This is a genomic window from Streptomyces sp. MAI_2237 (genome assembly GCF_054189285.1).
Map to the genome: position 1 here is coordinate 170,901 of NZ_JAJPGQ010000009.1, position 56,718 is coordinate 227,618.

The 56,718-nt window shown below is 69.4% G+C and carries 49 protein-coding genes and 2 pseudogenes (2 of these 51 running past the window's edge); 19 read left to right on the forward strand and 32 right to left on the reverse strand.

From position 1 onward, the window contains the following. The 4 genes from LN251_RS36090 to LN251_RS36105 all read right to left on the reverse strand — a co-directional run. Positions 1-1,475 carry the 5' portion of a nickel-dependent hydrogenase large subunit gene (locus LN251_RS36090; RefSeq protein ID WP_458248383.1) on the reverse strand. It extends 319 nt beyond the left edge of the window, so 1,475 of the gene's 1,794 nt are visible here — the first part of the coding sequence; the start codon lies at positions 1,473-1,475; its stop codon lies off the left edge, out of view. Between the two features lie 60 nt (positions 1,476-1,535). Beyond that, positions 1,536-2,624 carry an NADH-quinone oxidoreductase subunit B family protein gene (locus tag LN251_RS36095; RefSeq protein WP_458248384.1) on the reverse strand — a complete coding sequence of 363 codons (1,089 nt, stop codon included), beginning with the start codon at positions 2,622-2,624 and terminating at the stop codon, positions 1,536-1,538. Position 2,625: 1 nt separating this feature from the next. Further along, positions 2,626-4,140: a hypothetical protein gene (locus LN251_RS36100; RefSeq protein WP_458248385.1), complete on the reverse strand. Its 1,515-nt coding sequence runs from the start codon at positions 4,138-4,140 to the stop codon at positions 2,626-2,628. Positions 4,141-4,586: 446 nt separating this feature from the next. Beyond that, a complete protein-coding gene (locus LN251_RS36105) occupies positions 4,587-4,883 on the reverse strand; it encodes a winged helix-turn-helix transcriptional regulator (RefSeq protein WP_458249488.1) in 297 nt (98 codons plus the stop codon). A 138-nt stretch (positions 4,884-5,021) separates the two neighbouring features. Here LN251_RS36105 and LN251_RS36110 point away from each other — a divergent pair, with 138 nt between their 5' ends. Together LN251_RS36110 and LN251_RS36115 are read left to right on the forward strand one after the other, a co-directional pair. Next, entirely contained in the window at positions 5,022-5,594 is a 573-nt protein-coding gene (locus LN251_RS36110) for a carboxymuconolactone decarboxylase family protein (protein ID WP_458248386.1), read from the forward strand. A 535-nt stretch (positions 5,595-6,129) separates the two neighbouring features. Then, positions 6,130-6,423, forward strand: a complete 294-nt coding sequence (locus tag LN251_RS36115) for a DUF1330 domain-containing protein (RefSeq protein WP_458248387.1) — start codon at positions 6,130-6,132, stop codon at positions 6,421-6,423. A 408-nt stretch (positions 6,424-6,831) separates the two neighbouring features. Here the strand turns inward: LN251_RS36115 and LN251_RS36120 are convergent, their stop codons facing one another. Continuing rightward, positions 6,832-7,962 (reverse strand): RNA-guided endonuclease InsQ/TnpB family protein, encoded by a 1,131-nt coding sequence (locus LN251_RS36120; protein ID WP_458249489.1) that lies wholly within the window; start codon positions 7,960-7,962, stop codon positions 6,832-6,834. A gap of 50 nt (positions 7,963-8,012) precedes the next feature. Between LN251_RS36120 and tnpA the strand changes: the two genes are divergently transcribed. Then, complete coding sequence (gene tnpA / locus LN251_RS36125) at positions 8,013-8,441, forward strand: IS200/IS605 family transposase (protein ID WP_458248388.1); 429 nt, start codon at positions 8,013-8,015, stop codon at positions 8,439-8,441. Between the two features lie 139 nt (positions 8,442-8,580). Here the strand turns inward: tnpA and LN251_RS36130 are convergent, their stop codons facing one another. Further along, complete coding sequence (locus LN251_RS36130) at positions 8,581-9,006, reverse strand: nuclear transport factor 2 family protein (RefSeq protein WP_458248389.1); 426 nt, start codon at positions 9,004-9,006, stop codon at positions 8,581-8,583. 86 nt (positions 9,007-9,092) lie between these two features. On the opposite strand from LN251_RS36130, the gene LN251_RS36135 reads away from it, so the two are divergent. Further along, positions 9,093-9,659: a TetR/AcrR family transcriptional regulator gene (locus tag LN251_RS36135; RefSeq protein WP_458248390.1), complete on the forward strand. Its 567-nt coding sequence runs from the start codon at positions 9,093-9,095 to the stop codon at positions 9,657-9,659. 272 nt (positions 9,660-9,931) lie between these two features. After that, positions 9,932-10,636 (forward strand): DUF4328 domain-containing protein, encoded by a 705-nt coding sequence (locus LN251_RS36140; RefSeq protein ID WP_458248391.1) that lies wholly within the window; start codon positions 9,932-9,934, stop codon positions 10,634-10,636. A gap of 257 nt (positions 10,637-10,893) precedes the next feature. Here the strand turns inward: LN251_RS36140 and LN251_RS36145 are convergent, their stop codons facing one another. Beyond that, positions 10,894-11,028 (reverse strand): hypothetical protein, encoded by a 135-nt coding sequence (locus LN251_RS36145; RefSeq protein WP_458248392.1) that lies wholly within the window; start codon positions 11,026-11,028, stop codon positions 10,894-10,896. Positions 11,029-11,819: 791 nt separating this feature from the next. After that, positions 11,820-12,788 carry a TIGR01777 family oxidoreductase gene (locus LN251_RS36150; RefSeq protein WP_458248393.1) on the reverse strand — a complete coding sequence of 323 codons (969 nt, stop codon included), beginning with the start codon at positions 12,786-12,788 and terminating at the stop codon, positions 11,820-11,822. Between the two features lie 331 nt (positions 12,789-13,119). Here LN251_RS36150 and LN251_RS36155 point away from each other — a divergent pair, with 331 nt between their 5' ends. Continuing rightward, positions 13,120-13,836 carry a hypothetical protein gene (locus LN251_RS36155; RefSeq protein ID WP_458248394.1) on the forward strand — a complete coding sequence of 239 codons (717 nt, stop codon included), beginning with the start codon at positions 13,120-13,122 and terminating at the stop codon, positions 13,834-13,836. Between the two features lie 418 nt (positions 13,837-14,254). On the opposite strand, the gene uvrA is transcribed toward LN251_RS36155, so the two are convergent. The 4 genes from uvrA to LN251_RS36175 all read right to left on the reverse strand — a co-directional run bounded on the left by uvrA (position 14,255) and on the right by LN251_RS36175 (position 19,783). Further along, a complete protein-coding gene (gene uvrA, locus LN251_RS36160; RefSeq protein ID WP_458248395.1) occupies positions 14,255-16,723 on the reverse strand; it encodes an excinuclease ABC subunit UvrA in 2,469 nt (822 codons plus the stop codon). 716 nt (positions 16,724-17,439) lie between these two features. Then, positions 17,440-17,724 (reverse strand): helix-turn-helix transcriptional regulator, encoded by a 285-nt coding sequence (locus LN251_RS36165; RefSeq protein ID WP_458249490.1) that lies wholly within the window; start codon positions 17,722-17,724, stop codon positions 17,440-17,442. After that, complete coding sequence (locus LN251_RS36170) at positions 17,673-18,224, reverse strand: cupin domain-containing protein (RefSeq protein ID WP_458249491.1); 552 nt, start codon at positions 18,222-18,224, stop codon at positions 17,673-17,675. Before LN251_RS36170 ends, LN251_RS36165 begins: the two co-directional genes overlap by 52 nt. A gap of 404 nt (positions 18,225-18,628) precedes the next feature. After that, complete coding sequence (locus LN251_RS36175; protein WP_458249492.1) at positions 18,629-19,783, reverse strand: hypothetical protein; 1,155 nt, start codon at positions 19,781-19,783, stop codon at positions 18,629-18,631. A gap of 579 nt (positions 19,784-20,362) precedes the next feature. Between LN251_RS36175 and LN251_RS36180 the strand changes: the two genes are divergently transcribed. The 4 genes and pseudogenes from LN251_RS36180 to LN251_RS36195 all read left to right on the forward strand — a co-directional run bounded on the left by LN251_RS36180 (position 20,363) and on the right by LN251_RS36195 (position 26,818). Then, the gene (locus tag LN251_RS36180; protein ID WP_458248396.1) at positions 20,363-21,826 is read left to right on the forward strand and encodes a PucR family transcriptional regulator; all 1,464 of its coding nucleotides are present in this window, start codon (positions 20,363-20,365) and stop codon (positions 21,824-21,826) included. A 388-nt stretch (positions 21,827-22,214) separates the two neighbouring features. Further along, positions 22,215-23,390 carry a glutathione-independent formaldehyde dehydrogenase gene (locus tag LN251_RS36185; RefSeq protein ID WP_458248397.1) on the forward strand — a complete coding sequence of 392 codons (1,176 nt, stop codon included), beginning with the start codon at positions 22,215-22,217 and terminating at the stop codon, positions 23,388-23,390. Positions 23,391-23,693: 303 nt separating this feature from the next. After that, positions 23,694-25,872, forward strand: a pseudogene (locus LN251_RS36190) (FUSC family protein). Between the two features lie 283 nt (positions 25,873-26,155). After that, positions 26,156-26,818: an NAD(P)H-binding protein gene (locus tag LN251_RS36195; protein WP_458248398.1), complete on the forward strand. Its 663-nt coding sequence runs from the start codon at positions 26,156-26,158 to the stop codon at positions 26,816-26,818. 493 nt (positions 26,819-27,311) lie between these two features. Here LN251_RS36195 and LN251_RS36200 read toward each other — a convergent pair whose 3' ends face one another. The 13 genes from LN251_RS36200 to LN251_RS36260 all read right to left on the reverse strand — a co-directional run bounded on the left by LN251_RS36200 (position 27,312) and on the right by LN251_RS36260 (position 40,017). After that, positions 27,312-27,971 carry a hypothetical protein gene (locus LN251_RS36200; RefSeq protein ID WP_458248399.1) on the reverse strand — a complete coding sequence of 220 codons (660 nt, stop codon included), beginning with the start codon at positions 27,969-27,971 and terminating at the stop codon, positions 27,312-27,314. A gap of 410 nt (positions 27,972-28,381) precedes the next feature. Continuing rightward, a complete protein-coding gene (locus LN251_RS36205) occupies positions 28,382-28,882 on the reverse strand; it encodes an Hsp20/alpha crystallin family protein (protein WP_458248400.1) in 501 nt (166 codons plus the stop codon). A 48-nt stretch (positions 28,883-28,930) separates the two neighbouring features. Further along, on the reverse strand, positions 28,931-30,745 hold the full coding sequence (locus LN251_RS36210) for an FAD-dependent oxidoreductase (RefSeq protein ID WP_458248401.1): 1,815 nt from the start codon (positions 30,743-30,745) through the stop codon (positions 28,931-28,933). After that, positions 30,745-31,008, reverse strand: a complete 264-nt coding sequence (locus tag LN251_RS36215) for a UBP-type zinc finger domain-containing protein (protein ID WP_458248402.1) — start codon at positions 31,006-31,008, stop codon at positions 30,745-30,747. Before LN251_RS36215 ends, LN251_RS36210 begins: the two co-directional genes overlap by 1 nt. A gap of 5 nt (positions 31,009-31,013) precedes the next feature. Continuing rightward, positions 31,014-31,460, reverse strand: coding sequence for a thioredoxin (gene trxA / locus LN251_RS36220; RefSeq protein WP_458248403.1), 447 nt, complete (start codon positions 31,458-31,460; stop codon positions 31,014-31,016). Further along, positions 31,457-34,096: an ATP-dependent chaperone ClpB gene (gene clpB / locus LN251_RS36225; RefSeq protein WP_458248404.1), complete on the reverse strand. Its 2,640-nt coding sequence runs from the start codon at positions 34,094-34,096 to the stop codon at positions 31,457-31,459. The genes trxA and clpB overlap by 4 nt, the downstream gene beginning before the upstream one ends. After that, on the reverse strand, positions 34,087-34,461 hold the full coding sequence (locus LN251_RS36230; RefSeq protein ID WP_458248405.1) for a chaperone modulator CbpM: 375 nt from the start codon (positions 34,459-34,461) through the stop codon (positions 34,087-34,089). The genes clpB and LN251_RS36230 overlap by 10 nt, the downstream gene beginning before the upstream one ends. After that, on the reverse strand, positions 34,458-35,393 hold the full coding sequence (locus LN251_RS36235) for a DnaJ C-terminal domain-containing protein (RefSeq protein WP_458248406.1): 936 nt from the start codon (positions 35,391-35,393) through the stop codon (positions 34,458-34,460). Before LN251_RS36235 ends, LN251_RS36230 begins: the two co-directional genes overlap by 4 nt. 6 nt (positions 35,394-35,399) lie before the next feature. After that, positions 35,400-35,984, reverse strand: coding sequence for a nucleotide exchange factor GrpE (locus tag LN251_RS36240; protein ID WP_458248407.1), 585 nt, complete (start codon positions 35,982-35,984; stop codon positions 35,400-35,402). A 10-nt stretch (positions 35,985-35,994) separates the two neighbouring features. After that, positions 35,995-37,893, reverse strand: coding sequence for a molecular chaperone DnaK (gene dnaK / locus LN251_RS36245; protein ID WP_458248408.1), 1,899 nt, complete (start codon positions 37,891-37,893; stop codon positions 35,995-35,997). A gap of 81 nt (positions 37,894-37,974) precedes the next feature. After that, positions 37,975-38,505 carry a general stress protein gene (locus LN251_RS36250; RefSeq protein ID WP_458248409.1) on the reverse strand — a complete coding sequence of 177 codons (531 nt, stop codon included), beginning with the start codon at positions 38,503-38,505 and terminating at the stop codon, positions 37,975-37,977. Positions 38,506-38,730: 225 nt separating this feature from the next. After that, entirely contained in the window at positions 38,731-39,294 is a 564-nt protein-coding gene (locus LN251_RS36255) for a type 1 glutamine amidotransferase domain-containing protein (protein ID WP_458248410.1), read from the reverse strand. Positions 39,295-39,567: 273 nt separating this feature from the next. Then, a complete protein-coding gene (locus LN251_RS36260; protein ID WP_458248411.1) occupies positions 39,568-40,017 on the reverse strand; it encodes a DUF1931 family protein in 450 nt (149 codons plus the stop codon). A gap of 468 nt (positions 40,018-40,485) precedes the next feature. On the opposite strand from LN251_RS36260, the gene LN251_RS36265 reads away from it, so the two are divergent. The 3 genes from LN251_RS36265 (at position 40,486) to LN251_RS36275 (ending at position 42,107) form a co-directional block, all read left to right on the forward strand. Beyond that, on the forward strand, positions 40,486-40,863 hold the full coding sequence (locus LN251_RS36265; RefSeq protein ID WP_458248412.1) for a DUF2267 domain-containing protein: 378 nt from the start codon (positions 40,486-40,488) through the stop codon (positions 40,861-40,863). Positions 40,864-40,871: 8 nt separating this feature from the next. Next, complete coding sequence (locus LN251_RS36270; protein ID WP_458248413.1) at positions 40,872-41,321, forward strand: hypothetical protein; 450 nt, start codon at positions 40,872-40,874, stop codon at positions 41,319-41,321. Positions 41,322-41,516: 195 nt separating this feature from the next. Next, positions 41,517-42,107 carry a DsbA family protein gene (locus tag LN251_RS36275; RefSeq protein ID WP_458248414.1) on the forward strand — a complete coding sequence of 197 codons (591 nt, stop codon included), beginning with the start codon at positions 41,517-41,519 and terminating at the stop codon, positions 42,105-42,107. Between the two features lie 138 nt (positions 42,108-42,245). Here LN251_RS36275 and LN251_RS36280 read toward each other — a convergent pair whose 3' ends face one another. After that, complete coding sequence (locus tag LN251_RS36280) at positions 42,246-43,082, reverse strand: aldo/keto reductase (RefSeq protein ID WP_458248415.1); 837 nt, start codon at positions 43,080-43,082, stop codon at positions 42,246-42,248. A 318-nt stretch (positions 43,083-43,400) separates the two neighbouring features. Between LN251_RS36280 and LN251_RS36285 the strand changes: the two genes are divergently transcribed. Next, positions 43,401-43,778 (forward strand): LysR substrate-binding domain-containing protein, encoded by a 378-nt coding sequence (locus LN251_RS36285; protein WP_458248416.1) that lies wholly within the window; start codon positions 43,401-43,403, stop codon positions 43,776-43,778. Positions 43,779-44,024: 246 nt separating this feature from the next. On the opposite strand, the gene LN251_RS36290 is transcribed toward LN251_RS36285, so the two are convergent. Then, a complete protein-coding gene (locus LN251_RS36290) occupies positions 44,025-44,405 on the reverse strand; it encodes a DUF2267 domain-containing protein (RefSeq protein WP_458248417.1) in 381 nt (126 codons plus the stop codon). Between the two features lie 371 nt (positions 44,406-44,776). Here LN251_RS36290 and LN251_RS36295 point away from each other — a divergent pair, with 371 nt between their 5' ends. The 3 genes from LN251_RS36295 (at position 44,777) to LN251_RS36305 (ending at position 47,473) form a co-directional block, all read left to right on the forward strand. Beyond that, the gene (locus LN251_RS36295) at positions 44,777-46,201 is read left to right on the forward strand and encodes an NAD-dependent succinate-semialdehyde dehydrogenase (RefSeq protein WP_458248418.1); all 1,425 of its coding nucleotides are present in this window, start codon (positions 44,777-44,779) and stop codon (positions 46,199-46,201) included. 217 nt (positions 46,202-46,418) lie between these two features. Further along, on the forward strand, positions 46,419-47,246 hold the full coding sequence (locus LN251_RS36300) for an alcohol dehydrogenase catalytic domain-containing protein (protein WP_458248419.1): 828 nt from the start codon (positions 46,419-46,421) through the stop codon (positions 47,244-47,246). Continuing rightward, positions 47,243-47,473, forward strand: coding sequence for a hypothetical protein (locus tag LN251_RS36305; protein ID WP_458248420.1), 231 nt, complete (start codon positions 47,243-47,245; stop codon positions 47,471-47,473). The genes LN251_RS36300 and LN251_RS36305 overlap by 4 nt, the downstream gene beginning before the upstream one ends. Before the next feature lie 123 nt (positions 47,474-47,596). On the opposite strand, the gene LN251_RS36310 is transcribed toward LN251_RS36305, so the two are convergent. The 3 genes from LN251_RS36310 to LN251_RS36320 form a co-directional block, all read right to left on the reverse strand. Beyond that, positions 47,597-48,109 carry a DinB family protein gene (locus LN251_RS36310; RefSeq protein ID WP_458249493.1) on the reverse strand — a complete coding sequence of 171 codons (513 nt, stop codon included), beginning with the start codon at positions 48,107-48,109 and terminating at the stop codon, positions 47,597-47,599. Between the two features lie 131 nt (positions 48,110-48,240). Further along, the gene (locus tag LN251_RS36315) at positions 48,241-49,122 is read right to left on the reverse strand and encodes a diacylglycerol kinase family protein (RefSeq protein ID WP_458248421.1); all 882 of its coding nucleotides are present in this window, start codon (positions 49,120-49,122) and stop codon (positions 48,241-48,243) included. Positions 49,123-49,160: 38 nt separating this feature from the next. Further along, positions 49,161-50,750, reverse strand: a complete 1,590-nt coding sequence (locus LN251_RS36320; protein ID WP_458248422.1) for an FAD-binding oxidoreductase — start codon at positions 50,748-50,750, stop codon at positions 49,161-49,163. 140 nt (positions 50,751-50,890) lie between these two features. On the opposite strand from LN251_RS36320, the gene LN251_RS36325 reads away from it, so the two are divergent. After that, complete coding sequence (locus tag LN251_RS36325; RefSeq protein ID WP_458248423.1) at positions 50,891-51,502, forward strand: TetR/AcrR family transcriptional regulator; 612 nt, start codon at positions 50,891-50,893, stop codon at positions 51,500-51,502. Next, positions 51,499-53,071: pseudogene (locus LN251_RS36330) on the forward strand (glycerol-3-phosphate dehydrogenase/oxidase). Before LN251_RS36325 ends, LN251_RS36330 begins: the two are co-directional and overlap by 4 nt. Before the next feature lie 680 nt (positions 53,072-53,751). On the opposite strand, the gene LN251_RS36335 reads toward LN251_RS36330, so the two are convergent. Both LN251_RS36335 and LN251_RS36340 read right to left on the reverse strand, forming a co-directional pair. Further along, a complete protein-coding gene (locus tag LN251_RS36335) occupies positions 53,752-55,533 on the reverse strand; it encodes a serine/threonine-protein kinase (RefSeq protein ID WP_458248424.1) in 1,782 nt (593 codons plus the stop codon). A gap of 694 nt (positions 55,534-56,227) precedes the next feature. Further along, positions 56,228-56,718: the 3' end of a serine hydrolase domain-containing protein gene (locus LN251_RS36340; protein WP_458248425.1), read on the reverse strand. The gene runs 619 nt beyond the window's last position; only the last 491 of its 1,110 coding nucleotides appear in the window; its start codon lies off the right edge, out of view; its stop codon occupies positions 56,228-56,230.

A 56,718-nucleotide genomic window follows, 5' to 3' on the forward strand; every position in this document is an offset into this window, starting at 1 on the left:
AAGCCGCAACCGATCGCCTCGTCGGGCACCTCGAAGTTCTCGAACACCTTGGTGTCGCCGGCGCGCACGAGGCCCATGGCCTCTTCGAGGAACTGCAGGGCCATGGCGGCCGCGTAGGCGACGAAGTACGGCCGGGCGCGGTCCCGTTCGATGGTGTTGCTCCACTTCGGGATGCGCCACTCCAGGGTCGTCTCCGGCAGCGACTCGCCCTTGGGCAGCGAGATGCGCACGCTGTTGCCGGTGGCCTTGACGTACGGGGTGTCGACCAGGCCGCTCAGCGCGGTGGACCAGAGGCGGGCGAGGGGGCCGCCGCCGGTGTCGAGGGCGAGGTGGTCGCCGCTGCGCCGGTCGTACCAGCGCGGGCTCATCACCCAGCTGTACTTGTCGTCGAAGTCGCGCTTCTGCGGCACGGGGACGGTGGTCTGGTTCCAGGGGTGGCGCATGTCGACGGGGTTGCCGAGCGGGTCGTGGGTGACGAAGGGCTTCTCGTTGACCCAGTCCTCGTAGTAGGAGCTGCCCAGCATGATGCGCAGTCCGAGGTTGATGTCGACGAGGTTGTTGGTGACCAGTTCGCCGTCGACGACGATACCGGGGGTGACGTACATCGCCTTGCCCCAGGTGTTCATGTTCTCGTAGCGGTAGTCGACGACATCGGGGTCCTGGAAGGCGCCCCAGCAGCCCAGCAGGATTCGGCGGCGGCCGACCTCCTCGTAGCCGGGCAGCGCCTCGTAGAAGAAGTCGAAGACGTCGTCGTTCATGGCGACGGCCTTCTTGACGAAGTCGATGACCCGCATGAGCCGGCTGAGGTAGTCGGTGAAGACGGTCGGCTGGGGCAGTGTGCCGACGCCGCCGGGGTACAGCGTGGACGGGTGGACGTGCCGCCCCTCCATCAGGCAGAACATCTCGCGGGTGACCCGGCTGACCTTCAGGGCCTCCTTGTAGACCTCGCCCTCGAAGGGGTTGAAGGCCTTCATGATGTCGGCGATGGTGCGGTAGCCGTGGATGTCGCCGCGGGGGGCGTCCGTGCGCTCGGCGCGGGCCAGTACGCCGGGGTTGGTGGCCTTGACCATGGCCTCGCAGAAGTCCACGAACACCAGGTTGTCCTGGAAGATCGTGTGGTCGAACATGTACTCGGCCGCTTCGCCGAGGTTGACGATGTGCTCGGCGAGCCGCGGCGGCTTGACCCCGTAGGCCATCTGCTGGGCGTAGTCGGAGCAGGTGGTGTGGTTGTCGCCGCAGATGCCGCAGATGCGAGAGGTGATGAAGCCCGCGTCGCGCGGGTCCTTGCCCTTCATGAACACCGAGTAGCCGCGGAACAGCGACGACGTGCTGTGGCACTCCACGACTTCCCTGTTGGCGAAGTCGATCTTCGTGTAGATGCCCAGATTGCCGATGATGCGGGTGATCGGGTCCCAGGACATGTCCACGAGCTGCGGCGGCTTGCGTCCCGTGGGCCGGGACTCGGTTGTGGTCATCGCTGTTACTGCCCCTTGCTGTCGGTGTTCGGTCGCTGGTGGGATGGGTCTCGCGCGTGGTCAGGGCCGCCAGTGGGGGTCGTAACCGCTGGTCAGCTTCCGCTTGTTGTGGCGCCACTTGGGTTCGTGGTTCACCAGCTCGTTGGTGAAGCCGCGCAGGCGGCGGATGACGGCGCCGTACGGTTTGACGATCATGGAGGACAGCGTTCCGCCGGGCGGCTCGTCCATGAACGGCATGAACGCGTCGGGGAAGCCGGGCATCGTGCAGCCGATGCAGATGCCGCCGACGTTCGGGCAACCGCCGATGCCGGCCATCCAGCCGCGCTTGGGGACGTTGCAGTTGACGACCGGGCCCCAACAGCCGGTCTTCACCAGGCACTTGGGTGAGTTGTAGTCCTTGGCGAAGGTGCCCTGCTCGTAGTACGAGCCGCGGTCGCAGCCCTCGTGGACCGTCTTTCCGAACAGCCATTGCGGACGCAGCATGTGGTCCAGCGGGGGTGGCGGAGCGGAGCCGGCGGCGTGGTAGAGGACCCAGATCAGGGTCTCCATGAAGTTCTCGGGCTGGATCGGGCAGCCGGGGACGTTCACGACGGGCAGGGCGCCCTGGGACCTGAAGTCCCAGCCCAGGTAGTCCGCCAGACCCATGCAGCCGGTCGGGTTTCCGGCCATCGCGTGGATGCCGCCGAAGGTGGCACAGGTGCCGGCGGCCACCACCGCCCATGCCTTGGGGGCGAGTTGGTCGATCCACCAGTTCAGGGTCTGCGGCTCACCGGTCTCGGGGTCGTTGCCGAACGACGTCCAGTAGCCGTCGCCCTCGATGATGTTCTGGTTGGGAATCGAGCCCTCGATGACGAGGATGAAGGGGGCCAGCTCACCGCGAGCGGCCGCCCGGTAGGGGGCGAGGAAGTCCTCGCCGCCCAGGCTCGGGGAGAGCACCTTGTTGACCAGGTTCACCTTCGGCAGGCCCGGGATCAGGCCGAGCACCAGGTCCTCGATGGAGGGCTGGTCGGCGGCCGTCAGGGAGACGGTGTCGCCGTCGCAGCTCATGCCCTCGGAGATCCAGAGGATGTGGATCTCGTCGAAGCCCTGCCGGTCCTCGGCGCGGTCGGGTTCGCCGCTGACCTCGGTGGTACTGCTGTGGGTTGTCATGTCAACGGCCTCCGCTGCGGGGGGTGTCGGAGTCGGTCGAACCGAGTGGTTCCAGTTCGTCGGGGCGGAAGTAGTGGAAACGGCCGTACCAGGTGTGCAGTTCGGCCGCAGGATCGTCTTCGAGGGTGACGGCGAGGTGCACGCTGCCGTCCACGTCGTGGAAGACGGCGGCCACCTCGGCGGTCCGTCCGGCCAGGAACATGTCCTGGGCGTCGGCGCCCCGTCGCCGAGGCCGAAGCCTGACACGGCTGCCCCCGGCCAGCGGTACGCCGTCGACGAGCACCGTGTCGGTCGACGGGGACAGACCGTCGTCGGCGCCCTCCTGCCACCAGGCGGTGCGTTCGGCGGGTGGGGCGGACGGGGTCGGCGGGGTGGCCGGGGACAGGGAGCGGATGGCTCCGTGCAGCCGTTCGAAGACCTCGGGGGGCATGGTGTCGACGCGGTCGAGGATCGCGGCGGCCCGCGGATCGGTGGCGCGTGCCTCGCGCTTCTCCTCGTCGGTCAGCAACATCGTGCGCAGGGTGAGGATCTCGTCGATCTCCCCCGCGTCGTGCAGGTCGCCCGGACTCTCCGGGGCCACCTGCGGGTGGTCGGGCAGGATGATCGGCGAGGCCAGCAGGACATGCCCGACGGCGCCTGTGCCGGCAGGTGAATCGCTCTTTGCGGGTTCGCCGCCGAGGACGGGGAACGTGAATTCGTTGCGGCACGCGTCCGCATGACCGCGCAGGTCCTCGGGCGGGTCGATCAGGGAGACGAACTCGACGCCTTCGCCGCCGATGAAGGTGTGGGTGGCGATGAGGGCGCGGCGCAGTGCCTCGTCGCGCGGGACCCGCCGACCGGGCGTGGGCCCGGTGTTCACGGTGCGCACCCGAAGCCGGAAAAGGTTCTGCCCGAGCCTCTCGACGCCGACGGTGGTGCTCGCCCGTACCTCCTCGCGACGGCGCACCACCCGCCCGGTGTCCTGCTGCAGTCCCTCGACGTCGAGGCTGGCCACGGCTCCCGTCGGAACAGTGCGTTCGCCTTGAAGAAGGTCGTCCACCGGGACAGCGATGTCGACTTCGCACGGCACCGCCTCGTCGAAGGTCAGATGCATCGTGCCGTCATCGGTCAGCAGCGACTCGACGGCGCGATGGCCACCATCGCGGTCGGCCCTCTCCACCTGTTTGCGCTGCATCTGCAGATATCGAAGCCTCACCCGCAGGAGCGCGTCGGGCCGCCGGATCCTCAATAGACACTCGGCCTGCTGGTACCAGGAGTCGGCGGAGCCGGACACCCCGGGAACGACCGGTCCGTCCTCCTCCACCCAGTCCCGCGGGAACAACACCCCGAACTGCCAGCGGACGCGGTTCTTGGCCGACGACCGCCGGTACGGATACAGGAGATAGCCCTCGTAGAGGACGGCGTCGGCCACAGCGCCCAACTGTTCGAAGGCGCTCAGGGACTGGTCGGCAGGCGGGTCTCCGGCGCCCGTAGTGACAGCGGACGCCATGACGCCCTCGCCCGATCCGTCCGACATCGCGCCTCCTCGTCACCGCGTGTACGCCCATGCCTGCCACCACCGTCACATCGCTCACGCACCCTCGCCTCCTACGGCGCAGCATGGTTGCGCCATTCGAGCGATTACTCTCGAGGGCCGGGCGTGGTCGGCGTCGCGTCCGCACGGGTCGTGAGGGCCTGTCCGGCCGGCGGTGCAGCTCAGGTGGTGTGAGTGAGCGACGGCTCAAGGAGAGTCGGCCGTCGTGGGCGACGTCGAGCGAAGGGACGGCGGGCCGGCGCATGGTCCGACGTCTGCGTCGTTGGGCGGCGAAGAGGACGAACCCGCCGACGATGCCGCCTGGACATCGATGTCACTCCGCTACGCGGCGACGAGCCAGCGACAGAAGGTTTTCGCAGACCGCGTGAGCCCATGTGTCCACGAGTCGAGAGCCGCCACTTCGCCGCCGACCTGGTTGGGCGTCACCGTCAGGTCTCCGTCGGCTCCTGATCTTCGCGTTCCTGCTCCTGCGCCCAGATCGCCGCCCATTCGTCGAGCGGACGGAGGGCGTGACCGAGAGCCGTTCCCAGCCGAGTGAGCTCGTAGCCATCGGCCGAAGGGGCGATGATCCCGCTCGATGCGAGTTCGCGGAGCCGCTGGTAGAGGACGCTGGATGACATGCCATCGCACCGTGCCAGCAGTGCGCGGGCGCCGAGCGGGCCCGAACGAAGCTCCCAGAGAATCCGCAGTGCCCACCGGCGGCCGAACAGGTCCATCGCGGCCATGATCGGTCGGCCGGTCGCCGATCCACGAACCGGCTTTCCTGGGCGCGGCGTTGGCATGCGTCTCCTTGCGTTTCGCTATTCGAAACACTAACATCCACCTGGCGTTTCTAATTTCGAAACGAGCTCGAGGGAGAGCCGATGTCGCGGATAGCCCCGCTCGAACCGCCCTATACCGACCAGGCCAGCGCACTGCTCGCGCGCATGATGCCCGGAGAGACCCCACCGATCGGGCTGTTCCGGATGTTCGCCAGAAACCTCCCGATGGCCGGCGCCCTGCACGAGTGGGGCCGCTACCAGTTGAGCCGGCAGCTGACGCTGACCATGCGGGAACGCGAGATCGTCATCGCCCGAACGTGCGCACTGTGCGGCTGCGAGTACGAGTGGGGCGTGCACATGTTGACCTTCGCCGAGCGAGTCGGCCTCACTCACGAACAGGCGACTTCGCTGGTGCACGGCGGTCCCGCCGACGAATGCTGGACATCCGAGCCGGAACGGCTGCTCCTTCTCGCAGTCGACATGCTGCATGAACGTTCCGACGTCGATGACGCGCTGTGGACACGGCTCACCTCGGTCTTCGACGAGCTCCAACTGCTCGACCTGCTCCTGCTGAGCGGGTGGTACCACGCCGTCAGCTTCGCCGCCCGCACTGCTCGCATACCGCACGAACCCGGCGCACCACGCTTCGCCGACTTCCCACCCCGCACTCGATGACGCGCCCTACCCGGCCTGCCGGCCACGACGACCTGCCCGTCACGACCGTCCATGCATGCCTGCCTGAGGGGCGTGGAGGCAGCCCGACGGCGGTCGCGGACGAGACGTCCTGGAGGCGGGCCGGCAGGCCGTCAACCAATGGCGAGCGCCGCCTCGTGCCTGCCCTGGTTGGCGCCTCGCACGCCGTCTACCTGTCGGATGACCGCGATCCGGCAGACAGGAAGGGGAATGGACAGCCCGTCCTCCGGGTGCGCTTCTTCACCCCCACGACGGAACTGCCCGCGAGCTGGAACCCCCGTCATGGCCGATCCCGTCCGCCCAAGGCCCCCGTTTCCGTCTCCGACACGTCACCTCGTCGCCGAAGGCGCCCGGGGCGCCGAGGAGGACTTCGCCTGCACGCGAACCGGCAGCCGCGGATGGCAGATCCGAACCTGGCCGGATCAGCAAGCCCTCACTTGGCCGGTACTCCGACACCGGGACCGAGCAACCTGAGCGTCAATTCGAAGTCGCACATGTCCGAACACAGGAGGTTTCCATGGCCAAGGGCTACTGGGTCAGTGTCTACCCCGCCATTCCCGACCCTGAGAGGCTGACTGCCTACAACAAGCTGGCCGGCCCCGCCGTCCGAGCTGCGGGCGGGCGCGTCCTGTCCCGTGGCGGCCAAGTCGTCGCCCACGAGGCCGGAATCACGCAACGCGTCGTTCTGATCGAGTTCGACAGCTTTGAACAGGCCGTCGCGGCATACCAGAACGAGGCATACCAGATGGCGCTGGTTGCTCTCCCAGACGGCTTCGAGCGCGACTTCCGCATCATCGAAGGCATCGACTGACCGACGGGCTCAGTCATCGCTGTAATCAGCTGCAGGGCCCCAACGGCACTCCCCCGCACTTGGCGGGCGGTGCCCGGCCACACGAGCCATCGAACGCGACGAGGGCAAAGATGCTCAAACGCCAGATGTTCAGCCGCACAGGCGTCGCCCTCCTGCGCAAACGCGTCCTCCTGGCTTGACGGACCCAGGGGTCTCCCCAGAGCTCCGGTTGTGAGTCACGAATGCGCTGTCGCCTGCACCGCCTCTTGCTCCCACTGGTTGGGCCCGCTGGCTTCGGGCGCCCCGGTGGCGCCTGATGGAGCGACCGGCCGAGAAGTTCGCTTCGTCAACTTGACCCGGCCCTGAAGGATCGGGCTTGGAGGTAGTGCCCAGCTGGCTGCTGGGGTGGACTCCTCCGTCCAGACACCCCTATGGGGTGGCAGGGACGCGTGACTCACGTCCCGCATTCCACACACTCTCGCCACGGGTGGCGATGTTGTGGGAAGCATTCCGGTCGGCGTGGGCAACGACCCCGCACCCCCGGCAGATGAAACGCCCCTGGTCGACACGGTTGCGCTTGTCGACGTGGCCGCACTCGGCGCACGTCTGCGACGTGTACGCAGGATCAACGAAGACCACGGGCACACCGGCCCGCTTGGCCTTGTAGACGATGAAGTCTCCGAGCTGGGCGAAGGCCCAGGAGTGGAGTGCGACCCGTTGGGGCTTGCGGAGCCGTACCCGGTTGCGGATGCCCTTGAGTTCTTCGAGGGACAAGCCGCGCCCGGTGCGTTCAGCCTCGGTCACGATCGTCTTGGAGATGATGTGGTTCTGATTGGCGGCGTGCCGCGCCTCTTTGCGAGCACGGGCCTTGAGCCGCCGCTTGGCGCTCTTGGTGCGCTTCTTCTGGAGCTTGGCCCGCAGGGCAAGCTGCCGCTTGCGGTACCGGTTGAGCCCCCGCCCGGCCGCGAGGTAGCCGGTGGAGGCGGTGGCGATGTTCTCGATCCCGAGGTCCACGCCGATGAAGCCGTCCGGCTCGTAACTCTCGGCCTCGGGCACGTCGCAGGTGGCGACGAGGTAGAACACGCCGTCGCGCTCGATCAGGTCGGATTCGCCCTGCCGGTGCGCCTGGAGCACCTTGAGGGCGTCGATGCAGCAGGCGAAGCGGATGTTCTTGACCCGGCCGTCCAGGGTCCAGATGGACACGGTCCGCTGGTCGTACTGCCAGCTCAGGCATCGGTCGTCGTACGGCTGGGCGGCCTCGGGGCGAAAGGTGATGGGCTTGGACTCGGCCTTGCGCCGACGCCTGGAGCCTTCCTTGCCGAGGTTGCCGGCCCGGATGCTGGCCTTGAGCGTGGTGTACGAGTCGCGCACCTTCTTGATGACGTGCTGCGCGGCCTGCGCTCCCAGCCCACGGGCTTTGAGTTCGGCGTAGGTGTGCTTGCGCAGCGCGTACTCACGCGGCACGCCGTGCTCGAACGCCACCTCCGACACCCAGTTCGCGGCGTCATTGACCGTGCGCAGGGTGCGCTCAAGCGCGGATGCCTGCGCGGCATCCGGCATGAGCTTGACCTGCGTCACGATCTTCACAGGCGTGATCGTAGCATTGATCTATGTCACCACGCTGGGAGCCAAACCCCGATATCCGCAGGGGCCGTAGCGTTGTCTACACCCTGCACGCTCACTTGGTCTTCACCCCCAAGTACCGGCGCGGACCGTTCACCGACGAGATCCTTCGGCGGTGCGAAGAGGTCATGCGCGACGTGTGCACCGACTTCGGCGCGGAGTTGCGGGAGTTCAACGGCGAACGCGATCACGTCCATCTGCTCGTGCACTACCCGCCCAAGGTCGCCATTTCCCGGCTCGTAGGCTCCCTCAAGGGTGTCTCCGCCCGGCGCCTGCGGCAGGAGTTCCCCGGCCACATCCGCAAGTACCTGTGGGGTGAGCACTTCTGGTCGCCGTCCTACTTCGCCGCCTCGTGCGGAGGCGCCCCGCTCGCCGTCATCAAGGAGTACATCGAAAACCAGAAACGTCCCAGCTGAGGTCAATAATGCAGACCCGTGCGCCCGCGCCGGTCAGAGCAGCGTTAGGAAGCACTTCCTCCCGGGCGTGAACGCCCGGGGTTCCGCGCTAGATCATGCTGAACTCCTGGGTCGGGCTGCGGTTGGAGCGGTGGGGCCGTCAGACCCTGGCGCTGGCGACGCCTGAGCCGTCCATGTAGTCGCGGGCGCGGGTGATCACTCCGTTGCGGACGTGGAGTATCAGAAGGCCGGGAACGGTGAACGTAGAGGCTTTGGGCAGCAGTGTTCCCACCACTACGTGCTCGGCGATGATCACTTCGGGATCGGCGGTCTCGTAGGCCGCGATGCTTCTGACCTCCTGCACCTCGGCGGGGCTGGCGCCCCAGATCGCCCGGTAGCCGGCGCGCACGGCCTCACGGCCCTCGAAGCGTGCCGGGAAGCCGGGTGGGGTGAACGGGAACTCGTGGACCCCATCGATGGCGTAGAGGTCGGCGAGCTCGTCGGGCGACTTGTCGAGCATGGCCTGGTAGTAGCAGCTCAACACCTCGGCAGGGGTACGGCCGGCAGGTGTATCGAGATGTGACACGGGGTCACTCCATTCGCTCAACACTTGTTGACCCAATCACGGTAGGGTCGGGTCGGAAGTTCGGTCAACGGTTGTAGAGTGAATTTGTGTCCGCTCCCCGCCAGTCCCGCGCCGACCGCCGCCGAGCAACCGAGGCACGCATCCTCGACGGCGCCCGGGAGCTGTTCGCCGACAAGGGGTTCGAGCGCACCACCATCCGCGCCGTGGCGGCCGCGGCGGGCGTCGATCCGGCTCTGGTGATGCAGTACTTCGGCTCGAAACGGGAGCTGTTCGGCCAAGCCGTGCAGGCGTTGCCCACTCCGCTGCCTGTCACGGATGCCGACGAGCTGGTCGATCAGTTGCTGGCCTCGCTCGGCCTCAAGCTCGGCGGGCTTCCCGAGGGCACACTGGCGATGATGCGGTCGATGCTCACGGACCAGGCAGCAGCCGATCACATGCGTGCCGCTCTGGGTCGGCAGATCGACAGCGTCGGTGCCGCCCTGCCGGGTCCCGACGATCCCGAACTACGCGCTGCGCTGGTTGTCACCGCGTTGCTGGGCGTGACCATCGGCCACCAGCTGCTCGGCCTTGCAGCGCTTCGTGAGGCCCCTGCGGATCACATCGCCACGTTGCTTCGCCCCGCCGTCAAGGCCCTGGCAGGACCTGCGGCGTGAGCCAGGAATACTCGTCGGTCGAGTCGACGAGCCACTGGCCGGGGTCGTCGTACATAGAGGGTGAGGGGCCTGGCCGAGCCAGCGCTCGCCTGGGCCGGCTTCAGGAAGCCGGCGGACTGGGCTGGGCTGAGAACCGAGTGGACGTACGACGGCATCCGACCGTATGTTCCGGTGGCCGCACGCGTTCGTACGCGCCACCGACACCAATGCACCCGCGCCGGTTCGGGAAGAACCGCGCGCCGGCTCAGATTGTCTTCTCGGGGGACTTTTTCATGACCACGCCCATGCCGGTTCCGCCAAACGCCGCCTCGCCCGGCGCCTCGCTGCGCTCGCCGGCCGCGCTCAGCCGCGCCACCGCCATCATGCTCGGCCTCGTCACCGCCACCGACCTGTTCGCCTGCTACGCGGACCTGCGAGAGAGGAACGTCACCGGCGACCTGACCGACGGCGTCACCGGCGCCGACGTGATCGACCGGGCAGACCAAGCGGACGCCCTCTATGCCATCGCCGGCATCGCGCAGGGTGTCGCGCTGGTGGCCACGGCTGTCGTCTACCTGTGCTGGCTGTGGCGGATCCGGGTGAACGCCGAGGTGTTCGACGCCTCCCGGCATCGCATGAAGCGCGGCTGGACCATCGGCGCCTGGTTCTGCCCGGTGGTGAACCTGTGGTTCCCGCACCGGATCGTCGCGGACAGCTGGGACGCCAGCGCTCCCTGGGGCTCGCGGTCCGGGCACACGCCGGTCAACGCCTGGTGGACGGTCTGGCTCGTCAGCCTCTTCGTGGGCCGGTTCGCCGACAGCAGTTCCCGTCAGGCCCAGACGGCGGACGAACTGCACGAGGCAGCCGGGACGATGCTGTTCTCCGACTGCCTCGACATCGCGGCCGCGGTCCTCGCCATCGTGGTGGTCGTCCGCCTGACCCGGCTGCAGGAGCGCAAGGTCCTCTCCGGCGAGGTGCCGGCACCCGCAGCCAGTTGAAAGATCTCCTCGCTCAGCAGTAATCGAGAGGCACTGCGGAACGCGGGCTGGAAGTTGTCCCGTATGGACGTCTGTCATCCAGCGAGGGCCAGGTTGTGGAGTCGGGCGTCGGCAGCACCCGACTCCACAATGGTCTACAGGGCCGTGAATGCGCGCGCGGCATGACGTCACTTTGTGGGACGGCCCACCGCCTGTGACGTCCAGTCCAGGGTGTCGAGACGAGGCCGCTCCCCGTTGACCATGGTGCCTTCGACGAATCAGCAACGATCATCGCCGGGACCGGCGCACTGGTCGCCCAGAGCTGCGGCCAGTTCGAGCAGGAACTGCGGCAGCGACTGCAGCAGGCCGCTCGTCAGCGACAACAGCTGGTGCTCGAGATGGCCGGTCTGCATCTCATCAGTGCGGCGACAGGCCGCATCTTCCAGCGCTCACGGACCACCTAACCGACCGACCGGTGTACCTGGTGGCCCCAACGGATGCCGGCCGGACAGTCCTTGAGCAGGGGCGAGCTCATCGGCGCACGGATCTACGACACGCTCGCCGAAGCCTTCGCCGCCCTGCCCCAGCACATGACGTTCCGTCGGTGAGGGCGACGCATCAAGGCGAAGGCGACGTCTGGGCAGTCGGCGACACCCAACCCACCGAGGCCGGGAACTGGCGCAGTGAGGTGTTCGGGCTGCGGGGCAAGGGCCGCACCGACAGCCTCATCGGAATTGCCCAGGGATGCTCATGGTCCGCGACGACCTGCCCCAATGGGCGGACGCCTTCCCTCTGTTGTGGGCAGCTTCACAGCAGTTCAACGTGGCCCCTGCGGGGTCTGGCTCCCGCACTCGTCACGGCCCCACCGCCGTAGAAGACGCCGACCGACGCCAGGTTCCGACGGCCGTCCTACAGGAAGCAGCCGCCCTGTCCGGCGCGGACGACGCCGCCGTGCCCCACGCCTGCGCCGTACACAACAAGGGGGCGAAGACGTCATCGTCCCCGATACCACCCAGGACCCCACCTTCTCCCATCACCCCGTGGGCCGCGCCCTGCTGGACGTGGGCAGCCACGCATTGCACAGCGGGCCGATGACCTGCAGACGCTGACCATCAGTCATTCGAGGAGGCGAGATGACGGACGGCGCCATAGGTGACCGTCGGGGCTCGAGGGGCTACTGGAGGCGCGGGAGATCCGGTGAGCGTCACCGGCGTGCGGCGGATCCGGATCCGGCACGTTTGCGTACCCGTTCCACCAGCTCATTCCCGGCCTGCGGCCATCGCGGGTACTCAAATTGGAATCCCTCCTGAGCCAGTCGGCCCGGAACAACTCGACGGCTCTTCAATAGCAGTTCGGTGTCAGAACGCAGAACCAGTCCGCCAACTTCGGCCATCCACCTGGTCGCGGGGAGGCCCACCGGTATGCCCCATGCGGAGCGCAGGACCCGCATGAAGGCGCGTTGCGGCAGAGGGTGGGGAGCCGCCAGGTTCACCGGCCCTGCGATGTCGTCGCGGTCGATCAAAAACTCCACGGCGCGCACGAAGTCGTGTTCGTGGATCCACGACACGTACTGCGCTCCCCCGGCGACCGGGCCGCCGAGGCCCAGACGGGCCAGTCCCAGCAGCACGGCGAAGACCCCGCCGGGGTCCGGACTCATCACCATGGCCGAGCGCAGAGCCACCTTGCGCGTGGAGGCCGTTGCAGCCTGTTGCTGGGCCTGCTCCCAAGCTTTGGCGATTTCGACACTGTAGGCCCAGTAGTCCGGCACTCCCGGTTCGGTGCCCCCGATGACGCCGGTGGCCTCGTCGTTGGGGGCGTCGAAACGATGCGCGTACACCGTTGCGGTGCTCATCTGGAGCCACACCCGGGGCGGTCGCGCAGCGCCCGCGATCGCGGCACCCACCACTCGGGCGCTCTTGACCCGCGAGTCCATCATTTCGCGCAGGTTGGTCGGTGTGTATCGGCAACTCACCGTGCGTCCGGCAAGATTGATCACGACGTCACTGCCGTCCATCTCCGCCGCCCAAGGTCCCAGCGTCTGACCGTCCCAGTGCACCTCGCCGTGGCGCCTGGGTTCGCGGGTGAGAATCACGGTCTCATGACCAGCAGCGTCCAGGGCGCGTTTCAGGATCGTGCCAACTTGTCCGGTACCACCGGGAATCACAACCTTCACTGTCTCCCCCTCGCTCGTCCCAGCTGAGCCTAGCCGAAGATTTGAACACGTTCAAAATATTGGGAGGGTACACGCCGCATCACCCCGCGCCCCGGCCCTGGGCGCGGCATCGACGTTCGCCCCAGCGGACGTGGGACAGAAAACGACGACGCTCTCATCACGGGGCTTGCCGGCCCGTTGATGAACGGACTTTACGAAAGCCCGCACATCGGCCCTTTGCATCCGTGCAGGTGCCACTCGTACGGGTAGACGGCACTCAGGAACACACAGGGCCATCCACCTCCTCTTGAGACCATGGCAGGAAAAGCGGGTGCGGACGGAAAGGCATGAGATGACCAAGAGCCGCGAGCAGGCGCGTATGAAGCATCCTCGCCACGAGCGTCGCGGCGAGGCACGGTTGCCGGGCGTGGCTGCCACGATCGTGGCCATCCTGCTGTACGTGGCACTCCCCCAGCAGTTGCTGCTCGCGCCCCGCTACGTCGTGCCCACGCTCGAAGTGCTGCTCCTGATCCCCCTCGTCGCCATCAATCCCAGACGGCTTACTCGGCAGACCACTGCTTTCCGATTTCTGTCCCTGGCCCTGACCCTCATCATCGCCGCCAGCAACCTCAGCGCCCTGGGAATCCTCATCCACGAATTGCTCTACGCAGGCGTGAAGGACGGGCGTGCACTCCTCGTAGCCGCACTGCAAGTGTGGCTGACCAACATCATCGCTTTCGGTCTGGCGTACTGGGAACTGGACCGCGGCGGCCCGGTCGCACGCACCCAGCTTCCCCGCGGCGAGCTGCCGCTGGCGGACTTCCGCTTCTCCCAGGACGAGAACGACGACGCGGTGCAAGAAGTCGCCGACGGCGCCAGCATCAGCTCGGACTGGGTACCGAAGCTGCTGGACTACCTGTACGTGTCCGTGACCAACTCCACCGCTTTCAGCCCCACCGACACCATGCCGCTGTCCTCCCGCGCCAAGCTGCTCATGAGCGTTCAGAGCATTGCGGCACTCCTCATCTCATTGCTGGTCATCGCCCGAGCCGTCAGCGTCCTGCACTGACGACCAGCACCCGTTCGAGGGCACTCAGCAGGTCCTGCTCCCCTCCTCCGGCGCCCCTGCTCCGGCGCAGACGCCCTGCATCGACGTGGGCGCCGAGGCAACTCTCGCCGCCGGGGTCCGATGCCTCCTCTGCACCAGTCGTAGTCGGGCATGGCGTGGACCGCGTGACGCAACGGCGTCTACGTCCAGCGTCTCACCCGATGCTGGGCCCGTGGACGCAGATCGACACCGGTTCAGCGCCTGGCCAGCGCCCCGACGGTCAAGAGTCGAAGCGGTGCAGCTCGCCCCCACCCGGACCCTCGACCAGTACCGACGAAGAACTCCTGGCCACCCTGACGACGGTCCAGCAACTCCCGTACCAGAAGGTGCACCCCTCGTCGTACGTGCCGCTGTCGGCGTTCCGCGGTGAGGATCCGGATCAAAGGCGCGCGAGCCTGGCCGCCAGATACGGTGCCGTTGCACTGCGCCCAGCCTTCGCCACCTTGGCCGGAGGCCCCGCCGCGACCACCCGCCCGCCCGCGTCGCCGCCCCCCGGACCGAGGTCGATGACCCAGTCGGCGGTCACGATGGTGTCCAAGTCGTGCTCGACGAGGACGACTGTATTGCCGGCGTCGACCAGCCGGTGCAACTGTCGCAGCAGCAGCGCGATGTCCGAGGGGTGCAGGCCGGCGGTCGGCTCGTCGAGCAGGTAGAGCGCGTGCCCGCGGCGGGCTCGCTGCAATTCGGTCGCGAGCTTGATGCGTTGCGCCTCACCGCCGCTGAGTTCCGTCGCGGGCTGGCCCAGCCGCAGGTATCCCAGTCCCACCTCGCGCAATGTCTCCAGACTGCGGGAGGCGGCCGGGACGGCGGACAGGAACTCGGCGGCGGAGTCGACGGACAGCGCCAGTACTTCCGCGATGTTCTTGCCTCGGTAGGTGACTTCCAACGTCTCGGCGTCGTAGCGGGCGCCGCCGCAGGTCGGGCACGGCGCGTAGGTGCCGGGCAGAAACAGCAGTTCCACCGCGACGAATCCTTCGCCCTGGCAGGTCTCGCACCGCCCTTCGGGCACGTTGAAGGAGAACCGCCCGGCCGAGTAGCCGCGCGCCCGGGCTTCGTCCGTCGCCGCGTACAGCTTGCGCACCGCGTCGAACATCCCTGTGTACGTGGCCAGGTTGGACCGTGGCGTTCGGCCGATGGGCCGCTGGTCGACCCGGACCAGCCGGTCGAACGACTCGACCCCCGACGCGTCCTGGACGTCGACCTCCAGCTGCGCCTCGTCGGGTTCATCGGGTACGAGCCCGAGGTGGCCGCGGACGACCTCGCCTAGCACCTGCTTCACGAGCGTCGACTTTCCGGAACCGGACACGCCCGTCACCGCCGTCAGCACGCAGAGCGGCACGTCGACAGACACGTCGTGCAGATTGTGGCGGCTGACGCCGCGCAGTTGCAGCCAGCCGTGGGGCATGCGCGGGCGGTGGTCGAGCGACCGGGCACGCCCGAACAGGTACTGGCTCGTGGCCGACTCCCTGATCCGCTCAAGACCGGCGACCGGACCGCTGTACAGCACTCGTCCGCCGCCCTCACCCGCACCGGGGCCGATGTCGATCACCCAGTCCGCCCGCCGTACGACGTCCATGTCGTGCTCCACGACGAACAGCGAGTTGCCTGCTGTCTTGAGGCGTTCCAGCACGTCCAGCAGTGGTTCCGCGTCGGCCGGGTGCAGGCCCGCGGAGGGTTCGTCGAGGACGTAGACGACGCCGAACAGGCCCGAGCGCAGCTGGGTGGCGATCCGCAGGCGCTGCGCCTCGCCGGGCGACAGGGTTGTCGACCGGCGCCCGAGGCTGAGATATCCGAGACCCAGGTCGAGCAGTACGTCGATCCGCGCGACCAGATCGCCGCAGATCCGGACCGCGACCTCGGTGGTCTCCCCGGATCGAGCGGTCGATGTGGTGGCGTCGGCCTCGGACCGCCCCGCGACGGGCCGCAGCAGCGCCACGACCTCGGTGAGCGGCGTCGCGTTGATTTCGGCGATGGAACGTCCGGCGAAGGTCACGGCGAGCGCCTCGGGCCGCAGTCCGCTGCCGTGACAGGCAGGGCACGGCACACTCCTGACGAAGCGGAGAGCCCGTTCGCGCATCTTCTCGCTCTTGGAGTCGGCGAGGACGTGCATGACGTGCTTGCGGGCGCTCCAGAACTTGCCCTGGTAGCCGTAGTCGATGCGGTCCTCCTCCGGCTCGATGTACACGGAGGGCTGTTCGTCCGTGTAAAGCAGCCAGTCCCGGTCCTTCTTCCTGAGCCTGCGCCACGGTCGGTCGATGTCGATCCCCAGGCCGTTCACGACACTGCGCAGGTTGGCTCCCTGCCAGGCGCCCGGCCAGGCGGCGATCGCCCCCTCGCGGATGCTCAGCGAGGGGTCCGGGACGAGCAGGTCCTCGGCGACGTCGTGCACGACGCCCAGTCCGTGGCAGTCCGGGCAGGCGCCGGCGGCGGTGTTGGGTGAGAACGACTCGGCTTCCAGCCGTGCGGCTCGAGGAGGATAGGTACCGGCGCGGGAGTAGAGCATGCGCAGCAGATTGGACAGTGTGGTGATGGTGCCGACGGTCGAGCGCGAGCTGGGCGATCCGCGCCGCTGCTGAAGGGCCACGGCCGGTGGCAGTCCGGTGATCTCCTGCACGTGCGGTGCACCGACCTGCTGCAACAGCCTTCGGGCGTACGGTGCTACGGACTCGAAATAGCGCCGCTGGGCCTCCGCGTAGAGCGTGCCGAACGCCAGCGAGGACTTGCCCGAACCGGAGACGCCGGTGAAGGCGACCATCGCGTCCCGCGGAACGTCGACGTCGATGTTCCGCAGGTTGTTCTCACCAGCGCCCCGGACATGCACGAAGGGGTCGGTCGCGTCCTTGTCCACCGTTCATGATTACCTGATCACGCCGGGAACCGCGCGACAGACGCCGTCAGAGGACCCGCCCATACCGAAAACCTTCCGAACCCTGAGCCGGCCCGCGAGCCCGCGGCGCCAGCCATGAGGCGCAGGCTGACGAGTGGCTCAGCGAGCCGAGGATGTTCAAGCGGATCTGCACCACTCCAGGGGACCGCCCGGCCGCCTGACCCACGGGCCGGCCCACTTCCCGTTCCCGTCCGGTACGGGACGTTGTTTGAGCACGAGATCACGTTTGGGACTTTGCACGGGTCGAAGGCATGATTACCGCTCCCGGGCATCCTCGCCTGGCAGCCATTGCGCGGTGTCGTCGCCGACAACAATGTGCGCCGGCGCTCACCCCCGGCAGGCCGCCGTCTCAGTCCCGGCCCACGTTTCTGCCGTATCGGCGTGCCTTCGGTTCGGTCAAGTCCGGGCCGGCGCTGCCCCCGGCCCGGACCTTCTCCGGTCTCAGGCAGTACGCCGCGAATCGAGTCCGCATGTGTGCTGCCGACCCGCCCGCGGCTGATGGGGGACCCACGGGCGGCGACTGGTCCGCAGGGGTGAAGGACCGGCACATGTCCGCGCGGCGGCCCCAAAGGCGAACGCGCGCGAACACAACAAGCCTAGAGCGCGATAGCCGCAGCGCACCATCCACTGAGCGCGGCCGCTGTCCGCACAGCGCGGGGCGATGGCCTGGGCTGTGATCACGCCGAACGCAATGTCTGCAAGGGCAACTCACCGAAGCGGGCTCGGTAGCGATTTGCGAAGCGGCCAAGGTGGCCGAAGCCCCCACGCTGGGCCACCTCGCTCACGTTCACTGCGCCTGCTTTGCCAAGACGCAGCTCGTCATGGATGCGGGTCAGGCGGACGTCAGCCAGGTAGGCGAGTGGGGCCATGCCGACATACTGCTGAAAGGTCTCCTGGAGTCGCCGCGCGCTCACGCCCGCCAGCACGGCCAATTCCGCCACCGTGAAGGGGTGTTGCGGCATGGCGTGTATGGCTTCGACAGCGCGTTTGACGGGGCCCGGGCGCAGGGTGGTATCGGGGTGGTCGAGTTCGTCGCGGTAGCCGTGGCCGGCGGCAAGGAAGAGCCCGGCCAGCAGGGTCTCCTGCGTGGGCGGGCGACCATGGGCCGGGTCAAGAGGCCGGCTACCCGCATCTCGTCGAACACTGCGCGGACCATCCGTACCCAACTCAGGCCCGCGCCGTGTGCGATGTCGAGTTCGGGCAGGAGAGTGACGGGGGCGCGCAGCGGTCGGCCGAGAAGGCGCTCAAGTTGTTGGTTGAGAGCGAGGGCGGTGTCGCCGTGCGGCTGGAAAACGGCGGCGTTCCCGGTAGTCGCCACTGCAGCGGTGTGTCTTCCTTGCCGCCACGCCAAGTGGCCACCCAAGGGGATATCCACGTGGTAAGAGCCGAGTTCCCCGAACTGTATGCGCACCTCCGCGCCGAAAGCGAGTCGCCCGAGTGTGAGCGGACCGAAGGTGGCGATGTCGTACCGGGCAGCGCATTATCGTCACCCACTGCCAGCTCCTGTGCTGGGAGTTCTCAATGTCCGTTGCTGACGCCCCACCAGCGCGCCGAGGGAGGAATGACGGTCACCGGTGTGCTGCCGGGCCATGTCGTCGGTCCGGCGCCGTGGCTGGTCCCGCCCGCGTGTGCCGCGTCCGCCGCTCTCGGTGCCTACTCCGCGGACGACGCCACCTTCCAGCGCACCCGGCGTCCACGCAAGGTGATCGCGCCCGGCGCGGGCGCGGGTCTGGCACTCAGCACCTGCATCGCCCTTGCGGTCGATACAGGAAGGGTACGAAGCGGCTGTCGACGAGTGAGGCCCCGCCTCCTCGGCCCAGGGCAGCGACCTGACCAGCGGGTGCAGGCGAGCGGGGCGGACCGTCGCTACTGTTTCGCCCCAGCATCGGCCTCCTCAGAGGATTGCTCACCGTCGTGGTCTTGGAGCATGCGACGACGTTCCTGTTCGCGCTTGGAGTAGGCAGCTGCCCGGATCGCGTCGTCACTCTCGAGGCCCGATCCGAGTGCGCCGCCCACCGTGGCGATGGAAGCGACGAACCATGACAACGTCCAGAACTCCGTGGCATGCAGCGGGGTGCGTGTCATGGAAGCGAATACTTGATCGTTCAGGATGAACAGCGCCCACAGCAAGTTGATGCCCATCAAACCCACGTAGCAGACGAGCACCCCGACTCCCACGGTCACGACTGTGGAGGCGTTGTAGAGAGCAGTCCTCTTCCTCGCGTCCGGTGAGACTTCCGTCGACCGATGCCACAGCTTCGCGTCCACGATCAGCCAGCCGATCATGAGTGCGAGGGACCCGACCATGGCGATCACCAGGCGCGGCATGCTCAGGGCCTCGGACAGACTCCAGACGGTGGAGTTCACAGTGGCGACGGCTCCCGTGGCGAGTGCGGCTGCCAGGGCTTTGGAAAGGCCCGGGACCAACCGCCACGGCCGGTTGGCGCGGACCATTCCGCCGAGCAGCCGCAGGTAACCACGTGGCCCGCTGACAACGTATCGAAGATCGGCGGTCTCCTCCTCATCGACCTGGCCGGGATGGATCGGCGCGAGGGGCCCGGCGAAAGACCCCAGCGGCCGATCTTCCCGAACTCCCCCAGCGCCGGCGGTTCGCGGGCCCGACAGGCTGAGCACGGCTTCTTCCACAGCCCGCCTGGCCCTGGTCTGCAGACGAAGGCCTCCCAGGGAAGGCAGGGAGAGCAGCGCCAACCCGTGTTCGTGGCTGAGATCCACCACGAGCTTGCGCCCGTGCGAGTGCAACGGAAGGTCTGTGAGGGCCACGACGATGTCCCAGTTCTCCGCACTGCCCCGGTCAATCATCCGACACATCAGGGTGGCCACGTCCTCCGTCCCCGAGGTGAACGGCTCAGTGACCACCTCGATGTCGAACCGTCGGCCCTGGCCTGATTTTTCGGCGAGGCGATCAGGTAGTGCCCGGGCGATGCCCTGCGCGATGTCCGTCGGCGCGTCCGGATCTGCCAGAAGAGCCACGACCGTATGGCCCTGGGACGACACCCGCATGACTGGTCCCTCCTCGCCGACTGCCCTGGCGATCGCAAGTGCCCAGGATGCCGCCGAGGTAACGTCGCGCCGCGCGGCATGCCGACCTCGGCAGATACGGGCAGTACGACAGATCTCGGCTGACCAGCGCAGGGCCCGTTCCGCCGCTCCCGTCACAATCGCCACGCTGAACCCCCGGGTGGCGAAAAACGCCGCAGCCACCTATCCCTGAGAACAAGACCGAATTCGGACGGGTTGAATAAGTGGGCGCGCGCTGGGTACCCAGGGCCCGCGCAGGCGGAGATCCCCCGATTCGCTTGTTCGCCTCCGAGGGCCGGAGAACGGAGTGATCCAATGGCCTGCCGTCCGACACAGGGGGTGGCCTCTGACGTCCCCGGTGCGGTGCTGGACCCCTACGGGCTGCTGCTCCTGTCCCGCACTCTGTTCTCCTGTATGGAGCAGAGCGAGATGGTGAGACTGGCCATGCGGCATGTCAGTGACCTCGGTCCCTACCGCGCCGAGGCCGGATACCTCACGACGGACGACGGTCTGTCCCGCGTCCCCGGCCACGCTGGGCGAGCACCAGCGGTCGATGCACAGGTGACGGTGCTGGGCGAGGCAGACGGCTGCATATCTCTTCCGGAGCGGTCATGGGCCTGGGCGTTCGGTCTGCGAGGGGTCGACGGTCTGCTGGGCTACCTCGTGGTCTCCTCCCACTCAGACCCGGATGAGCAGGGGTACGTCCTCCTTTCGACGCTCGTGGGAACCACATCGACGGCCCTCACACTGGCGGCCATGCGCGCCTCCCACCAGAGCGACGCCGACGAACTGAGCCGGCTCCGTTCCGAAAGGGACACTGCACTGCGGCAGTTGGAGACCATGCGCCGCGACCTGCACCTGCAGAAGACCGTGCACGACACCCTCGCGCGTGTCGCTGTTCGAGGCGGTGGCGAGGACGCCATCACCGAAGCGTTGTACGAACTCACCGGGCTGTCGGCGCTCATAGAAGACCGCTTCGGCAACCTCAGGTCCTGGGCCGGTCCCGACCGGCCCGATCCCTATCCGGTGCGGTCCCCGACCCGCCAGGACGAAATGCTGCGGCAGGCCACGCACGAGGCGGGCCCGGTCAGAGTCAAGGATCGGCTGATCTGCCTGGTACGGCCGCGGGGTGACCTCCTCGGCGTACTCGCCCTCCATGACCCGGGATCGACGGCCGGCGAGCACACCATCTTCGCCCTGGATCACGCTCAGCGCTCGCTCGCTCAGGAACTCCTGCATGTGCGTGAGCTCACCGAGGCCGAACTGAGGCCACGCCGCCAGCTGATCGACGACCTGCTGGAAGGCGCTGACGAGACGAGCGCCTACACCCGCGCCGAAGCCCTCGGCCACAACCTGCAACGTACCCACTACGTGGTCGTGGTGCACCGGCCGGGCAGCGCCGCGGACGAGTCCTTCACCCGGGCCGTCGAACAGGCGGCGGCCACCCCGGCGGCCCGTCCGCTGATCACCCGCCGCGGCGACCGGGTCGTCCTGCTGACCGAAGAAACGCCCGACAACGATGCCGTACAGACGTTGCTGGCCCGAGATCGGGGGGCACCCGACGGAGCGATCGGGGTGAGCACCGGCTGCGACTCCCCTGGCGAGGTTCCGCGCTGCTACCAGGAGGCACTGCGGGCCCTGAAGGTGCGGCAGAACTCGCGTCAGCGCAGCGGCGCAACGTTCTTCGAAGATCTGGGGCTGTACCGGATCCTGGGACCCGGCAATGACCTCCGGGAACTCGAAGGTTTCGTGCGAGAGTGGCTCGGCCGGCTGATCGACTACGACGCCGAGCACGGCACGCAGTTGGTGGAAACGCTCTCGCGCTACTTCGACTGCGGAGGCAACTACGACGATGCGGCCGCCGTGCTGACAGTCCACCGCAGCACCCTGCGCTACCGCCTGCAGCGCATCCGTGAGATCACCGACCACGACTTGGCGAATGTGGAGACCCGGCTCAATCTGCAGGTGGCGACACGTGTCTGGAAGATCATCCTGGAGGGCCCGGCTGACCCCACGCCGCGCTGAGCGGCGCACTGACTGGGACCGGCACCGGTTTCGAAGGTGCCGCGGCGCCCCGGGCGGCCCCTCATGCCATGCGGGAGCCGGTCGGTGCCGTAGTCGAACATGCATCCTTGCCCGCTGAGGAGCCGGGTGAGGAAAATCGCCCGATTGATTGGTGATGGCCTGTTTCGTATCGGAGGCCGACGGGGACCCGCACGAAACGCCGTCAAAAGCGCCGAAGCTCCGCTCGGCGGGCCGGCGGCGGCCCGTCCGTTCCCACCTGATTGAGGTGAACGGCCCGCAGAGGCGTGCCGGAGCCACCAACTCCGCCGCAGCACTTCGGCGAGGCAGACTCTTCACGCCACCTCGATCACCGCTGCGTCGCGGTGGCCTGACACCGAGGGAAGGCATCATGAAAGCAGCCGTATACGACGGGCCGCGAACGGTCACCGTGAAGGACGTACCCGACCCGAAGATCGAGCATCCCTGCGACATCATCGTCAAGATCACCACCACCAACATCTGCGGTTCGGACCTGCACATGTACGAAGGCCGCACCTCGTTTGAGACCGGCCGCACCCTGGGACACGAGAACATGGGCCAGGTCGTGGAGGTCGGCTCGGCCGTTCGCAAGGTCCAGGTCGGTGAGTACGTGGTCCTGCCCTTCAACATCGCCTGCGGCTTCTGCAAGCAGTGCGAACGGGGTCTGACCAACTACTGCCTGACCATGCAGCCGGAACCGGCGCTCGCGGGAGCCGCCTACGGTTTCGCCGACATGGGCCCCTACCAGGGCGGTCAGGCGGAGCTGCTGCGCGTGCCCTACGGCGACTTCAACGCGCTGCGCCTGGGCGAGGACGCGGCCGAGCGGCAGACCGACTACGTGATGCTCGCCGACATCTTCCCCACCGGCTATCACGCCACCGAGATGGCCAACGTCAAACCGGGCGACCAGACGATCGTCTTCGGGGCCGGTCCCGTCGGGCTGATGGCGGCCTACTCCGCTCTGCTCAAGGGCGCCGGCCGCGTCTGGGTGGCCGACCACCAGCCCGACCGGCTGCGCAAGGCGGAGGAGATCGGGGCCATTGCCATCAACACCGCCGAGCAGGACCCGGCGGAGGTCGTCAAGGAGGCCACCCTCGGTCTGGGCGCCGACAACGGCTGTGAGTGCGTCGGCTACCAGGCGCACGACCCCCAGGGACACGAGGACGCGGGCCTCACCCTCAACGGCCTCATCGACTCGGTCAGGTTCACGGGTGACATCGGCGTGGTCGGCGTGTTCCTGCCCCAGGACCCCGGCGGTGAGGAAGCGCAGGGGGAGCTGGAGGCGCAGGGCAAGGTCCCGATCGACTTCGGGATGATGTGGTTCAAGGGCCAGCGCATGGGGACCGGGCAGGCGCCCGTGAAGAGGTACAACCGGGCGCTGCAGGATCTGATCGCCGGCGGGAAGGCGAAGCCGAGCTTCGTCGTCTCCCACGAACTCAGCCTGGACGAGGCCCCCACCGCCTACGAGCACTTCGACGCCCGTGACGACGGCTGGACCAAGGTGGTCCTGCATCCCGACGGGCAGGGCAACGGCCACAAGCGGTAAGGCGCGTTCGTCTTCCGTCCGTGTCTCCCGGACCGGGCCGGTCGACGGACGGCGATCTGCCGGTCCTCCGGCCGGAGCCGAGGCACTTGCCCGCGCTCCGGTCGGACCTCACTCAATGGCGACTGTCCGCGCTCCCCCGAGGACGGACTCTGCGATGTCCGCAGCCGTACCACCCCGTCCAGCGGCCGCGGCCGCTGGACAGTTCGCGGGTCGTCGCGGGAGGAGACTTCCCTCGCCCGCCGGCCGCCGTCCCCCAGCCTGGCCGACGTGTCTCGGCGGGACGTTCCAGCCGGGGTCATCCCCGTGACGTGGCTTCGAGCCTTCGTCGACGTCGTGCGATCCGCGCTCACGGTCGAGGAGACACGGCTGGAGCCCCTGCTCGCCCTGCGCACGGCCGCCGGGGTGGCGATGGTCATCGCTCCGGCGCTCTGGCTGGTCTCCCCCGCGTTCGCCGCGTCCGCCGCCCTCGGCGCCTATTCCGCGGGCGGCGCCACCTTCCAGCGCACCTGTCGTCCACGCAAGGTCATCGCGCTCGGCGCGGGCGCGGGTCTGGCCCTCAGCACCTTCGTGGGTTACCTGGCGGCCGGCCGACTCGTGACCTTCCTGCCCCTGCTCGCCGCGTGGTCCTTCGCAGCGGGAATGGCCTGGGCCATCGGAACGACCGCCGGGATCGTCGCAGCCACCACCGTCGGCAGCATGCTGGTGACCGTCACCCTGCCCACGAGCGTCGAGCGAGCCTTGGAGCACGCCTGCGTCATCGCACTCGGGGGCGTGGTACAGGCCTTGCTGATCTGGCTCTTCCCGATCCGCCGCTGGGGGGCGCACCGAGACGCGCTCGCCGATGCCTTGGCCGCCGTGGGGGACTACGCCCGACGGCTTCGACACGACCCGACCGCGCCGTTCGACCCGGAGCCTCTGATGGCGGCCCGGGACGCGGCCGCCGTGACGCCGTCGCAGGCCCGAACCCGTCCCCCCGTGCTCCACGGTCCCCGGGGACTCGCCGAGCGTATTCGGCCGGTCCTCGCCGCGCTCGCCGACCCGGACGTCGGCGCCCCGGCGGAGGGACCTGGGCGGGACCGCGCGCGGGAGTTGCTGGACGCGGCCGCGGACGTCCTGGATGCGGCCGCCCGTTCGATCCGCCGCGGAACTCCCGCCGAGGTGCGACCCGAGAGCATGGACGTCTTGCGCGTCGACGCGGAGCACGAGGTGCTGGAGGGGCCGGCAAGGCAGGCCGCCGAGCGGCTCGTGGAACTGCTCGGGGAAGCGTTGGAGGTCGCCGGGACCGACGGCACGCCCGGGACGATGCCCACGCCGCGTGCCCCCGGCGAGACTCAACTTCTGGTGCGACCGACCATGTTCCGGCTGGCCCCGGTCGTCACGCGGGCGGTGCGCCGTGAACTCCGCCGCGACTCGCCCGTATTCCGGCACGCCGTCCGCTTGGCGGCGGTGCCCACGCTCGGCTATCTGATCGCCTCCCAGCTCCCTCTCGGCCACGGCTACTGGGCGCCCATCGCCTCGGTGATGGTGATGCGGCCCGACTTCCACAGGACCTACGCGCGTGCGGTGGCCCGTCTCGCCGGAACCCTGGCGGGGGTCGCGCTCGCCACCGTGGTGGTGCGGGGCCTGGGGCCGGACGCCCATGTGTCCGCCGCGCTGGCGGTGATCTCGGCGGGCCTGTCGTACACGCTCAACCGCACCGGTTACGCCTACTCCCAGTGCTTCACCGCCGCATACGTCGTCTTCCTGCTCGGCATGGGCGGACAGGCGTGGGAGCAGACAGTCCCCGAGCGGGTGGTGCTCACCCTGCTCGGCGGGGCCCTGGCGATGCTGGCGTACGTGGTGTTCCCCGCATGGGAGACACCCCGCCTGCGAGGGCCGGCTCGCCGACTGGCTCGCCGCAAACGGCCGGTACGCGACCGCGGTGCTCCGCAACTACGCCGAACCGACCCCAGAACGTCGGGCCGACATGCGCAGGGCACTGCTGGAGAGCAGGCAGGCACGTGCCACCTGGCAGGAGGCATACGACCGGGCAAGAAAGGAACCGGTCCGCCCCAGGGGCCTGACCTCGCGCGAGGCGCAGGAGGCCCAGGAGGCGCTCAAGAGGTTCGGCCGTGCGGCGATGCTCATGGAAAGCCACGTCCCCGAGGCCGACGGCCGCTTCGCCCCCCAGGCGGAGCGGTTCGCCGAGGCTTTGGAGGCGGACACCGCACAGGCGGCACTCGACGTGCGTGAGCACAGAAATCCGGACTGGGGACGCGTCGAGGACGCACTCCACACCTGGGAGTCCGCCACCGCCGGCCATGGAAGCCCGGTCGTGCAGCGCGAGGCGGAACTCCAGAAACGGGCTTTGGAAGACCTTTCGACGGCCATCGGCCGCACCCCCCTGGAACGGGACGTCGGCTCTGCTCGCGAGGAGCGGCGGGTAAGGGCCGCCGTGGCGGCGGAGGCTGACGGATCAGGAGCCGCGCACGGGGGTGGGTGACCGACGACAGCCAACGGGCCCGGCCGCATCGCACGTCGCCACACGTAGACCGCTGTCGGCACCATCAAGAGCAAGGTGCCGGGGACCACGACGTCGAACCGGCGGCTCTGGATCCCGCCGGGATGAGGCGTGGGAGCACCTACGGCGCGGCGCGGTGGCCGGGTGGCCCCGCGCACCAGCGCGGTGCGCGAGTACGCCGATTCTTACGGCAATCGCGGGACCCGACCTGCCGCGGCGGTCCCGTTGCCCGGCGTGAGCGGTCGCGTGTGGCAACAATGACCCCATGCACATGGTGATCGCGGGTGGACACGGAAAGATCGCGCGCCGGTTGACCCGGCTGCTGTCGGCGCGCGGCGACAACGTCACAGGGCTGATCCGCAACCCAGACCACGCCGACGACCTGCGCGCGGACGGTGCGGAACCGGTGGTGTGCGATCTGGAGCACGCCTCGGTGGACGAGGTAGCAGACCAACTTCGCGGCGCCGATGCGGCACTGTTCGCCGCGGGCGCCGGCCCGGGCAGCGGCGCGGCCCGCAAGCAGACGGTGGACCGGGACGCGGCCATCCTCCTCGCCGACGCGGCTGAGCGCGCCGGAACGCGCCGCTTCCTGGTGATCTCCGCGATGGGCGTGGCCGGCCCGCCGCCGCCCGGCACCGACCCGGGGTTCGCCGCCTACCTGAAGGCCAAAGGCGAGGCAGACGCCGACATCACCTCCCGCCGGGGACTGGACTGGACGATTCTGCGCCCGGGGACGTTGACCGAGGCCCCCGGAAGCGGCCGCGTCACGCTCGCCGAGCACACCGAGCGCGGCCAAGTGCCACGCGACGACGTGGCTGCGGTACTCGCCGCCCTGCTCCACGAGCCCCGGACCGCCGGACGCATCCTCGAGCTGATCAGCGGGCCCACCCCGGTCGAAGAGGCGGTGCGCGCCGTCGCCGGCGGCTGACGCCGCACTCCGCGCCCGCCGGGGTGCGGGGAACAACTCATACCGGGGCGCCTGGACGACCCGCCGACGAACGCCGGGTCAGGGCGCACTCTTCCCGGCGCAGTCGCCGCTTTCCGGCCCGCCTGCCGTCCAGCAGGCCGTGCAGGTGCGCGGTGGCGTTCTCGATGTCCGCGTATTTCTGCTGTCCGGCGTACCTCGGCAGAAAGCACCCCGCGGCGGTGGACGCGCTCGAAATCGCCGTAGGGGAACTTGTACCGGCCCTTGGTCTCCTCTCCCATCTCGTCATCGACGCCCAGGTACCACCTGGCGTACTGGCTGAATCCGTGGTCCTCGAGGTAGGCATTCTCGTCCGCTGCGGAAGGCCGGTGCTCGCTCCACTCGTCCCGGTCGTCCAGGACGATCCGGCCCTCATCGGCCAGCTTCTTTGCATGGTTGAACGCCGTCGCGTTCAGTTTCACCGTCATGCCGTTCACCGTCCCATCCGCACTCTTGTTCAGATATCGGCTGCTGCCGCCTGGACATCCTGACGAGGCTGGCCCATCAATTCGTTCAAGTCGCCGACCTCAGGATCGAGTTCCCGCGCGCGCGGCGCGATCTGCTGAAGCCATGCCGCAGTGGCCAGTGCCAGGTCGACGGCCTCCCGGGGCCGCTCCTCGCCGAGCAGCTTCTCGACCTTGAAAGCAATGCTCGCGAGCGTGTCGTCATCGGTGGCGGGCACCAAGTAGGACTCCAGGCCCGGCGGATACGGGGTCCGCTCCCGGTACTCACGCATCGCCGTCACGACCGCGGGCACCGCGCTGTATCGGTCGAGGAGGCCCATGAAGACGTACAGACGGGCCACCAGCCGTGGCAGACCTGGGTGCCGATCCAGCCAGGCCATCAGCTCACGCTGACCACCGACGTGGTCCATGATCTGCGACATCTCCTTCGCGACCCGATTGGGCAACGTCCAGTGGAAGGGCAGCAACCGCGCCACCTGATGGGCGAGCGCCGCCTCGCCCTCCGCGTCCAGCGTGCCGGCGACGAATGCGGCGACCTGCCTGTGGTCCAGTCCGTAGTCGTCCGGCGCCGATCGGTCCTGTGAGCTCTGCGACGAGTCGTGGCGCAGGCGCAACAGCTGTGTGCCGATCTTGCCCAGTGTCCCGTTCCGCATGGTTCCTCCAAGCTCGCGGTGTGTTCTTCATCGTCCGAAGCGGTCGGCGGCCGGGCCCGCCCGTCGGCGCGCAGTCGCCGTTTGCAAGGACTCCCGTACGGAAAGCCTGGAACGCCTGGAACGGCCGCCCACGGCCTGTCCGACTCGGTCGCGGCTCATTCGGGCCGGCTTCTCGGAGCACGGGACTGCGGAGCTGGGGGAACGCAAGCCATGTCCCACGGCCCAGGACGCCGAGCGTCACGCACGGGCACCCGACCGCGGGATCAGGCGAACATGCGCCGACGAGCAGCTGTTTCCGCTACGCGTTCGGCTGCTGCACACCTGGCGTCTCCGCCGCCGTGAGGGGTGTCCAGCTGCGGCCCGGCCCGGCCGCAGCCGGATGGGTGCCCGGAAACCACGGTGCTCGTGTCTCAGCCGCTGCTCTCGGTGCTTTCACCCGCCTGGGTAACCTCGACGTGCCGCGACTTTGCGACGTCGGCCTTGCGAACGGTGATGCTGAGCACGCCGTCCCGCGTCTCGGCCTTGACCTTCTGAGTGTCCAGCTCTCCGGGCAGCCTCAGACGGTACTCGAAGGCTCCGACGCGGCGGGTGCTGCGGCGCAGGACTCCCTTGCGTTCCCGCTCCTTGATCTCTCCGGTGACCACGAGCTCGGGACCGTTGAACTCGACATCAATGTCCTTGCCCTTCACACCGGGGAGTTCGATCTCTATGTGGAACGCGTCCTCGGACTCCGACACGTCCGCGAGTGGCGTCCACGCGGCCGCGGGTGCCGCGCCCACCGTCGACTCCAGCAGACCGCTCATCTGGTTGAGCAGTTCGTCGAACTCGATCAGGGGATTGCCGGGCGTGGATGTCCAGACGGGCCTTTCCTGCAGACCACCACCTCGGTGGCGCCGGACGGGCATGGCCATCGCCATCGCCTCCTTCTTCCTTCTTGTGATCTCATCGCCCGCCATGTGTCATGCGAGCCATGGGGACTCCTTGTGACGTATGCGTGGGGAGGCGTCCGAATGGCCCGCGGCGGCTGACGGGCCCGTGGGGCCGGGTGCGGCCGAGTGCCCCAGGTGCCGGTGCACGAAATGGATGGCCATCGCGCCCTCACCGGCCGCCGAGGCCACCCGCTTCACCGAGCCGCTACGGACGTCCCCGGCCGCGAAGACCCCGGGCAGGCTGGTCTCCAGGGTCATGCACGAGCGCCCGCGGCCCTGCCACACCTCAGGGTGGACGCAGGCTTCCTGGGCCTCCGGCCCGGTGAGGACGAAGCCACGGGAGTCGAGGGCGATGGCGTCGGCGAGCCAGTCGGTGTGGGGGTCGGCGCCGGTGAACACGAACAGACTCCGTGCCGCGAGCCGGCGGTGCCCGCCCGTGCGGTTGTCGACCACGTCGAGCTCCTCCAGCACTTCCTGGCCGATGACCTCGGTGACCTCGGTGTGCAGCATGACCTCCACCCGCGGATGGCGCTCGACCTGGTCGACCAGGTAGCGGGACATGTTGGCCTCGAGGCTGGATCCTCGGACCAGCAGGTACACCTTCGGCGCGTATCCGGCGAGGAACAGCACCGCCTGGCCTGCCGAGTTGCCTCCGCCCACGACGGCCACCGGGTCGGTGCGGCACTGCTGGGCCTCGTAGACGGTCGCCGAGTAGTGCACGCTCGTTCCCTCCAGGCGTTCGATGCCGGGCACCTTGAGCCGGCGGTAGCGTGCACCCATGGCCAGGACGACGGCCCGGGCGGCGATCTCGCTTCCGTCGGCGAACGCCACCACGTAGTGATCGTCATCTTTGGGATGAAGGCCGGTCGCCTCCAGCGGAATGCTGATCCGGGCACCGAACTTCTCGGCCTGGAGCACGGCGCGTTCGGCGAGTTCGGCGCCGGAGATGCCGGAGGGGAAACCGAGCAGATTCTCGATGCGGGACGACGTGGCGGCCTGGCCGCCGGTGGCCATCGTCTCCGCCACCGTGGTGCCCAGGCCCTCGGAGGCGGCGTAGACCGCGGCGGCCAGGCCCGCGGGTCCGGACCCCACGATGAGGAGGTCACCTTGACGGTTTCCGGCAGGTAGTGACGGCAGGCCGATGAGCCGGGCCAGTTCTGCGTTGCTGGGGTTGCGCAACAGGGTGGTGTCCCGCCAGATGACGAGTGGCGTCTCCGCAGGGCTGACACCGAAGCGATGCAGCAGTTCCTCGGCCTCCTTGTCGGTCTCCAGGTCGATCCAGCGGTGCGGCAGCCGGTTGCGAACGGCGAACTCCCGCAGCCGCCTGGTGTCGGGCGAGTAGCGCGAGCCGATGATGCGGAAGCCCGCGCCCTGTCCGACGAGCATCGCGCGACGGCACAGGCAGGCGCGCAGCACGGTGTCGCCGATGGTGGAGTCCTGGGACACCAGGTGGCGCACCTGGTCCAGGGCGACGACAAGGACCTCACCCGCCTCCCTGGCGACAGCGGTGTAGAAGGCCACCTGCCCGTACAGCAGGCCGAGTTCGCCGATGAATCGGCCGGGACCGTGCACGCGCAGCACGTGCTCCTCGGGAGTGCCGTAGTCCTCGACGACGGCGACGGTACCGCCGAGCACGACGAAGAACGTCTCGCAGCGCTCTCCCTCTCGGATCAGCACGTCGTTCGGAGCCGTGGTCCGGCGCTCTCCGTGCTCGGCCAGACGTCCTATCTGGTCCTCGGTGAGGCGCGGGTATGCGCCGTACATGTCCGGGGTCTCCCGGAAGGAGGCCTCGTCCGCTTCGTCCGGCACCGTTTCTTCGCCCGGCAGCGGCCGGTCGCCGGACATCAGACGAACGCCTCGTGAACGTAGCACCAGCGCCAATCCTCGCCGGGCTGGAACGACTGCACGATCGGATGAGCGACGGCAGCCGCGTGCCTGCGCGCGTGCTTGTTCGGCGAGGAGTCGCAGCAGCCGACGTGCCCGCAGGTCAGGCAGAGCCTCAGGTGGACCCATGGGGAGCCGATCTTCAGACACTCCTGACACCCTTCCGGGGTCAGCGGCTGGACCGGTCGGACAAGTGCGAGGTGGGGGTCTGCATGCAGGGTCATCCGGATCACCCTTCCCGGGCGGTGATCGACTGTTCCACCCACTGGCGCAGAGCGGGGGCAGGCGCCGCCCCCGCCTGCCGGGCGACGGTCTCGCCCTTGTCGAGGATGAGCAGCGTCGGTACGGCCTGGACCTCGAAACGCTGCGACAGTCGGGGGTTCTTGTCGACGTCGACCTTGACGAGCTTGATGCGGCCGGCGAGATCGGTGGCGACCTTCTCCAGTGCCGGGCTGACCATGCGGCAGGGGCCGCACCAGGTGGCCCACAGGTCGACCACGACCGGGACGTCGGCGCGCTCCGCGACCTCGGTGAAATCGTCGTCGCCCGCGTCCACCATCCAAGGTAGGGGCTGCTTGCAGTGGCCGCACTTGGGGCGGCCCTCCGCGGCCACGGGCACCCGGTTCGTGCGCCGGCAGTGGGGACAACGCACAGTCGTCGCCTGCATCGTGCTCATGCCGCCCGCGCTCCCTTCACGTCCTCGGACTGGTCGTAGGTGACCACCAGTTCCCCCGCCTCGGCGTCGACGCGGACCGTCGCGCCGTCCTGGACGTCACCGCGCAGCAGGGCACGCCCGACCATCGTCTCGACCTCGTGGGAGATGTAACGGCGCAGCGGCCGGGCCCCGTACACCGGGTCGTATCCCTGATGGGCAATCAACTCCCGGGCGGATTCGGTGAGTACGACGTTGATGCGTCGTTCGGCCAGGCGGCGGCGCAGCTCATCGAACTGCAGCTCCACGATCCGCTCGATCTGCCGCTCACCGAGCGGCTTGAACAGCACGATGTCGTCGACCCGGTTGAGGAACTCCGGGCGGAAGTGCCCGCGCAGCTCGCCCATCACCAGGGCGCGGGCGTCCGGCTTGATCTCGCCCTCGCCGGTGACGCCGTCGAGGAGGTGCTCGGAGCCGATGTTGGACGTCATGATGATCACGGTGTTGCGGAAGTCGACAGTGCGGCCCTGGGAGTCGGTGATGCGGCCGTCGTCGAGGACCTGCAGCAGGGTGTTGAAGACATCGGTGTGCGCCTTCTCGATCTCGTCGAACAGCACGACCGAGTAGGGCTTGCGGCGTACGGCCTCGGTGAGCTGGCCGCCTTCCTCGTAGCCGACGTATCCGGGTGGTGCGCCCATGAGCCGGCTGACGGTGTGCCGCTCCTGGTACTCGCTCATGTCGAGGCGGACCATGTTCTCCTCGGAGTCGAACAGGGCCGCCGCAAGGGTCTTGGCCAGTTCGGTCTTCCCGACGCCGGTGGGGCCGAGGAAGATGAACGAGCCGATGGGGCGGCGAGGGTCGCGGATCCCGGAGCGGGCGCGGATGATGGCGTCGGCGACGAGTTTGACGGCCTCGTCCTGGCCGATGACGCGCTCGCGCAGGATCTCGTCGAGGCGCAGCAACTTCTCGCGCTCGCCCTCCTGGAGGCGGGCGACGGGGATACCGGTCCAGGCCGCGACGATCTCGGCGATCTCCTCCTCGGTGACGACCTCGCGCAGCAGCCGGTTCTGCCCCTGCTTGGCCGCCAGTTGCTCCTCCTCGGCCTTCAGCCGGCGCTCCAGGTCCTGGAGGCGGCCGTAGCGGAGTTCGGCGGCGCGGTTGAGGTCGTAGGCGCGTTCGGCCTCCTCCGCCTCCTGGCGGACCTGCTCCAGTTCCTGCCGTAGTTCCTGCACGCGGCGGATGGCCTGCCGTTCGGCCTCCCACTGGGCGCGTTTGGCGTCGGCCTCGCCGCGCAGGTCGGCCAATTCCTTGCGCAGTTCCTCAAGTCGCTTCTTGCTGGCGGCGTCGGTCTCCTTGGACAGGGCCGCCTCCTCGATCTCCAGGCGCGTGACGCGGCGGGTGATCTCGTCGAGTTCGGCGGGCATCGAGTCGATCTCGGTACGCAGCCTGGCGCACGCCTCGTCGACCAGGTCGATGGCCTTGTCGGGCAGGAACCGGTCGGTGATGTAGCGGTGGCTGAGGGTGGCCGCTGAGACCAGTGCGGTGTCCTGGATCTTCACGCCGTGGAAGACCTCCAGGCGTTCGCGCAGTCCGCGCAGGATGGAGATGGTGTCCTCCACGCTCGGCTCGTCGACCAGCACCTGCTGGAAGCGGCGTTCGAGGGCGGCGTCCTTCTCGATGTGCTTGCGGTACTCGTCGAGGGTGGTGGCGCCGATCATGTGGAGTTCACCGCGGGCGAGCATCGGCTTGAGCATGTTTCCCGCGTCCATGGCCCCTTCGGCGGCGCCGGCACCGACGACGGTGTGCAGTTCGTCGACGAAGAGCAGGATGCGTCCCTGGGCGGCCTTGACCTCGCCGAGCACCGCCTTGAGGCGTTCCTCGAACTCGCCGCGGTACTTGGCGCCGGCGACCAGGGAGCCCATGTCGAGAGCGAACACCGTCTTGTCGCGCAGTCCCTCGGGGACGTCACCGCGCACGATGCGCTGGGCCAGACCCTCGACGATGGCAGTCTTGCCGACGCCGGGATCTCCGATGAGTACGGGGTTGTTCTTGGTCTTGCGGCTGAGGATCTGGGTGACGCGGCGGATCTCGGAATCACGGCCGATGACCGGGTCCAGCCGCCCGGACCGGGCCTCCAGGACCAGGTCTCGGCCGTACTTCTCCAGAGCCTCGTAGGCCACTTCGGGGTTGGCGGAGGTGACGCGCTGGTTGCCGCGGACCTGGGTGAGCACGCTCAGGAACGAATCCCGGGTCACGCCATGCTCCTTGAGCAGGCGTCCGGCGGCGGTCGCCGAGCCCTCCTCGGTCAGGGCGAGCAGGAGGTGCTCCACGGACACGTACTCGTCCTTGAGGCGTTTGGCCTCCCGCTCGGCGGCATCGAGCAGGCGGGACAGGCGCTGCGTGACGAAGACCTGACCGGGGGCCGCCCCGGGACCGGTGACCTTCGGGCGACGGGAGAGTTCCTCGCGCACGGCCGCCCGCAGCTCCTTCGGATCGGTGCCGACCTGTTGCAGCAACCGTGGGATCAGACCGTCCTCCTGATCGAGAAGCGCGAGCAGCAGGTGTTCCCCGTCGACCTCGGTCTGCCCCAAGCCGACTGCCGCGCTCTGGGCCTCCTGGAGGGCTTCCTGGGACTTCTGGGTGAGACGGTTCATGTCCATGGCGGTGTTTCACTCCTCGTACCGACGCGGCGCAGGGCGGCTTCGAGCATGCTGATCCGATCCAGCAGGTCGAGCACCAGGCCGATGGATGCGTAGTTGAGGCACAGCCCGGTACGCAGCCGCTGGACGCGGGCGAGGGCGGCCGGTGCCGTGGGTTCGAACACCAGCCCTCCGGAGGCGTCCCGCTCCGCCTCGACCAGGCCCAGGGCGACAAACCGGCGGATGAGGTCGGGATGGACGCCGGAGCGGCGGGCCACGGTCTGCAGAGAGAGCCTGGGCACCGGCACGAGCGCGTAGCGGACGCGTGTCGGGGCGGGTGTCGTCAGCCGGGACGCCTGGCGCGCCCGTCCGCGTGGGTCACTCATCGTGTCCTCCTGGGGTCGAACGAGGAGACGGCGGCGAGTTCCTCGAACAGTGCGCGCTCCCGGTCGCTGAGCCTGGGCGGCACCATGATCCGGAGCTCGGCGTAGAGGTTGCCGTCCGTGCCGCGCGGGTTGGGCATGCCCTCACCGCGCAGCCGCAGCCGCCGGCCGCTGGAGGACCCGGCCGGCACGGTCACCTTGGCCGTGCCCCCGCTCGGCGTGGGCACCGGAACGGTCGCGCCCAGCGCGGCCTCCCAGGCGGTGACCGGAAGCTGGACGTACACGTCCCGCCCCTCGAGTCGGAACCGGGGGTGCGGCTGGATCCGCACCCGCAGATACAGGTCCCCCGCGGAGCCGTCGCCGCTGCCGCGCCCGCCCTCGCCCGCCAACCGGATGCGCTGCCCGTCGACGACACCGGGCGGCACGTCGACCTCGTAACGCCGCTGCCCGGAGGGCCCGGCGAGGGTGACGGTGCGACGGCCTCCGCGGTAGGCCTCCTCGACGGTGAGCGGCAGTTCGGCCTCCTGGTCCGCACCGGGGACCCGCGTCCGCCCGGCGCCTCCGAAGAAGGAGCCGAACAGGTCGTCGACATCGACGCCCTCCGCGCCGAACCCACTGGTGGCGTACCGGACCCGGGGGCCGTCCCCGGTGGACCAGCGGAAGCCACCACCGGGACCCGCGCCTGCACCGACCCGCTCCTCCCAGTCCTCGGGAACCTTCCGGAAGTCCTCGCCGAAGCGGTCGTAACGGGCCCGCTGGTCGGGGTCGGACAGGACGCTGAAGGCCTCGTTGATCTCCTTGAATCGCTCCTCCGCCGTCGGATCCTTGTTGACGTCGGGGTGGTATTTGCGGGCCAGATTGCGATACGCCCGCTGGATCTCGTCCTTGTCGGCGGTGCGCGGGACCCCGAGAACCTCGTAGAAATCGCGTGCCATGGCCGCTCACTCCCGCTTGGCGACGGTCACAGCGGCCGGCCTCAGCTGCCGCTCGGCCTGCCCGTAGCCGGGGCGCAGCACCTGCGCCACGGTGTTCGGTTCGGCGTCCGGATCCTGGACCACTCCGACTACCTCATGAAGGGAGGGGTCGAAGGGGACGCCGGTCTCGGCGTGACGCTCGTAACCAAGGCGCTCAAGGACGGACACCGCCTGGTCGCGCACGGCGCGCACCCCCTCGACGATCGCCCCGGGGTCGGAACCCGCGTGGTTCAGGGCCAGTTCGAGGTTGTCGATGACGGGAAGGAAGGCAGCGGCCGTGCGGGCGCGCTCGACCGCACGCTCCCGGTCCAGTTCCCTGGCGTGTCGCTTGCGCAGGTTGTCCAGGTCGGCGAGGGCGCGCCGCCAGCGGTCCTCGACCTCTTTCAGCGCGGCCGCGTACTCGTCCTCGCCCCCGGCCGAACCGGTGGCCACGGCGGGCCCCGGTCCGGCCGGCGCGGTCGGCGGCGCGGGCTCGGGCAGGTCGCCCTGCGGCGATGGTGCGGCCTCTTCGGGTGGCGGGTCGGACGATCGGTCCTGGGGAGGGATCGGCATGGCGGGTACCTCAGCCCTTGTCGAACTCGGCGTCGATCACGTCTTCGTCGCTGCCGACCCCGCCCTGCCCGGAACCGTCCGGTTGCGTGGTGTCCGACGCACCGCCCGCCGCCCCTGCCTGGTGGGCGGCCAGCCCGGCATAGACCTGCTGAAGTTCGGAGATCAGCGGCCTGACCTGGTCCACGCCGGCCTCGTTCTTGACCGCGTCGCGGGCCTCGCTCACCAGCATCTCGGCCCGGGCCTTCTCGTGCGCGGGCACCGCGTCGCCCAGTTCGTTCACGCGCTTCTCGACCTGGTAGGCGATCGCGTCGAGTTCGTTGCGGGCGTCGACGGCCTCGCGCAGTGCCTGGTCCTGGCCCCTGTTGCTTTCGGCCTCCTGGACCATGCGTTCGACCTCGCTCCGGTCCAGGTTGGAGCTCTCGCTGATGGTGATGCCCTGTTCCTTGCCGGTGTCCTTGTCGCGCGCGCTGACATTGAGGATGCCGTTGGCGTCGATGTCGAAGGTGACCTCGATCTGGGGTTCGCCCCGCGGCGCCGGGCGGATGTCGGTGAGCTGGAAGCGGCCGAGCACCCGGTTGTCGGCGGCCCGCTCGCGCTCACCCTGGAGGACGACGATGTCGACGGCGGGCTGGTTGTCCTCGGCGGTGGAGAAGGTCTCGCTGCGGCGCACGGGGATGGTGGTGTTCCGCTCGATGATCTTCGTCATCACTCCGCCGCGCGTCTCCACACCCAGCGACAGCGGGGTGACGTCGAGCAACAGGACGTCCTTGACCTCGCCCTTGAGCACCCCGGCCTGGATGGCGGCGCCCAGCGCCACGACCTCATCGGGGTTGACGCTCATGTTGGGTTCCTTGCCGCCCGTCAGCCGGCGCACGAGGGCCTGGACGGCCGGAATGCGGGTGGAACCGCCGACGAGGATCACCTCGTCGATGTCGTTGTCGCTGACCTTGGCGTCGCCCATGGCCTGGCGGACCGGACCGAGGCAGCGCTCCACCAGATCTCCGGTGATCTGCTCGAACGTGGACCGCATGATCGAGTCGGTGAGATGCTTGGGCCCAGACGCGTCGGCGGTGATGAACGGCAGGCTGACCTGGGTCTGGGTGACGGAGCTGAGCTCGGTCTTGGCCTTCTCCGCCGCCTCGAAAAGGCGTTGCAGCGCCTGCGGGTCCTTGCGCAGGTCGATGCCGTTCTCCTTCTGGAAGTCGTCCGCGAGGTAGTCCACCAGTCGCCGGTCGAAGTCGTCGCCGCCCAGGTGGCTGTCGCCGGCGGTGGAGCGCACCTCCACCACGCCGTCGCCGACGTCGAGGATGCTCACGTCGAAGGTGCCGCCGCCGAGGTCGAAGACGAGGACCGTCTCGTGCTGCTTCTTGTCCATGCCGTACGCGAGGGCGGCCGCCGTCGGCTCGTTGATGATCCGCAGCACTTCCAGTCCGGCGATCCGTCCCGCGTCACGGGTCGCCGTGCGCTGGGCGTCGTTGAAGTAGGCGGGCACCGTGATGACCGCCTCGGTGACCCGCTCCCCCAGCTGCTTGGAGGCGTCGTCCGCGAGCTTGCGCAGCACCTGGGCGCTGATCTCCTCAGGCGCGTACAGCTTGTCACGGACTTTGAAGCGGGCCTCGCCGTTCTCGCCCGGGACGACGTCATAGGTGACGGCCTTGGCCTCGTCGGGGATCTCGTCGAAGTGCCTGCCGATGAACCGCTTGGCCGAGTAGATGGTGCCCTTGGGGTTGAGGATCGCCTGGCGGCGGGCCAGTTGACCCACCAGCCGTTCTCCGGTGTCCGTGAAGGCCACCACGGAGGGTGTCGTGCGGTTGCCCTCGCTGTTGGGCACGACGGACGGCTCGCCGCCCTCCCACACGGCGATCACCGAGTTCGTGGTGCCCAGGTCGATGCCCACTGCCTTGGCCATGAGGAACTCCTTCCGCGGCGGCCGACGTCCGTCGGCGACCGTCCGTCCTCCGGGCACCGTCCGCCCGGGTTCGAAACTCGTTCAGCTGGGGGCGGGGTGATCACTGTGCGGGCGCCGGCCCCCCAACGAGGCGCTCTCCGCGTTCGCGCCGGCCTCGTCGCGCAGTCCGGCGAGCAGCCGGACTGCCTCGTCGGCGACGTTCTCGTCCACCACGACGTCGTACCGGCTGGGCTCGATCGAGCGGACGGAGGCGAAGTTCCGGTGGCCGCCTTGGGCGGCGTGCAGCAGCACGCCGAACAGCGCGCCGACGACCGCTCCGAAGAGCATCCCGTACAGGGCCAGGAGCAGCCCGGAGACGACCGGATCCAGCCAGTTCAGCAGTCCGAAGATCCAGCCGACGAGCACGCCGGGCAGCGCTCCGGCGGCCGCACCGTGGAGGGCCGCCTCGCCGTAGCCCATGCGGCCGATCACCTGCTCGACCATACGCATGTCCTGACCGATGATCGCCACCTTCTGGACAGGAAACCCCTGGTCGGTAAGGTGATCGACGGCACGTTCCGCGTCCTGGTACGTCGCGTACGAGGCGACGGCCGTGCGGGCTCGCTCGGTCATGGTCACTCCCTCCGCCGTCGGACCGACGAGAGGTCCCGGCAGGCTCCAGAGTGGCTGTTCGCTTGGTCACTGCGCCTGCGCCCAGCGGGCCGAAAAGTGACACCGCCGGTCGCTCTGTGAGGACAGGAGGCGAGGCACGGTTCGAGGTCGCGACGCGCGGCCCCGCTCTCCGGGCCCTGCCCACCGTGCGCCACCTGACCGCCCCGCGGTGACCGGGCCCTTGGGTCAGCCGGGCATGGGATGGTGCGCCTGGGCGAACCGCTCTACGACTGCGGCGCAGAAGGCAGGCAGGTCGGCCGGGCCGCGGCTGGTGACCAGCTGCCCGTCGACGACCACCTCCTGGTCGACGACCTCCGCGCCGGCGTTGCCGAGGTCGGAGCGGATGCTGGGCCAGGATGTCAGGCGGCGTCCGCGCACCGTGTCCGCCTCCGCCAGGGTCCACGGGCCGTGGCAGATCGATGCGACCGGTTTCCCGCTGGCCATGAAGTCCTTGACGAACTGCACCGCGTCACGGTTCATGCGCAGCTGGTCGGGGTTCATGGTGCCGCCGGGCAGGAGCAGGGCGTGGTAGTCGTCGACGGAGGCGTCCGCGACGAGGCGGTCCACGGGGAAGGTTCCTGCCGGGTTGAGGTCGAACTGGCGGGCCTGGATCTCGCCGGGGCGGAGCGAGATGATCTCGGTCTGCGCACCTGCTCCTTGCAGGGCACCGCGCGGCTGGTCGAGTTCCACGCGCTCGACCCCGTCGGTGGCCAGTATCGCCACCCGCATTCCTCGCAGTTCCTGTGCCATGGCCTTTGGCTCCTTCGCCAGTCGCTGGTTGTGAGACGCGAACGGCAAGGACGCCCGGCCGGACCCCGTTGCGCCGGTCCGAGGTCCGCACGTCGCATCGGAGGGGGCGCGTCCAGGTGTGTGCGGTCAGGCGGAGTTGCCGACCGGGTGGAGGACAACCTTCGTCGCCTGGTTCATCGGGGCTCGCAGCACCAGGAGACCTTGGCTGCACCGGCGTCGAGGCTCTCGGCACGTCGGTTCACATCGTCGATGCCATACAGCGAGGCGCGACCGCTACAGCAGCCGGTCGAAGACCGCGGTCACGCCGTCCCAGTGGCTGGTCTGCGGATTTTTGACATCCGGGTACAGGATTTTGAACGTCTCGGCAAGGGCGACGCTGAGCCCGCCGATGATCTCAGGGTAGCGGTCCTCGGTCTCTTGGGACGGGGTCCTGTCGAGGGCAGGGTGAGCGGCGAGCTGTTCCAGGATCGGCTTCAGGTCGACGTCCTCGTCAAGCCGCCGGAATCGGTGGATGCTCTCCTGGAGCCCCTTGGTGATCGGCATGTCCCACGGTTCGACCGTGTCCCTCCCGTTGGCCTTGGCCGACGCCTGGCCGACGACCAGGAGGTCGTAGAGCTTGGCGTCGACGAAGTCGCCGTACCGCTTCAAGTCGTTCTTGTCGACGTCGAGGCCGGCGGCGGCGCGGAAGAACCTCTCGAACTTCGACACAGCCATCACGGTCATGACTCTCGCCTCCTCACCTGGAACCGGACGGCGACGCTCACTCTCGCAACGCCGCCATCGGCCGTTACCAGTCGAGATTCGCAGAGCCCGCCCGCCGCGCGCCTCCGCACCCCAGGCCGAAAAAGACCACCCTTTCCTGCCCTGACAGAGCAGCACGGGTTACCGACTGGGCGCTGTGAGGTGCGCTCAGCAGACCGGCGCCGGTGTGCCCCTCGGCTCGGCGGAGGCCGTCTGCACTTGTGCTCGGAGGTCCATTGGGCTCGTCGTTTTTCCGCCCACCGGGAGCAGGCGCGGTGTGGCCCCCAGCCTGGAGCATGGGAATGGCCTCGGTCGAGGCGTACGCACGACGACGCGCACCAGCCCGCCGCCCCCTCACGCTGACACACCCTCAAGTGGCGGTCTCGGGCACCGGACAGCCTCACGCATCCAGAAGTAGGACAGCCTCACGGCTCCAGAAGAAGGCCCCTCATGGACTACAACGCTTTTCTCGACACCGTCACCCGGCGCGCCCCCGTCCCCCCGGAAAAGGCGGACCCCCTCACCCGCTCCACCCTGACAACACTCGCCGAGCGGCTCACCAGGGGGGAGGCGCAGGACCTCGCCTCCGAACTGCCCAAACAGCTCAAGGAGCCGCTGGTCTCTCCCACTCCCGAGGCCGAGGACTTCGGACTGGATGAATTCATCAATCGGGTGAGCAAGCGGGCAGGGGTAAGTCCGGACGAAGCCCGCGAGGGCGTACGGGCGGAGTTGAACACGCTCAAGGACGCGGTCAGTGACGGCGAGTTCCGCCACGTGATCTCCCAGCTTCCCCGGGACTTCGAGGCTCTCGTCAGCGCCACGAGCTAGGAGGAGGCATGAGCGGCGAAGTCGGCGCCATCATCCAGGAGACGGAACCCAGTCGTGCTCACCGAGGCCACCACCACACTGGTCGAGGGGCCGACGTTCTGCGTCTCGAGCATCTCGGGCGACATGGCGCCGGACCGGACGGGCTGGACTTCCTGACCGAGCTGCCGGCGCGCGGCGAATGGCACGCCACCGTCCTCGTCTGCCCCAGCATCGAGGGCGAGGAGGTCAGCGACGTCTTCCACCCGACCGTCGAGGCAGGCGAGGCCGGGCCGGCGCGCCGCCTGCGTGCCTGGCGCGAGAGCGTCCCACGCGTCACCGACATCGAGGATCCGGAACTGCACAGGACGCTGGCTTCATCTGCGATCGGCCCGAGCAACTCTCCGCCGCGCTCCGCTCCGTCGGCCGTCTCTCCGCACGGGCCTGCCGGGAAGAAGTACTGCGCCGGTTCGACACCCTGAGCATGGCCTCCGCATATCAGGGCGCTTTATCGGCAACTTGCCCGCGACCAGGCCCAACTGGCGACCGCCACCTCAGGGCGACGGCCACACCACTGACCCGTACGACTCCGTACGGCCATAGACCGAGTCGGTCGACGACACCCGAGGGCCGGCTCCTCCGCGCATCCCATCGACTCCACGGCAGAGGAACCCAGCATGAGCACTCGCGCGCCTCACATCAGCTCGCCTACCCGCGTTCCGGCCAGTGTCTCGCCGAGCGGCGACGGCATCGTCGTCGGAACCGGCCCGGTGAAGGTGGATGCCTTCATCGACTTTCTGTGCCCGTTCTGCAAGCAGTTCGAGGGGACGAGCGGGCCGATCCTTGACGAGCTGGTGGCGGACGGAGCGATCCGTCTCATCTACCACCCGATGGGTTTTCTCGATGACCTGTCCACCACCCGGTACTCCTCCCGTGCCTCGGCCGCCTCGGGCTGCGCGTCCGATGGCGGCCACTTCGTGGAGTACCTCTACGCGCTGTTCGCCAACCAGCGCCCCGAGGGCGGGCCGGGCCTGTCCGACGAGGAACTGATCGAAATCGGGCGCGCGGTGGGACTGTCCGACAGCCCGTTCGCCGCGGGCGTCCGGCAGGGCGTCTACCTGGACTGGAGCTCCTATGTGATGGCGACGGCCCTGCAGCGGGGTGTGGGGGGAACGCCGACCGTGGCCGTCCAGGGCGTCTCGGTGCCGGCCAACCCCCGGACCATCCTCGCCGCGGTTCGTGCCGCCCGTGCCGGTGTCCGCGGATGAGCGGCCTGGCCGACCGAGGAAAGACACCGTGTGTCGTCCGGCGGGTCGACATCTGTCCGTGGACGTAGAGGTGAACACCTTCGTTGTAGAAGGCGACCAGGTCAGGCGAGGGCGACTCATCCCGCGCGGGGAACTCCGTCAGAGCATCTCCAGGGGCGCGGGCCCCCTCGGCGACGGAAACGCCTCGTCGAGGGCCTCGGCGGGAAGGTGAAGGTCCACCGCGCCGCGGTTCTCCCGCACGTGGTCCGGTGATCCGGAACGCGGGACCGCGGCCACCCCCTGCTCCAGCACCCAGGCCAGTGCCACCTGGGTCGGCGTTGCTCCGAGGGCCCGGGCCACGGCACCCAACGCCTCAACCACGAGGAGCCGTCCCTGCTCGATCGGGGAGTAGGCCATGACCGTCACCCCGGCCTCGCGGCACCATGGAAGCAGATTCCACTCGATGCCGCGCCGGGAGAGGTTGTACAGCACCTGGTCGACGGCCGCGGCGTCGCCGCCCGGAAGGGTGGTCAGCTCGGTCATGTCGGCGACGTCCAGGTTGCTCACGCCCCAGTACCGGATCTTCCCCGCCTCCATCAGGTCGGTGAATCCCGCGAGGGTCTCCTCGAGTGGCCACCGTCCCCGCCAGTGCAGCAGGTACAGGTCCAGGTGGTCCGCACCCAGCCGCCGCAGGCTGCGCTCGCAGGCGGCGACGGTGCCCCTCCGGTCGGCGTGGCCGGGGAGCACCTTGCTGACGAGGAAGACCTCGTCCCGGCGTCCCCGGAGGGCCTCCCCCACGAGCTCCTCGGCTGCGCCGTCGCCGTACATCTCCGCCGTGTCGACCACGGTCATGCCCAGGTCCACGCCCAGCCGCAGCGCGGCAATCTCCTGTTCGCGCCGGGCCGGGTCCTCACCCAGGTACCAGGTGCCCTGCCCGAGGGCCGCGATCTTCTCACCGGAGGGGAGGGCGATCGTTCTGAACGATTCCGCAGCCATCTCGGGCCTCCCGTCTGCCGCGGACACGTGTCGCGCGCGCCGGGTGCCCACGTTCGCAGCTTCCAGCCAACCGCTGTCGCGTGCGTCGCAGCGAGGTCAGGAGGGGCGAGCGGACTGCGCCGGCAGGTCGCCGGAACGGGGCGTGCGACCGCCCAGCGCGACGGCCACCGACACGACGGCCCCGCAGGAGAGGACCGTCGCGAAGCCGATCATCGCGGTTTGCACGGCGAAGTGCGGCAGGGCGATGCTAAGAGGACGGAGGGCAGGCCCATTCCGAGGTGGGCGACGACGAAGAACACGGCGAGAACCCCCGCGCGGGTGAGCGAGGCCCATCCGCTGGCGCAACGGGAATCGCCGGCACTTGCGGACCTCGCGGGGGAACCCTTCGTGGACTTCCCGCCGGGCTACGGCAACCGCGAGGTGGTCGACCGGGCGTTCGCGGCGGCGGGCGTCGTACGCCGGGTAGCGCTGGAAGTGCCCGACCTCGACATGGGGGCGGCACTGCTCCGGCACGGTCTGGGCATCGCCTTCCTGCCCGCGTTCGCCGTTGCCCGCACCCCTGGCCTGCACGTCCTGGACGTCCTGGACACCGTGCTCCGCTGGAGCATGCATCTCGGCACTTCGTCCACCCGACTCCCCAGCTCGGCCCTGCGGGCGCTGCTCGACCTGGTCGACCTCCACGTCATCGCCCTGTGACGCTCACGCAGCCGTCGTCCACAGGCGGCACCGGACGATGACGAGATCAGGAAGAGGTAGTCGCCGAGGCCGCCCTGCCGTTCGAAGTACATGCGAAGGTTGGGGACGTCTCATCGGCCGTCATGATCACACCCTCCGGTGCGCTCGCGTCATCACGCGAGGAACCGGCCGTCCGCGCGTGGCACCCTTCCGTGCTCCGGCCTATGCAGCGTCCGGGCCGCTGGTGCCGTGCCGAGAGCCCCGGAGTCACTCGGCGGATTCGACGGCCTGCGAGAAGTCCGTTCCGAGTTGCGACATCAGGTCGTTGAACTCCTTCTCGCTGACCGCCTCCCGAAGCACCGCCAGTACGTACCGCACGCCCCGGTCCGCTTCCTCCTCCTTGAGCATGGTGCGTTCGGCCACGCGCCGCACAGTGTCGGCATGGCCGAAGCGTTCGATGCGGTCCGTGGCTCCCTGGCGCACCGCTTCCGCGAGGCCCTGGGGGAGCTCGGTGATCAGATGCCTGGCCTCCCCGGAACTCAGCCTGTGGGCCAGCGTCTCAAGCGTGGCCCGGGTGAGGTCCGCCGCCTCCTGCCGGCTCAGTCCGGTGCGCTCGGCGACGGTTCGTATGAAAGCCTGCTCATCCATGCGTCGGTCTCCTTCGCTGCTGTGTTGCGACGAACGGCGCGGATCCCCTGCAAGCCTGCCACGCCGGCCCGGCCCGCGCCCGCGCGCGGACGGGGGTGACCGCGCGACCCGCAGCACGAGGCCTCATCGCACCGTCGTGTGCACGGCCTCGCCAGCCGGTTGAGCTGCCCACAGGCGGAAAGCGCCGTCTTGGGAACGCCGGCGTAGCCGAACCTGAGCCGCGACCGGCGGGCCTCGATGAAGGTGCGGCACTCTACGCATTCGAATTGAACCCACTAAATTACGCGAAACTTCTCGCAATAGGACGACTCAGCAGGTGTGCGCCGGTGCCCGTATGGAAACCCGGGGTGTCCCGACTTCAGGGAGGCGTCATGGACGCCCACGTCACTGCCCAGGGAAGCTCCGTCGCCACCGTCAACCCGTACACCGGTGAAACGGTCCGTGAGTTCCCGGCGTTGAGTGCGGAGGACATAGGGCGCGCTATCGAAGCGGCGCACTGTGGCTTTGCGAGCTGGCGTGCCCGGTCGACGGCCGACCGGGGGGCTGTCGTGCAACGCGCCGGCCGGTGCATGAGAGAGCGCAAGGAGGAACTGGCGCACCTCCTCACCCTTGAGGTCGGCAAGCTGATCAACTCAAGCCGTGCTGAGGTCGACCTCGCGTCCGACATCCTCACCTATTACGGCGAGTACGGCCCCGAGTTGCTGGAAGAGCGAATCCTGCCGGTGCCCGAGGGCACAGCTGTGCTGGTGAACGAGCCGCTCGGCGTCCTTCTCGGTGTGATGCCCTGGAACTTCCCGCTGTACCAGGTCGTCCGATTCGCGGGCCCCAACCTCGTCCTCGGCAACACCATCCTGCTCAAGCACGCAAGTAGCTGCCCCCAGACCGCACTGGCACTGGAGCAGCTGTTCGCGGATGCAGGTGTGCCGACCGGAGTCTACACCAACCTTTTCGTGCGGGGCAAGGACGTGGGGAAGATCATCGATGACTCGCGAGTGCAGGGGGCGTCACTGACCGGAAGCGAGCGCGCGGGCGTGAGCGTGGGCGAGATCGCCGGCCGCAATGTCAAAAAGTCCGTCCTCGAGTTGGGGGGCAGCGATCCTTTCGTCGTGCTGGACGCTCACAACCTCGAACGCACCGTGCACGCCGCGTTCCTCGGCCGGATGGGCAACACCGGACAGTGCTGCGTGGCGGCCAAGCGCTTCATCGTCCTTGCCGACGTCTACGACGCCTTCCTCACGGGGCTGCGTGACCTGATGAGCGAGGTGCAACCGGGAGATCCGGCCGACCCCGCCACGACGCTCGGCCCTCTGTCCTCCGAGGCAGGGGCCGAACTCCTGATGGAGCAGGTTCACGATGCGGTGGACAAGGGAGCCACGGTGGTGCTGGGCGGCGGTCGGCCGGACCTGCCGGGCGCCTTCGTCGAGCCCACCCTCCTCACCGATGTCACACCAGACATGCGGGCATACCGCGAAGAGCTCTTCGGCCCCGTCGGCACGGTCTACCGGGTCGCCGACGAGGACGAGGCAGTGACACTGGCCAACACCTCCCCCTACGGCCTGGGAGGTGCCGTATTCGCCGCCGACCCGGATCGCGCTCGCGCAGTGGCGGACCGGCTGGAGGCGGGCATGGTGTGGATCAACCACCCGACCGCGTCCCGACCGGAGCTGCCCTTCGGCGGCATCAAGCGCTCCGGCTACGGGCGTGAACTGGGCGACTTGGGCATCGTGGAATTCGCGAACCGCAAACTCATACGCTACGTGGACGCAGACGCCCCGATCGGAGAAGTGCTGGGCTGACCCACGAGCCGCGCGACCGCGCGCCGTGCCCGAGCCGGTCGACCTACCGCCCCCGCGGACGCCAAGCGGCATCCGCGGTGCGGATACGGCGCATCGTCAGTGCTCGCCGAACGCCCCCGCGGGCGCGCAACCCAACTCCCTCCAGTGCCCCTTGGGAGCGGCGTACCGAGTGCAGCCCGGGACGTCGTACGCCGCGATACCACCGTGGACGCGGCCCGTGGCGCCGTGCCGCCTCCACGCCGCAGCCGTACGGCTGCGCCACTTCGCCGACGCGAGCCGAGGATTGGACGACGGCTACGTCCCCACCATGCAAAAGGGCGACATCATGGGCCACGAGTTCATGGGAGAGGTCATCGAAGTGGGCCCCGGCGTGAGCGACGCCAAACTGCGCGTCGGCGACCGGGTCGTCGTCCCCTTCCCCATCGCCTGCGGCGCCTGCGCGTCCTGCCGCGCGCAGCTGTACTCGTGCTGCGAGAACACCAACCCCAACGCCGGCGTCTCGGAGAAACTGTTCGGCCACCCCACCGCCGACATCTACGGCTACTCCCACCTCACCGGCGGCTTCGCCGGCGGTCAGGCCGAGTACGCCCGTGTGGTGCTCGCCGATGCCAATGCCTTCAAGGTCGAGTCGGACCTCACCGACGAGCAGGTCCTGTTCCTGTCCGACATCCTGCCGACCGGCTACATGGGCGCCGAGATGTGCGACATCCAGGACGGTGACGTCGTCGCCGTCTGGGGCGCAGGTCCGGTCGGTCAGTTCGCCATGGACAGCGCCCGGGTCCTGGGCGCGGAAAAGGTCATCGCGATCGACAAGGAGCCTTACCGGCTCGACATGGCCGCCGCCCGGGGCTACGCCACCATCAACTTCGAGGACACCGACGTACGGTCGGCCCTGCTCGAACTCACCGGCGGCCGGGGCCCCGACAAATGCATCGACGCGGTCGGCATGGAAGCCACGCACGGCGACCGCACGCCCTGCGCCAAGCGATCATGTCCTGCCGCAGCGGTGGTGTGGTGTCGGTCATCGGCGTATACGGCGGGATGATCGACAAGTTCCTGGCGGGTGCCTGGATGAACAGGTCCCTGACCCTGCGCACCGGACAGTGCCACGTACAGAAGTACATGCGGCCGCTACTCGGCCTGATCGAGCAGGGCAAGATCGACCCGACCCGGGTCATCACCCACTGGCTGCCCCTGACCGAGGCACCCACCGGCTACGACCTCTTCAAGAACAAGCAGGACCACTGCGAGAAGGTCGTCCTGTCGCCCTGAGGACCGTGCCGACGCTCACGTCACCGTTCGGTGAGCAGCCCGACGGCGTGACCGCCCCTCGCCGTCGGGCCGAGCGGCCGGCGACCGTTTCTGTCCGTCAGTTCGTCTTCGGCCATGGGACGTTCAGGCCAAAACCAGCCAGCGGCGGCCGTCGATCAGTTCTCGGGCTGCGTCGAGGTGGCCGGCGTGGCAGGCGGTTTCGGCGATGACATGCAGCAGGACGTCGCGCAGAGTGTGCAGGTGCGGTTCGCCGAACAGGTCATGCGGCCGCCAGGCCAACGCGGCGTCGGCAGGCGTGGCGGTGATGACGGCATCAGCGAGTTCTGTCTCCTGCCGGTATCGGTCGAGGAGGTTGCCGGCCAGCACTTCCGGGGCCACCTTCCATGCTTCGTCGCCGCTCGTCAGGCCGCGGATGATCTCCTGGTCTCCGGCGACGACCGCGCCGAACCAGAACCGCTCCACATCCAACGCGAGGTGTTGGACCATCCCCAAGCAGTGCCATCCGGAGGGCAGCACGGGCCGTCGCAAATCCTTCGCGTCGAGCCCGTCAAGGATGCCGAGCACGTGACGCCGCTGTCCCTTCAGGACCTCAAGGAGCGCCCTGACCTCAATTGCCGGGAGCTGTCCCACTCGAATGGTCGCTCATGGCCTTCATCATCCCCGAACCCCTTTGGCTACGCATGGAGTTGCCTGCGCAAGGCCCCGGATCGTCAAATCGGCCGAGCGGACCAGCTGGTCCGCTCGGCCGATTTGACGATCCCGCGCGCTCAGTACAGCACCGACAGGTCCCCGGGCCGCACCCGCGCGGTGACCGGGAGGGTGGCGTCCACCTCGCCGTCGGCGCCGTAGGGGACGGGCCGGCCGGCCTCGATGCGCAGCTCCCGGCCGCGCAGGACGCGCACTTCGGGGCGGCGGATGTGGGCGCCGGTCTTCAGCTCGTTCATCAGGGTGAAGAAGAGCCTGCGCGGGGCCTCGCGGATCAGCACCACGTCCAGCAGTCCGTCGTCGACGCGCGCGTCGGGTGCGATGAGCCGGCCGGAGCCGTAGTAGGGGGAGTTGGCCGCGACGACGGTGTAGCCGCGGTGGAGGTGTTCCTCGCCGTCGACGGTGACCCGGTAGTCGGCCGGCCGCCAGGTGGTGACGGCGCGCAGGCCGCCCGCGTAGTAGGAGGCGGCGCCGCGCAGCAGGCGGGCGTTGTTGGCGTGCAGGTTGGCCTGCGCGTCGACGCCGGCGTACACGCTGCCCAGGACCACTGTGCGCGGGTGGACGGCCGACTCGACCTCGATGGTGTCGACGGGCCGGGGCTCGGCGTGCAGCAGGATCTGGGCGAGGGCTTCCGGCTCGGTGGGCAGGTGAAGCGCGCGGGCGAAGTCGTTGCCGCGTCCGGCGGGTACGAGGCCCAGTACGGTCCCGGTGCCGCTGAGGGCGCCGCCGATGCCGCCGGCGATGCCGTCGCCGCCCACGGCCAGGACGATCCGGCCGCGTTCGCCGGCCGCGCGGGCGATGTCCTGGGCGTGGGCGAGGTCGTTGCTGTACTCGGTCTCCAGCTCGGCGCCGGCCGCGCGCAGCAGCCGGGCCAGCTGGAGCAGGGTCGCCGCCCCGGTGGAGCCGCCCGCGGTGGGGTTGACGACGGCGGTGTACTGGCGCATCGAATGGGCCTCCGAGGCAGGCGGTCGGATGGGGTGGGTCAGTCGGTGGGCAGCAGGACGCCGGGGTTGAGCAGGCCCTCGGGGTCCAGACGGCGCTTGACGGCGCGCAGGGCGGAGATGCCGAGGGGGCCGGCTTCGCGGACGTACCAGTCGCGGTGGTCGGTGCCGACCCCGTGGTGGTGGGAGATAGTACCGCCGGCCGCGAGCACGGCCTCGTTGGCGGCGTGCTTGGCGGGCGTCCAGTGGGCCACCGGGTCCTCGCCCTGGGCGCTGACGACGGTGAAGTACAGGGAGGCGCCGTTCTCGTACACGTGGGAGATGTGGCACATCACCAGGGGTGGGGTGCCGGCTTGGCTGAGGGTGTCGGTCAGGGCGGTGCGGACGGCGGTGTACAGCTCGGGGACGCGGGACCAGAAGGCCGCGGTCTCCAGCGTCTCGGCGAAGGCGCCGGCGTCGAGCAGGGCGTCGCGCAGGTACGGCGCGGAGTAGCGGCCGTGCGCCCAGCGTTCGCCCGGTTCGGCGCCGGCCGGGGTGCCGCCGCAGTCCGCCAGGACGGCGGCCGCCCGCTCACGGCGGTACGCGGTGTCCTCGGCCGTCCCCTCGTACCCGGCGATCGCCAGGCAGCCCGCGCCGCCTGCGGCAAGGTCGGCGCCGATGGCGTCGGGCTGGGCCAGGCCGATGAGCGTCTCGGTCTCGTCGGACAGGCGCAGCACGGTCGGCCGGGGTCCGTCCTGGGCAAGCCGGCGCAGTGCGGCGGTTCCCTCCTCGAAGGAGCCGAACCGCCAGCCCTCGTAGATCCGGACCTCGGGCAGCGGGCGGATCCGTACGGTGACGGAGGTGATGACGCCGAAGGCGCCCTCGGAGCCGAGGATCAGCTGGCGCAGGTCGGGTCCGGCGGCGGAGCGGGGGGCGCGGCCGGTCTCGATCGTGCCCTCGGGGGTGGCGAGAGTCAGTGCGAGCACCATCTCGTCGAAGCGGCCGTAGCCGGCGGACGCCTGCCCGCTGGAGCGGGCCGCCGCGAAGCCGCCGATGGTGGCCCATTCGAAGGACTGCGGGAAGTGGCCGAGGGTGAAGCCCTCTGCGGCGAGCAGCGCTTCGGCCTCGGGAGCGCGCAGGCCGGGCTGGAGGCCCGCGGTGCGGGAGACCGGGTCCAGGTCGAGCAGGGCGTTCATGCGGCGCAGGTCGAGGGCGACGAACGCGCTGCGCTGCGGGGCGAGTCCGCCCACCACCGAGGTGCCGCCGCCGAAGGGCACGACGGCGAGGCCGTGCTCGGCACAGGCGCGCAGGACGTCGAGGACCTCGTCGTGGGTGGCGGGCAGGACGACCGCCTGCGGGACGTCGCTGACGTCTCCGGCGCGCAGGCGCAGCAGGTCGGGGGTGGACTTGCCGCGGGTGTGCCGGACGCGGCTCTCCGCGTCCGTGCGTACGTGCTCGTCACCGACCGCGGCGGCGAGGGCGCGGAGGGCTGCGGGGGCTGCCGTGGGGGCGGGTGGGTGAATGTCGTCCAGGCCGAGGGCGGGGGTGCTGCGTGGCTGGACGCCGAGCAGGTCGTGCAGCAGCCCGGTCACCGTCTCGGGCAGCGGTGCCGCCTTCGCCGGGTCGCCCCAGCCGTTCCACAGCATGTCCATTGAACGGTCGTCCTCACAAGGTCGGTGTCTCGTCGGGGCGGTTCGGGGCGGCCTGCCTGGGTGCCCGCCTCCGCGCGGGTCGGCTTGCCGTCGGGACCAGGCCGGTGTCGTCTCGGCCCCGAGGCGTTACACTGTGACACATGACGCCTATTCGTCACAACGGTTCGGGCGGCGGATCGGACAACGACGCCGTCCTCGACGCGGTCCGCGACTGTGTTCTGGCCGTCGGAGTGCGGCGCACCACGCTCGCCGACGTGGCCCGCCGCGCCGGGGTCTCCCGGATGACGCTGTACCGGCGCTGGCCGGACCTGCGGACCCTGGTGGGCGACCTGATGACGCGGGAGTGGATCGGCGTGGCCACCCAGGCCATACCGGACCCCGTGCCCGGCACCGGCACGCGCACCCGGATCGTGGACGGACTGGTGGCCGGGGTCGAGGCTTTCCGGGTCCACCCCCTTTTCCGCAAGATCGTCGATGTCGACCCGGAACTGCTTCTGCCGTATGTCCTCGACCGGCGCGGCGCGAGCCAGGAGGCGCTGCTGGGCCTGCTGGGCGACGCGCTGCGCGAGGGCCACGCGGACGGTTCGGTACGGCCCGGTCACGCCGAACGGCAGGCGCGGGCGCTGTTGTTGACCGTGCAGTCCTTCACCCTGTCCCTGCGCACGATGACGGACGAGGACGACCCGGAGCTGGACTCGGACGCGTTCCTCGGCGAACTGCGCACCCTCCTGGAGAGGACCCTGACGCCATGAGCCACACCGAGGCCGCGCCCGGCTCGTCCTTGAGCGCACGCCGGCGCCGCCGGGAACTGGCCCAGGCCACGGACGGCCGGACGGCCGACGTCCTGGTCGTCGGGCTCGGCGCCACCGGGGCCGGCGTCGCCCTGGACGCGGCGGCCCGCGGCCTGGACGTCGTCGCGGTGGACGCCCACGACCTGGCCTTCGGCACGTCGCGCTGGAGCTCGAAGCTCATCCACGGGGGGCTGCGCTACCTGGCCTCCGCGCAGTTCGACGTCGCCCACGAGAGTGCGGTCGAACGCGGGGTGCTGATGACCCGCACGGCCCCGCACCTGGTGGCCGCGCAGCCGTTCGTGCTGCCGCTGACCCCACTGGTGTCCCGGGGCCAGGCCGCACTGGCCTGGGCCGGGTTCCGGGCCGGCGACATGCTGCGGCTGGCCGCCCGCACCCCGCGCCCGGTGCTGCCCGCGCCGCGCCGGCTGTCCGCGACGGAGGCCCGGCACCTGGCGCCCGCCGTCCGCGCCTCCGGCCTGCGCGGCGGACTGCTGTCGTGGGACGGCAAGGTGACCGACGACGCAGCGCTGGTGACGGCCCTGGCCAGGACGGCCGCCGCGCACGGCGCCCGCGTGCTGACCCGGGTGCGCGCACTGGAACTGACCGGCACCGGCGCCCGCGTCCGCGACGAACTCACCGGCGAGGAGGGCGAGATCAGGGCCCGGACCGTGATCAACGCCACCGGGGTGTGGGCGGGCACCCTCGCCGACGGCATCCGCATCCGGCCCTCCCGCGGCACCCACCTGGTCCTGCGCTCGCAGCGGCTCGGAGCCCTGCCGGCCGGCCTGCACATCCCGGTCCCCGGAGAGACCAACCGCTTCGTGCTGGTCCTGCCCCAGGGGGACGGCCGGGTGTACGTCGGCCTCACCGACGAGCCCGTCGAGGGCGCGATACCGGACGTGCCGGAGGTGCCCGAGACCGACATCGGCTTCCTGCTGGACGTGTTGGGCTCGGCCCTGGACGCGCCGGTCGGCCGGGACGAGGTGGTCGGCGCCTTCGCCGGCCTGCGCCCGCTGCTCGACACCTCCACCGGCGGCTCCTCGGACCGCACCTCCGACATCTCCCGCCGGCACGCCGTACTGACCTCGCCCGACGGGGTCACCACCGTGGTCGGCGGCAAGCTCACCACCTACCGGCGGATGGCACAGGACGCCGTGGACGCCGCCGTCGCGGCCCGTGGTCTGCGCGCCGCCCCCTCCCCCACGGCCGGGCTGCCGCTGATCGGTGCGGCTTCCCCCGAAGGGCTGCGCGCGCTGCCCGTTCCCCGCCGCCTGGTCCGCCGATACGGCACGGAGGGCCGTGGAGGTCCACGACCTCGCCGCCGAGGACCCCGCGCTGGCCGAGCCGGTGCTCCCCGGCCACCCCGTCACCCGCGCCGAACTCCTCTGGGCCGTCCGGCACGAGGGCGCCCTGGACGAGTCCGACCTCCTGGACCGCCGCACCCGCATCGGCGTGGTCCCAGAGGACCGCGCGCAGGCACTCCCCGTGGCCCGCGAGGTCCTCGAGGAGGCGGCAGCAGTACACCCCTGACCCGGCCGCCCCGCCCATCACCGATCGGAGCAGGCAGCGACGAAGACCTCCGGTCTGCGATGCGAATACGGGCTGCATCCGCCCCTTCAACCCGTGTGCGGCGCGGCATGGAGGCGGGTGCCGGAGCACGCCGAAAGCATCCGTCTGGCCAGCGTGCGCGCGACAAAAGAAGCTGGAGGCCGTGGCCGCGACAGCCCGAACGGCGTGCCTCTCAAGAGACTGCCATGCTGCTGCCCAAGGCGGACCTCGACGACCTCAAGCGGTGCCACGGCCCCGACACTGCCTGGATGGTTGAGCGCATTCGATGTGCCGCCCTCGGGGTGAGGCTCTCCGATGTCGTCCTGCAGCGCACCACCTGCCTGGAATATCGAGAGAGATCGACGAGCGAATGCATGCGGGACGACACTCGCATTTGTCGTCACTGTGGGGCCCCGCTGACGAAGACGCGGTTCTACGACCCCTGACGTCAAGGACGGAGCAGGAGCACAACTGTTCAGGCACTCGATCGAGTCGGCTTGCCTTCGGCGGCGGTGACCCCCGGTACCGCGTCCTCGACACCATCGTCTGGACCGACGATCTTGCCCGCCAAGGTGACCATTCTCGACAGGGAGACCACAGGCCATCAGCTGCACTGGCGTCCCGCCAATCACGATGTCGTGTCCCGCGCCGCCCTGTCGGTCTCAGGACGTGCTGCGGCTGTGGTGCAGGGCCGTGGGCGCACCGGCGGACTGGCTGCCCTCGTCACCGAGGCTGATGGTGTCGGCAGCGGTCAGTTGGACCACGTACAGGTGCCCGCTCTCGCATTGCAGCGAGGTGTCCGAGCGATTGGTCGGGTGGCTGGTGGCCGCGACGAACGTGGCCGTCGAGCCGCGCACCGATCGTAGTTCCAGGGCTTCTGTACATCCGACCTCGCGGCCGGTGCCGACCTCCTTGATGTTGCTGACCTGTTTGCCGGCCAGCTCACCCACCTCGGCGGTATGCAGGGTGAGCGTCACGGTGAACGACTCGGTGCGCGGGTGCTGTTGGCCGTCCGCGTCGGGGTTGCCCGGCCCCCTGCCGGTCCAGACCCCCGCCCATGCGGCGGAGAGGGCGGGCGTGGAGGACGACGGGGACGGCGAGGCCGTGAAGCCGTCACCGGAAGCCTCCTTGCCGAACGGGTTCCACAGCAGTACGCCGGTTACCAGGGCGGCCACCGCGAGGGCGGAGCCGGCGACGATCCAGCGAACACGGAGGCGCGCAGCTCCGTCGCCGTGGGGGGCGCGAGCTCCGTACGGCCCGAATCCGGCCGGCGCGGCTGCGCCGGGGGCGAACGGGCCGTGGGGCTGGCCGATGTCAGGCGTGAACGGGCCGGAGGGTGTGGGGGCGTGGGAAGGCGCGTTCGACGTGGCAGGGGTTGCGTGGCCGAGGGATGGGGCCAGGGCCCCCGCCCCTGCGGTCGCCGGCACCGTCGGTCTCTCGCCGACGGACGTCACCGCGTCCGACGGCACCTGCTCGTGGCCATGGGGCGGTACGGCGCACCGGTGTGCGATCTCCTTCTCGCGGGCCGCGAGGTCGGCGTCGAGTCCGGGCGGGAGCGCGCTCTTCCACGCCTCAGCCACCAGAGCGGGCCCGCTCTCATGAAAGGCCGCCCGCGGGTCCTCCGCGGGCCGCCAACGGCGCAGCCGGACCGCCAACTCGGCGCTGTTCGGCCGGTCCTCTGACCGCTTCGCCAGGCAATCGCGGACCAACGGAGTCAGTTCGGCCGGCACGCCGTCCAGGACGGGCGGCTCGTGGACGATCCGGTAGAGCAGGGACGCGGCCGAGGGCTGCTCTCCGGGATACTCGAAGGGACCGGTGCCGGTCGCGGCGAACACCAGAACCGCGCCCAGGGAGAAGATGTCGCCGGCGTCGGTGACTGCTCCCCCGGCGGCCTGTTCGGGAGCGAGGTAGCCGGGCGAGCCGATGACACCGCCGGTGCCGGTGTGGCGGGAGTCGTCGGCGGCCCGGGCGATGCCGAAGTCGATGAGCATGGGCCGGTCGCGGCCGAGCAGGACGTTGGACGGTTTGACGTCCCTGTGAGTGAGCCCGCAGGCATGCACGGCGGCCAGCGCCGCGGCGAGTTCGGCGGCAAGGGCGCGCAAGGCGGCGGGCGGCAGCGGCCCGTGCGCGGCGACCCAGTCGGAGAGGGCAGGCGCGGCGACGTACTCGGTGGCCAGCCACAGCGGGCGATGGCCGGGCGGGCTGAAGTCCACCACCGAAACGGTCCACGGCGAGCGCACGCGGTCGCTGGTGCGGATCTCCCGGGCGAAGCGCCGCTCGAAGTCCAGAGCGGCAGTGAGGTCGGGCCGGACCGTCTTCAACGCCAGGGGGCGGCCGGTCGGCGTGCGCGACAGATAGACCTGCCCCATACCGCCCGCGCCGAGCCGCGCCAAAAGCGGATAGCCGCCGATCGTGGCCGGATCCGTGCTCTCCAACGGCTGCACGCACGCCTCCCCCTGGTCACCTCACACCATGACGGAAGCAGGATAGGGGCTGACACCAGCCATAAATGGGCCCCTGGGTGTGGCCTGACGTGAGCGTGCGGGAGCTTTGCTCAGCAGGGGACCCAGCCTCTGGTAAAGGCAGTCTTGGTGGTTGAGACCCTGCACAGGGGGCTGCACCGCACTGTCACCCCAACCGACCAGCATGCGCAGTACTTTTGAATGAAGGCTCGCACACCAACCGACATGACCGTGCCGCTGTCCGAGATCGGTTCGTAACGCGTCAGGGAGGCCGCCCGCCGCATCGTGGATCTCGTGGTCACGGAGGACGATGTCCACTTGGACAGCCTCCCGGGCGACGTCGAGGTCTCCAGCGCCGCTCCTCCGGTCGGGGTGGCGAGGTTGTTGAACGAGCCTGCCGGCAACAAGGAGAGCTGATCGCTTCCCGGCCCAGAGGTGCGTGAAGCCCGGAGTGGCGATGGGAGGCGCCGAAGCGGCGATGCTCAGGGTCGTGCCGCGCCGTCGCGGCAACACGAGAGCGCACCGAGGCGTCGTCCCAAGTCCCCCTCAGGGCGTCTGCGTCACTGCTCAGGCCGGAGCCGTACTCTCGCTCGGTACACAGCTTTCACGGCTCGGCTCGGTGTCGGCGGTGTGAATGGACTCTCCCTCCTACACAACATGGTCCTCACTGGACAACTCAGACACCAGGCAAACCATCCCGGGGTCGAGCTTGAACCGTGCCGGCCGCGGTGATGTCAGCGAGTCGTTGCGCGGTGTCGAAATGAGGAGTGAGGCGAGTCTTGGTCATGGCCAAGGAGACGCTGCTGGCTGGGTCGGCGTAGACATAGCTGCCGCCTCCTCCGACCCAGCCGAACGCGGTCGAGCGTTCCTTCGGTGGGGCACCGAGGCGCCCGAGCGGATAGCCCAGGCCCAGTCGCGCGTGGTTGCCGAAAACCTGGTCAGTTCCCTCGAAGGCCACCGCCGTCAGCTCCTCCAACTGGGCTGTGTCCATGAGCTGACCGTTGAGTGCGGCTGCATTCATGGCAGCGATTCCCCGCGCAGTGAAGGTGCCCACGGACGGGACGTCCGCCAGCAAGATCTGATGGCTGTTCCCAAAAGCCGCAGTCGGTTGCATTTCCCAGGGCGCCAGGATGGCGCCATCGGGTGCGGTGGCCGGCGGGGGTGCAG

What these genes read in the sequence shown, in the direction of transcription:
- LN251_RS36095 (WP_458248384.1), bottom strand. Translation starts at nt 2,624, where the DNA reads ATGACAACCCACAGCAGTACCACCGAGGTCAGCGGCGAACCCGACCGC.
- LN251_RS36100 (WP_458248385.1), bottom strand. Translation starts at nt 4,140, where the DNA reads ATGTCGGACGGATCGGGCGAGGGCGTCATGGCGTCCGCTGTCACTACG.
- LN251_RS36105 (WP_458249488.1), bottom strand. Translation starts at nt 4,883, where the DNA reads ATGGCCGCGATGGACCTGTTCGGCCGCCGGTGGGCACTGCGGATTCTC.
- LN251_RS36110 (WP_458248386.1), top strand. Translation starts at nt 5,022, where the DNA reads ATGTCGCGGATAGCCCCGCTCGAACCGCCCTATACCGACCAGGCCAGC.
- LN251_RS36115 (WP_458248387.1), top strand. Translation starts at nt 6,130, where the DNA reads ATGGCCAAGGGCTACTGGGTCAGTGTCTACCCCGCCATTCCCGACCCT.
- LN251_RS36120 (WP_458249489.1), bottom strand. Translation starts at nt 7,962, where the DNA reads ATGCCGGATGCCGCGCAGGCATCCGCGCTTGAGCGCACCCTGCGCACG.
- tnpA (WP_458248388.1), top strand. Translation starts at nt 8,013, where the DNA reads ATGTCACCACGCTGGGAGCCAAACCCCGATATCCGCAGGGGCCGTAGC.
- LN251_RS36140 (WP_458248391.1), top strand. Translation starts at nt 9,932, where the DNA reads ATGACCACGCCCATGCCGGTTCCGCCAAACGCCGCCTCGCCCGGCGCC.
- LN251_RS36145 (WP_458248392.1), bottom strand. Translation starts at nt 11,028, where the DNA reads ATGCAGACCGGCCATCTCGAGCACCAGCTGTTGTCGCTGACGAGCGGC.
- LN251_RS36155 (WP_458248394.1), top strand. Translation starts at nt 13,120, where the DNA reads ATGACCAAGAGCCGCGAGCAGGCGCGTATGAAGCATCCTCGCCACGAG.
- LN251_RS36165 (WP_458249490.1), bottom strand. Translation starts at nt 17,724, where the DNA reads ATGCCGCAACACCCCTTCACGGTGGCGGAATTGGCCGTGCTGGCGGGC.
- LN251_RS36175 (WP_458249492.1), bottom strand. Translation starts at nt 19,783, where the DNA reads ATGCGGGTGTCGTCCCAGGGCCATACGGTCGTGGCTCTTCTGGCAGAT.
- LN251_RS36185 (WP_458248397.1), top strand. Translation starts at nt 22,215, where the DNA reads ATGAAAGCAGCCGTATACGACGGGCCGCGAACGGTCACCGTGAAGGAC.
- LN251_RS36195 (WP_458248398.1), top strand. Translation starts at nt 26,156, where the DNA reads ATGCACATGGTGATCGCGGGTGGACACGGAAAGATCGCGCGCCGGTTG.
- LN251_RS36200 (WP_458248399.1), bottom strand. Translation starts at nt 27,971, where the DNA reads ATGCGGAACGGGACACTGGGCAAGATCGGCACACAGCTGTTGCGCCTG.
- LN251_RS36205 (WP_458248400.1), bottom strand. Translation starts at nt 28,882, where the DNA reads ATGGCCATGCCCGTCCGGCGCCACCGAGGTGGTGGTCTGCAGGAAAGG.
- LN251_RS36210 (WP_458248401.1), bottom strand. Translation starts at nt 30,745, where the DNA reads ATGTCCGGCGACCGGCCGCTGCCGGGCGAAGAAACGGTGCCGGACGAA.
- LN251_RS36215 (WP_458248402.1), bottom strand. Translation starts at nt 31,008, where the DNA reads ATGACCCTGCATGCAGACCCCCACCTCGCACTTGTCCGACCGGTCCAG.
- trxA (WP_458248403.1), bottom strand. Translation starts at nt 31,460, where the DNA reads ATGAGCACGATGCAGGCGACGACTGTGCGTTGTCCCCACTGCCGGCGC.
- clpB (WP_458248404.1), bottom strand. Translation starts at nt 34,096, where the DNA reads ATGGACATGAACCGTCTCACCCAGAAGTCCCAGGAAGCCCTCCAGGAG.
- LN251_RS36230 (WP_458248405.1), bottom strand. Translation starts at nt 34,461, where the DNA reads ATGAGTGACCCACGCGGACGGGCGCGCCAGGCGTCCCGGCTGACGACA.
- LN251_RS36235 (WP_458248406.1), bottom strand. Translation starts at nt 35,393, where the DNA reads ATGGCACGCGATTTCTACGAGGTTCTCGGGGTCCCGCGCACCGCCGAC.
- LN251_RS36240 (WP_458248407.1), bottom strand. Translation starts at nt 35,984, where the DNA reads ATGCCGATCCCTCCCCAGGACCGATCGTCCGACCCGCCACCCGAAGAG.
- dnaK (WP_458248408.1), bottom strand. Translation starts at nt 37,893, where the DNA reads ATGGCCAAGGCAGTGGGCATCGACCTGGGCACCACGAACTCGGTGATC.
- LN251_RS36250 (WP_458248409.1), bottom strand. Translation starts at nt 38,505, where the DNA reads ATGACCGAGCGAGCCCGCACGGCCGTCGCCTCGTACGCGACGTACCAG.
- LN251_RS36255 (WP_458248410.1), bottom strand. Translation starts at nt 39,294, where the DNA reads ATGGCACAGGAACTGCGAGGAATGCGGGTGGCGATACTGGCCACCGAC.
- LN251_RS36260 (WP_458248411.1), bottom strand. Translation starts at nt 40,017, where the DNA reads ATGACCGTGATGGCTGTGTCGAAGTTCGAGAGGTTCTTCCGCGCCGCC.
- LN251_RS36265 (WP_458248412.1), top strand. Translation starts at nt 40,486, where the DNA reads ATGGACTACAACGCTTTTCTCGACACCGTCACCCGGCGCGCCCCCGTC.
- LN251_RS36270 (WP_458248413.1), top strand. Translation starts at nt 40,872, where the DNA reads ATGAGCGGCGAAGTCGGCGCCATCATCCAGGAGACGGAACCCAGTCGT.
- LN251_RS36275 (WP_458248414.1), top strand. Translation starts at nt 41,517, where the DNA reads ATGAGCACTCGCGCGCCTCACATCAGCTCGCCTACCCGCGTTCCGGCC.
- LN251_RS36280 (WP_458248415.1), bottom strand. Translation starts at nt 43,082, where the DNA reads ATGGCTGCGGAATCGTTCAGAACGATCGCCCTCCCCTCCGGTGAGAAG.
- LN251_RS36290 (WP_458248417.1), bottom strand. Translation starts at nt 44,405, where the DNA reads ATGGATGAGCAGGCTTTCATACGAACCGTCGCCGAGCGCACCGGACTG.
- LN251_RS36295 (WP_458248418.1), top strand. Translation starts at nt 44,777, where the DNA reads ATGGACGCCCACGTCACTGCCCAGGGAAGCTCCGTCGCCACCGTCAAC.
- LN251_RS36305 (WP_458248420.1), top strand. Translation starts at nt 47,243, where the DNA reads ATGATCGACAAGTTCCTGGCGGGTGCCTGGATGAACAGGTCCCTGACC.
- LN251_RS36315 (WP_458248421.1), bottom strand. Translation starts at nt 49,122, where the DNA reads ATGCGCCAGTACACCGCCGTCGTCAACCCCACCGCGGGCGGCTCCACC.
- LN251_RS36320 (WP_458248422.1), bottom strand. Translation starts at nt 50,750, where the DNA reads ATGGACATGCTGTGGAACGGCTGGGGCGACCCGGCGAAGGCGGCACCG.
- LN251_RS36325 (WP_458248423.1), top strand. Translation starts at nt 50,891, where the DNA reads ATGACGCCTATTCGTCACAACGGTTCGGGCGGCGGATCGGACAACGAC.